General features: G+C 40.1%; 41 protein-coding genes and 3 pseudogenes. 25 read left to right on the top strand and 19 right to left on the bottom strand.

The window, feature by feature from the left end:
- Nucleotides 1-72: 72 nt before the first annotated feature.
- Nucleotides 73-1005, top strand: a complete 933-nt coding sequence (gene mtrH / locus EO98_RS02515) for a tetrahydromethanopterin S-methyltransferase subunit H (RefSeq protein ID WP_048140694.1) — start codon at nt 73-75, stop codon at nt 1003-1005.
- 558 nt (nt 1006-1563) lie between these two features.
- Entirely contained in the window at nt 1564-1851 is a 288-nt protein-coding gene (locus tag EO98_RS02510) for a hypothetical protein (RefSeq protein ID WP_048134989.1), read from the top strand.
- Between the two features lie 583 nt (nt 1852-2434).
- Here the strand turns inward: EO98_RS02510 and ilvD are convergent.
- The gene (gene ilvD / locus EO98_RS02505; protein ID WP_048140657.1) at nt 2435-4096 is read right to left on the bottom strand and encodes a dihydroxy-acid dehydratase; all 1662 of its coding nucleotides are present in this window, start codon (nt 4094-4096) and stop codon (nt 2435-2437) included.
- Between the two features lie 1421 nt (nt 4097-5517).
- Between ilvD and EO98_RS02500 the strand changes: the two genes are divergently transcribed.
- The gene (locus tag EO98_RS02500) at nt 5518-7284 is read left to right on the top strand and encodes a PAS domain-containing protein (RefSeq protein WP_048140659.1); all 1767 of its coding nucleotides are present in this window, start codon (nt 5518-5520) and stop codon (nt 7282-7284) included.
- Between the two features lie 239 nt (nt 7285-7523).
- Entirely contained in the window at nt 7524-7973 is a 450-nt protein-coding gene (locus tag EO98_RS02495; protein WP_048140660.1) for a flavodoxin domain-containing protein, read from the top strand.
- A gap of 55 nt (nt 7974-8028) precedes the next feature.
- Here EO98_RS02495 and EO98_RS02490 read toward each other — a convergent pair whose 3' ends face one another.
- From EO98_RS02490 to EO98_RS02470, 4 genes are all read right to left on the bottom strand, one after another.
- Complete coding sequence (locus tag EO98_RS02490) at nt 8029-8454, bottom strand: hypothetical protein (protein ID WP_048140661.1); 426 nt, start codon at nt 8452-8454, stop codon at nt 8029-8031.
- 201 nt (nt 8455-8655) lie between these two features.
- Complete coding sequence (locus tag EO98_RS02485) at nt 8656-9453, bottom strand: winged helix-turn-helix domain-containing protein (RefSeq protein WP_048140663.1); 798 nt, start codon at nt 9451-9453, stop codon at nt 8656-8658.
- A 513-nt stretch (nt 9454-9966) separates the two neighbouring features.
- Nucleotides 9967-10374: a DUF1699 family protein gene (locus tag EO98_RS02480; protein ID WP_048134979.1), complete on the bottom strand. Its 408-nt coding sequence runs from the start codon at nt 10372-10374 to the stop codon at nt 9967-9969.
- A 467-nt stretch (nt 10375-10841) separates the two neighbouring features.
- The gene (locus tag EO98_RS02470; protein ID WP_048140667.1) at nt 10842-12287 is read right to left on the bottom strand and encodes a rhodanese-like domain-containing protein; all 1446 of its coding nucleotides are present in this window, start codon (nt 12285-12287) and stop codon (nt 10842-10844) included.
- Between the two features lie 307 nt (nt 12288-12594).
- Between EO98_RS02470 and EO98_RS02465 the strand changes: the two genes are divergently transcribed.
- The gene (locus EO98_RS02465; protein ID WP_048140669.1) at nt 12595-13005 is read left to right on the top strand and encodes a DUF3303 domain-containing protein; all 411 of its coding nucleotides are present in this window, start codon (nt 12595-12597) and stop codon (nt 13003-13005) included.
- Between the two features lie 50 nt (nt 13006-13055).
- On the opposite strand, the gene EO98_RS19045 is transcribed toward EO98_RS02465, so the two are convergent.
- The 3 genes and pseudogenes from EO98_RS19045 to EO98_RS18125 all read right to left on the bottom strand — a co-directional run.
- Nucleotides 13056-13271 carry a hypothetical protein gene (locus EO98_RS19045; RefSeq protein WP_369799015.1) on the bottom strand — a complete coding sequence of 72 codons (216 nt, stop codon included), beginning with the start codon at nt 13269-13271 and terminating at the stop codon, nt 13056-13058.
- On the bottom strand, nt 13204-13632 hold the full coding sequence (locus tag EO98_RS19500; RefSeq protein ID WP_162198117.1) for a transposase: 429 nt from the start codon (nt 13630-13632) through the stop codon (nt 13204-13206). The genes EO98_RS19045 and EO98_RS19500 overlap by 68 nt, the downstream gene beginning before the upstream one ends.
- Nucleotides 13633-13819: 187 nt before the next feature.
- Nucleotides 13820-13989, bottom strand: a pseudogene (locus EO98_RS18125) (ISH3 family transposase); the annotation flags it as partial.
- On the opposite strand from EO98_RS18125, the gene EO98_RS02455 reads away from it, so the two are divergent.
- From EO98_RS02455 to EO98_RS02430, 6 genes and pseudogenes are all read left to right on the top strand, one after another.
- A complete protein-coding gene (locus EO98_RS02455) occupies nt 13988-14269 on the top strand; it encodes a hypothetical protein (protein WP_082098439.1) in 282 nt (93 codons plus the stop codon). The pseudogene EO98_RS18125 and the gene EO98_RS02455 overlap by 2 nt on opposite strands.
- A pseudogene (locus tag EO98_RS02450) lies at nt 14244-14627 on the top strand (DUF4277 domain-containing protein); the annotation flags it as partial. The gene EO98_RS02455 and the pseudogene EO98_RS02450, both read left to right, overlap by 26 nt.
- Nucleotides 14628-14867: 240 nt before the next feature.
- Complete coding sequence (locus tag EO98_RS02445; protein ID WP_048140677.1) at nt 14868-15056, top strand: CxxC-x17-CxxC domain-containing protein; 189 nt, start codon at nt 14868-14870, stop codon at nt 15054-15056.
- 834 nt (nt 15057-15890) lie between these two features.
- Nucleotides 15891-16073, top strand: coding sequence for a CxxC-x17-CxxC domain-containing protein (locus tag EO98_RS02440; RefSeq protein ID WP_048134822.1), 183 nt, complete (start codon nt 15891-15893; stop codon nt 16071-16073).
- 257 nt (nt 16074-16330) lie between these two features.
- Nucleotides 16331-16663, top strand: a complete 333-nt coding sequence (gene eif1A / locus EO98_RS02435) for a translation initiation factor eIF-1A (RefSeq protein ID WP_048134827.1) — start codon at nt 16331-16333, stop codon at nt 16661-16663.
- A gap of 658 nt (nt 16664-17321) precedes the next feature.
- Entirely contained in the window at nt 17322-17507 is a 186-nt protein-coding gene (locus EO98_RS02430; protein WP_048134824.1) for a CxxC-x17-CxxC domain-containing protein, read from the top strand.
- A gap of 565 nt (nt 17508-18072) precedes the next feature.
- Here EO98_RS02430 and EO98_RS02425 read toward each other — a convergent pair.
- On the bottom strand, nt 18073-19005 hold the full coding sequence (locus tag EO98_RS02425) for a Fic family protein (RefSeq protein WP_052734549.1): 933 nt from the start codon (nt 19003-19005) through the stop codon (nt 18073-18075).
- 640 nt (nt 19006-19645) lie between these two features.
- On the opposite strand from EO98_RS02425, the gene EO98_RS02415 reads away from it, so the two are divergent.
- On the top strand, nt 19646-19831 hold the full coding sequence (locus EO98_RS02415) for a CxxC-x17-CxxC domain-containing protein (protein WP_048141601.1): 186 nt from the start codon (nt 19646-19648) through the stop codon (nt 19829-19831).
- A 418-nt stretch (nt 19832-20249) separates the two neighbouring features.
- Here EO98_RS02415 and EO98_RS02410 read toward each other — a convergent pair whose 3' ends face one another.
- Nucleotides 20250-21185: an ATP-binding protein gene (locus EO98_RS02410; RefSeq protein ID WP_304413517.1), complete on the bottom strand. Its 936-nt coding sequence runs from the start codon at nt 21183-21185 to the stop codon at nt 20250-20252.
- Between the two features lie 488 nt (nt 21186-21673).
- On the opposite strand from EO98_RS02410, the gene EO98_RS02400 reads away from it, so the two are divergent.
- Nucleotides 21674-26668 carry a PKD domain-containing protein gene (locus EO98_RS02400; RefSeq protein WP_048141605.1) on the top strand — a complete coding sequence of 1665 codons (4995 nt, stop codon included), beginning with the start codon at nt 21674-21676 and terminating at the stop codon, nt 26666-26668.
- A gap of 199 nt (nt 26669-26867) precedes the next feature.
- On the opposite strand, the gene EO98_RS02395 is transcribed toward EO98_RS02400, so the two are convergent.
- Nucleotides 26868-27050, bottom strand: coding sequence for a hypothetical protein (locus EO98_RS02395; RefSeq protein ID WP_048143809.1), 183 nt, complete (start codon nt 27048-27050; stop codon nt 26868-26870).
- Between the two features lie 479 nt (nt 27051-27529).
- On the opposite strand from EO98_RS02395, the pseudogene EO98_RS17625 reads away from it, so the two are divergent.
- The 3 genes and pseudogenes from EO98_RS17625 to EO98_RS02390 form a co-directional block, all read left to right on the top strand.
- Nucleotides 27530-27756: pseudogene (locus EO98_RS17625) on the top strand (DUF1699 family protein); the annotation flags it as partial.
- A 28-nt stretch (nt 27757-27784) separates the two neighbouring features.
- Nucleotides 27785-27940, top strand: coding sequence for a hypothetical protein (locus EO98_RS18810; protein ID WP_200895225.1), 156 nt, complete (start codon nt 27785-27787; stop codon nt 27938-27940).
- A 117-nt stretch (nt 27941-28057) separates the two neighbouring features.
- Nucleotides 28058-28465 (top strand): DUF1699 family protein, encoded by a 408-nt coding sequence (locus EO98_RS02390; RefSeq protein WP_048141607.1) that lies wholly within the window; start codon nt 28058-28060, stop codon nt 28463-28465.
- A gap of 1255 nt (nt 28466-29720) precedes the next feature.
- Here EO98_RS02390 and EO98_RS02385 read toward each other — a convergent pair.
- A complete protein-coding gene (locus EO98_RS02385; RefSeq protein ID WP_048141610.1) occupies nt 29721-31007 on the bottom strand; it encodes an ATP-binding protein in 1287 nt (428 codons plus the stop codon).
- Nucleotides 31008-31414: 407 nt separating this feature from the next.
- Between EO98_RS02385 and EO98_RS02380 the strand changes: the two genes are divergently transcribed.
- The 3 genes from EO98_RS02380 (at nt 31415) to EO98_RS17620 (ending at nt 33421) form a co-directional block, all read left to right on the top strand.
- Nucleotides 31415-32110, top strand: a complete 696-nt coding sequence (locus tag EO98_RS02380; protein WP_369799017.1) for an undecaprenyl diphosphate synthase family protein — start codon at nt 31415-31417, stop codon at nt 32108-32110.
- 412 nt (nt 32111-32522) lie between these two features.
- Nucleotides 32523-33080, top strand: a complete 558-nt coding sequence (locus EO98_RS02375) for a hypothetical protein (protein WP_048143810.1) — start codon at nt 32523-32525, stop codon at nt 33078-33080.
- A gap of 230 nt (nt 33081-33310) precedes the next feature.
- On the top strand, nt 33311-33421 hold the full coding sequence (locus tag EO98_RS17620; protein ID WP_082098446.1) for a type II toxin-antitoxin system HicA family toxin: 111 nt from the start codon (nt 33311-33313) through the stop codon (nt 33419-33421).
- 38 nt (nt 33422-33459) lie between these two features.
- Here EO98_RS17620 and EO98_RS02370 read toward each other — a convergent pair whose 3' ends face one another.
- The 4 genes from EO98_RS02370 to EO98_RS02355 all read right to left on the bottom strand — a co-directional run bounded on the left by EO98_RS02370 (nt 33460) and on the right by EO98_RS02355 (nt 35886).
- Nucleotides 33460-33753, bottom strand: coding sequence for a DUF86 domain-containing protein (locus EO98_RS02370; protein WP_048141617.1), 294 nt, complete (start codon nt 33751-33753; stop codon nt 33460-33462).
- 54 nt (nt 33754-33807) lie between these two features.
- Nucleotides 33808-34113 (bottom strand): nucleotidyltransferase family protein, encoded by a 306-nt coding sequence (locus EO98_RS02365; protein ID WP_048141619.1) that lies wholly within the window; start codon nt 34111-34113, stop codon nt 33808-33810.
- A 341-nt stretch (nt 34114-34454) separates the two neighbouring features.
- Nucleotides 34455-35279 (bottom strand): DUF429 domain-containing protein, encoded by an 825-nt coding sequence (locus EO98_RS02360; RefSeq protein WP_048141621.1) that lies wholly within the window; start codon nt 35277-35279, stop codon nt 34455-34457.
- Nucleotides 35280-35358: 79 nt separating this feature from the next.
- Nucleotides 35359-35886: a hypothetical protein gene (locus EO98_RS02355; RefSeq protein ID WP_156160989.1), complete on the bottom strand. Its 528-nt coding sequence runs from the start codon at nt 35884-35886 to the stop codon at nt 35359-35361.
- A gap of 750 nt (nt 35887-36636) precedes the next feature.
- On the opposite strand from EO98_RS02355, the gene EO98_RS02350 reads away from it, so the two are divergent.
- Together EO98_RS02350 and EO98_RS02345 are read left to right on the top strand one after the other, a co-directional pair.
- Entirely contained in the window at nt 36637-39690 is a 3054-nt protein-coding gene (locus EO98_RS02350) for an SNF2-related protein (protein WP_048141625.1), read from the top strand.
- Complete coding sequence (locus tag EO98_RS02345) at nt 39677-45763, top strand: sacsin N-terminal ATP-binding-like domain-containing protein (protein WP_048141628.1); 6087 nt, start codon at nt 39677-39679, stop codon at nt 45761-45763. Before EO98_RS02350 ends, EO98_RS02345 begins: the two co-directional genes overlap by 14 nt.
- A 120-nt stretch (nt 45764-45883) precedes the next feature.
- Here the strand turns inward: EO98_RS02345 and EO98_RS02340 are convergent, their stop codons facing one another.
- From EO98_RS02340 to carA, 3 genes are all read right to left on the bottom strand, one after another.
- Complete coding sequence (locus EO98_RS02340) at nt 45884-47071, bottom strand: argininosuccinate synthase (protein ID WP_048141630.1); 1188 nt, start codon at nt 47069-47071, stop codon at nt 45884-45886.
- A 377-nt stretch (nt 47072-47448) separates the two neighbouring features.
- Nucleotides 47449-50661, bottom strand: coding sequence for a carbamoyl-phosphate synthase large subunit (gene carB / locus EO98_RS02335; RefSeq protein WP_048141632.1), 3213 nt, complete (start codon nt 50659-50661; stop codon nt 47449-47451).
- On the bottom strand, nt 50661-51767 hold the full coding sequence (gene carA / locus EO98_RS02330) for a glutamine-hydrolyzing carbamoyl-phosphate synthase small subunit (protein WP_048141634.1): 1107 nt from the start codon (nt 51765-51767) through the stop codon (nt 50661-50663). The genes carB and carA overlap by 1 nt, the downstream gene beginning before the upstream one ends.
- 652 nt (nt 51768-52419) lie before the next feature.
- Here carA and EO98_RS02325 point away from each other — a divergent pair.
- The 4 genes from EO98_RS02325 (at nt 52420) to mtaA (ending at nt 57159) form a co-directional block, all read left to right on the top strand.
- Nucleotides 52420-53889: a glycine betaine/L-proline ABC transporter ATP-binding protein gene (locus tag EO98_RS02325; protein WP_048141635.1), complete on the top strand. Its 1470-nt coding sequence runs from the start codon at nt 52420-52422 to the stop codon at nt 53887-53889.
- Nucleotides 53883-54713 (top strand): proline/glycine betaine ABC transporter permease, encoded by an 831-nt coding sequence (locus EO98_RS02320; RefSeq protein ID WP_048131508.1) that lies wholly within the window; start codon nt 53883-53885, stop codon nt 54711-54713. The genes EO98_RS02325 and EO98_RS02320 overlap by 7 nt, the downstream gene beginning before the upstream one ends.
- Before the next feature lie 218 nt (nt 54714-54931).
- The gene (locus EO98_RS02315; protein WP_048141731.1) at nt 54932-55843 is read left to right on the top strand and encodes a glycine betaine ABC transporter substrate-binding protein; all 912 of its coding nucleotides are present in this window, start codon (nt 54932-54934) and stop codon (nt 55841-55843) included.
- Between the two features lie 281 nt (nt 55844-56124).
- Nucleotides 56125-57159: a methylcobamide:CoM methyltransferase MtaA gene (mtaA, locus tag EO98_RS02310; protein WP_048141637.1), complete on the top strand. Its 1035-nt coding sequence runs from the start codon at nt 56125-56127 to the stop codon at nt 57157-57159.
- Nucleotides 57160-57671: the final 512 nt, after the last annotated feature.

The raw sequence follows: 57671 nt of genomic DNA, 5'->3' as shown, positions 1-57671 counted from the left end.
TCATAAGAAGTAAGTGAATTAATCATAAGAAATAAGTGTATTTTGAAAAATGTGGATTTTGAGGGCGTAAAGATGTTTAAGTTCCAGAAAGAACAGGAAATTGTTAACATTGCAGGGGTAAAGGTAGGCGGACAGCCTGGAGAACTACCTACCGTACTTGCAGGGACTATTTTTTATAATAAACACGAAATCGTAGAAGACGCGGCAAAAGGACTTTTTGATAGGGCCGCTGCCGAAAAACTTGTAAACCTGCAGGAGTCGGGTTCGGATACTACCGGAAATCCCCATATAGTCCATATCTTTGGCACTACCAACGAAAGCATCACGCGCTATATTGATTTTATTGCAGAGATCTCGGATTCTCCTTTTCTCATCGATTCCCCCGAAGGGACCGTACGTGCACATGCAGCACAGTATGTGAGTGAAATAGGGCTTGCAGATAGAGCAGTCTATAACTCCATAAACATGAGCATAAATGCTTCTGAAATAGAGGCTCTTGCGCAGTCCGATATTGACAGTTCTATTATCCTGGGTTTTAATGCAATGGACTCCTCCCTCCAGGGCAGGATGGAAATGCTCGAAACAGGTGCAGGCCTGTTAGAAGAGGGCCTTCTCTCAATTGCAGACAGGTGTGGAATAGTTAACAAGCTTATCGATCCGAGCATCACCCCTATGGGAAACGGAGCCGGAATAGCTCTCAGAATGACCATTACCGCAAAAGCAAAATGGGGGCATCCTACAGGCTCTGGAATTCATAACGCTCCCTCAGCCTGGAACTGGCTGACCCGGCAGAAAGAAAAAGACCCGGTCCTGTATAAAATCTGCGATATAGGCTCAACCTGCCTGCAACAGGCGGCAGGGGGGGATTTTATTCTCTACGGCCCCATAGAATATGCCCCATACGTTTTTCCCATGGCTGCCATGAGCGACATAATGATTGCAGAGTCAGTAGCTGACCTTGATATCGAACCTGCAGCCAGGCACCCGATTAACCTGCTGGTCTGATTTCTTCAAAACTGCAGGTTTCGCCTTTTACTATTTAAGAAACCACCAGTTTAAGCGAAATTATGGCAGCCTTCGGGTTGCCTTTTAAAAATTTGATTCGTAGAGCTTCTTGCTTCCAGCCCTATTTTAACCCTTATTAATCCACTTCAACCCTTATTATCAGATTCCTGTTTTCAGACCCTCATTTTCAGACTCCTGTTTTCAGACCCCCATTTTCATGTTTCATTTTCGGGTTTCATTTCCAGCTTTTATCCAGAAGATTTCCATTCAAAGTTAACATCCATGGCTTTAGTAGACTTTAACTTGCAATTAACATCCATGTCATTAGTAATTTATTAACAGGTGAAAACAGCATCCACTTTTAAGCAACAAAACACTTTTCAGAAACTCTGCTTCCAAAAGTATTTACTCGGCAGAATTTAATCCATAATATAAATTTCCTTGAAATGGGATTATTTTAAAAAATTTAAAAGATAGGGGAGTGAGATACTGGCTATAATCAAAAATAAAACAAGACATACCGTCCGTTTTGTAGCTTACAGGGCTGACGGAGCCCAGATGCACCAGAAAGCTACCAAAATTCCACCTGATCAGAGCCGCTATGTAAGTAAGGATTATGCAGGGGACATTGACTGGTTTATCATCACAGCATTTCTGCCGGAGAGCGAGATCTATGACCATGTAGATGTAGACATCCTGCCGGCTGTAAGAGATGGGGACGACGCCCTTTCTTTTGCTAAAGTGGGGGTTGAAGAGAAGTTCGTGTTCGTGGAAGATACCGAAAAAAAAGAGTTTCGTTTTTACCTTGATGAGGATGAACCTGAAGGAGAAATCCACGGCTGGTAAGCGTAAGCTAATATGAGTAAGCTTGTAAGCCGGAAAAACGTCAAGATTTCTGGCTACTCCTTTCGAAAATCTATTTTTTAGACTTATTTACTTTTGATTGATTTACTTAAATAACCCGGTGTCTCCTGAATCTGGTGCAGAACCTTCCCTCCCACCCGCACACCTGACACAGACACCTTTTCTACGGTCCATGCACTGGTCGCATACAAGTTTTCCGCATAAATGGCAGGTATGAAGTTTAGCCGGGCGCCCGCAGATTGAACATAACCCCTCTACTTCCAGAATTTCAGCCTCCTGAATTTCTCAATAAAAAAATAGTTTTGAATAAATGGTTTTGAATAAATGGATTTGAATGAATGGTTTTGAATAAATGGTTTTGAGTAATTAAGGCTGCATAAAAGATCGTTTTTGGGCACTATAAACGTTTCCCGGAGGGCTGTATCTGGAAACTTCTAAGGATGCTCTTCCAGCAGGTGCAGTTCAAAGATAGGAAAAACAATGAAATCCTGAAAGAAAATACCTGAATCCAAACAAAGAAAAAAAGGAGGAAAAGACCTCCTTGAAAATAGAGTATTAAACGGTTTCAGTCCACTATCCCGCCAGTGTTTGCGGAATGGACGGACCGCTGGTACCTGGCAAGGTAACCTGTAACTTCCTTTTTCGGGGGCACAAAGGCAGCTTTCCGCTTCTGGAGCTCTTCTTCAGAGACTTTCAGGTTCAGGACCCTTTCAGGAATGTTGATTTCTATAAGGTCCCCCTCTTTTACGAGACCTATTGGTCCCCCTTCACTGGCTTCAGGAGAGACGTGCCCTATACATGGCCCGCGAGTCCCTCCGGAGAAACGCCCGTCAGTGATCAGAGCCACGGACTCGAGCAGGCCCATACCTCCGATTGCGGCTGTGGCTGCAAGCATTTCGCGCATTCCGGGTCCTCCTTTGGGGCCTTCATAACGGATAACGATAATGTCTCCGGGCTTCACATCTCCTGCAAGAATGCTCTGCATGGCGTCTTCTTCACAATCATACACTCTTGCAGGGCCTGTATGGACACGCATCCTGGGGTCAACTGCGGTTTGCTTTACAACCGAGCCATCAGGGGCAAGGCTGCCTTTGAGAACTGCAATTCCTCCTTCGGCATGGACTGGATTCTCAAGGGTTGTAATGATCTCCTTATTCAGCTTCGGGTTAACTATGTCAAGCTCATTCAGGTTTTCCCCGATAGTTTTACCGTTAACTGTAAGCTGGTCAAGGTGGAGTTTTGAAGCAAGCCTCTGCATGACTGCCTCGACCCCGCCTGCCCTGTCAAAGTGCAGCATGAAATTCGGGCCGCCGGGTCTGAGGGAAATCAGATGGGGGGTTGTCCTGCTCAATTCGTCGAAGGCCTCAAGGGGCAGCTCAAGCCCGAACTCATGGGCAAGGGCAGGAAGGTGCAGGGTAGTATTTGTGCTTCCTCCGACTGCCATATCAACCATTATGGCGTTCTCAAAGGACCTTTGAGTAACAATCTTTCTTGGGGTGATGTTCTCTTTTACAAGCTCTACAATGCGCTCTCCGGATTCCTTGGCAATGCGCGTCTTTTTTGCATCCACTGCATGGGCAGTTGCGCAGCCAGGAAGGCTCAGCCCGAGGGCTTCAGTCATGCACGCCATTGTGTTTGCGGTAAACATTCCGGCACAGGACCCTGCCCCTGCACAGGAAAGATCTTCAAGCCTTTTAAGTTCGGCTTCGGAAATTTTGCCTGCCCGGTAGGCTCCGACCCCTTCAAAGACTGAGATCAGATCAGTGTATTTATCGTCCACGTATCCCGGAAGCATTGGCCCCCCTGTCACAACAATGGCAGGGATATCAAGCCTGCCTGCTGCCATAAGGTGTCCTGGCACGATCTTATCACAGGTAGGGATTAGGACCATACCGTCAAACTGGTGGGCTCTGACCATCAGCTCGATCGTGTCCTCTATAACCTCTCTGCTCGGGAGGGAATATTTCATACCCTCATGCCCCATTGCAATCCCATCGCAGACCCCTATGGTATGGAACTCAAAAGGAACTCCCCCAGCGTTCCTGATTCCGGCTTTTACAGCCTCAGCAAGTTTATTCAGGTGAATGTGGCCAGGGATTATGTCATTCCAGGAATTGACAACTGCGATGAACGGCTTCTTCATTTCAGAATCCGTAACCCCCGTTGCTTTAAGGAGGGAACGGTTGGCGGCACGTTCAGGCCCCTCTTTGATAATGGCGCTTCTCATTGCAAGTCTCCTTATGATCTTGATATTGAAAACGATCAGTGTAATTTGTTATAATGTATAGATAGGAAAAAACTTCATAGTATAAACAGGTTGGGGACGAAAAAACTGTAAAAAAGCCATATAGAAAAATGCTGAAAATCTACAAAAACTTATAGAAAGGTTGGTAATAAAAGTACAGAAAACAGCAGTGAAAAAAGATCTATCAAAAAAATAGGCAGGAATGGTTTATGGAAAGAATGACAACTGCCTTCTGGCAATAGAAGGATTAAATCGGGACAAAACCCTCCCTTTGAACCATTAAAACCGATAAATAATATCACAAAAAGGCAATTTAATATAATAGTATCCAAATATTTATATAACCAGTCAGAGATTTTGAGTTTAGCATAGTGAACGGACCTGCCCTGGACTATATCTACAAGATCACATCCAAGCAACACACCACAAAAAATTTAACTACAACAGGGTCGCACCCGTTCACCAGATTATTTTTCTCACTAATTCTTTTTCTCACTAATTCTTTTTCTCACTTATACATCCTTTTTCCTTTCTGTTTCCTTTTTCCCTTCCCCCTTCCTTTTTCCCTTCCCCCTTCCTTTTTCTTTTCGTTAAAAATTCAGAGTTTTATTTCGGCACAGGGTAAGCAGACCTGAAGTAAAAGAGCCAAAGTAAAGAGATAGGAATAAGAAGAACAGAAATAAGTAAGCTGATCGGACAAAAGAGTTTGAGAAACAAAGGAATCGCAGTAAGGCTTCCCTCAAAACCGTACCGCAGATCCTTTTATGGAGGTTTTATGTTTTTTGGACTATTTTGCCACTCTAGCCTTTTTTAGATTTTAGCCATTTTTGATTTTAGCCATTTAGTTTTGCCATTTTAGGTATTCCGTATTCGTGGGTCTTTACTGTACTGTGCGTGGTTTCCTGAAACCCGTTTTAGCTTTATGTTTGGTCGGTTCTACTATTCTTCTGTAGGGGTTCGTGAAGGGTTCATGAAAGATCATGCGGGTTCACAGTTTTCTCCAGCCGGTCATTAGTACAAACGCGGAATACGGAATCTTATTACCGTTAAAATAATATATATAGATTTCCATCGTTTTTCAAAAACGAATATGTATGGCAGAGACAGTTTTGAGAGAGCCCGGAGATTTATGAATAAATAGTTTTCAACTTTACAGAGTGCAGCTAAACTGGAAAAAGAGATTCCGGGATCAAAAAAACTGATATTCGATAAAAACACAATTATATAATAGAAAGCGGACAGAAAATTACAGGCAAACTTGTCAACGGCTAATCAACAGATCGGTAAAACAGATCGGTAAATTAGAATGCAGAAGAATTTGCGATCAGGCATACCAACAGTTTCCAACGCATTATCCCGGAAGAAGCTATTGAAAACATCCCTGTGAAGGCGGTTAGAAGATAATGGACAGCGAGACTTCTGAAAACAGAGAAGAACCAGATACTTATCCCCATGTAGCAGATGCTGCAAATGGCGAAAGGGGAAAAGCTCTTCATGCAGCTCTGGAAAGAGAAGAAGCCCTGAAAACTATAATCAATAACAGCCCGGCAGTGGTATTTCTCTGGAAAAACGAAGAAAAGTGGCCTGCGGAATTTGTTTCCGAAAATGTGGGGAACTTTGGATATACGGTAGAGGATTTTATCTCGGGCAGGGTACTGTACGGGGATATTATACACCCTGATGACCTTGGAAAAGTTGAAGAGGAGCTTGAAAAAAGAATACGGAGTGGAGCTCCGGATTTCAATATGGAATACAGGATTATTACAAAAGCCGGAGACCTGCGCTGGGTAAACGAAAGGACCTTCATCCAGAGAAACCCGGAAGGAGAGGTAACCCACTTTCAGGGAGTGGTTCTCGACATCACCGAGCGGAAGAAAAGTGAAGAAAAACTGGAAAGAGTCCTTAAGATTCAGAAACTGTTGAAAACAATAATCAACAACAGCCCGGCAGTGGTATTTCTGTGGAGGGATGAAGACTACTGGCCTGCAGCTTTTGTCTCGGAGAATGTGATACAATTTGGATATACAGTTGACGATTTTCTATCACAGAAAATCCTGTACGGAAAGATAATACATCCCGATGACCTGAAAAAGGTTGAAGAAGAACTCGAAAGACACGTCCAGAAAGGGGAAGTAAGCTTTAATTCAGAATACAGGATTTTTACAAAAGCCGGAGACCTGCGCTGGGTAAACGAAAGGACTTTTATCCAGAGAGAAGGAGATGGAAACGTAACCGGTTTTCAGGGGATAGTGCTGGACATAACCCCCCGGAAAAAAATTGAAGAAGCCCTGAGAAAATCTCTCGAAATGCAGAAATTGCTGAAAACGATAATCAACAAAAGCTCAGCAGTAGCTTTCCTGTGGAAAACTGTGGAAAACTGGCCTGTAGAGTTCGTTTCAGAAAATGTAACGCAGTTTGGATATACTGTAGAAGACTTCACTTCGGGTAGAATCCTTTATGGAGACATAATTCATAAAGAGGACATCAATTCGGTCTCTGAAAACCTTGCACACTCAATTCGAGAAGGGTGTGACTCTTTTGAGATGGAGTATAGAATTTTCACCGCAGATGGCAATATTCGCTGGGTTGAAGAGAGAACGTATATCAAGCGAAATAAGGAAGGTATCCCGGTTTACTTTCAAGGAATAATTGTTGATGTTACCGAAAGAAAAGAAGCACAGGAAATGCTCGAGATTCAGCGAGAACTCGGGATGTCCCTGAGTACCACCTGGAATCTCCAGACCATGCTTTCCCGTATCCTTGATGCCTGCCTGAAAATAAAAGAGATAGATGCCGGAGGCATATACCTGAAAGACGAGCTTCTGGACCAGATTAACCTGGTAGCGCACAGAGGGCTCTCCTCCGAATTTGTGAAAAGTGTTTCTGCATACAGGGCAGACTCCCCGGAAGCAAAGCAGGTCTGGACCGAGAAACCTATTTACAAACTGGACTTTTTTGCTGAAGAGATGGCAGATCTGCTAAATAAAGAAAAGATCACTGCAGTTGCAGTAATCCCTATGATGCACAGGGGAGAGATAATAGGCAGCCTGAACTTTGCTTCCCACACTGTGGACAGTATTCCCCAGAACATCCGCGATTTCCTTGAGAGCGTTGCCCTCCAGGTAGTTACCCATATAGCCCCTATCCGCATAGAGGCAGACCTTTTATAAAGGCAACCAATCTGAAGCTCGAACTATATCCGGACGACGAAACCCTTATTTAAAATAATTTTTATAAATAATGCTGGATTGGGGAGCGAGGAAAGCCCCAGGGTTACGCCTTCAAGCTCTGAGCTTCAGATACGCAACTACCGGTTTTTGCTCTCATTTTTCCGGTGTTTGCATTATCAGACTTTATCAGACTTAATTAGACTTTATTAGACTTTATTAGATCGCTAGGGGGATACAGGTTGAAAGCAATAGTAGTCTATCTCAGTACCTCAGGGAATACAAAAGCTATGGCCGAGGCAATAGGGAACGGGATTGAGTCAAAGAATGTGGATGTAAAGGTTGTCAGTTTCTATGATGTAAAGCCCGAAGAACTCGATGAAGCAGAAGCAATTGCAGTTGGCTCTTCGACGTTTTACTACAAAATGCTGCTGCCCATGGAAAAGTTCATGGATGAGACCCTTGTTTCCACAAGCCCACATGGCAAGATAGGGGCTGCTTTCGGGTCTTACGGGTGGAGTGGAGAAGCACCCATATTGATAGCCGAAAAAATGCGGGAAATGGGAATGAGTGTTGTGGACCCCGTACTCCGGATCCTTCATAAGCCCACGGACAAGGACCTGCAGGAATGCAAACGGCTCGGAATTGACATTGCAGAAAAACTGAAGCATAAAAGCAAAAAGGCAGAGTAACAAAAGCAGCAATAAAGTAAACCAGCCTGGACTGTTAAAAAAAGAGTGGCCTGAATTATTTCATGGCCATTTCCACTCGTTTCCTGAATTCATCAGGGCTTTCAGAAACCAGTACAACAGTCCTGAAAAAACCCTTATCTTTTCTGATTGCTACGGCTTTTGCGTGTTTTCCCGCAAAAATTAGCCTGCGCCCCTGTATTCTGACTCCCCACCCCATATACCACGGGAATTTGTCCATGATCTCCACAGAGCTGATATCTGAAAAGGGAATGTTGTACCTGAATGGTGGAAAAACTGCAACCACGCTGTCGGAAGTTATCAGGAATCTCATGCCAAAAAAGCCCCACATTGCAGCAAGGTAAATGAGAAGGATAAGAGGCAGAGCGTACTTCTCCTCAGGATCAGTACCAAAACCAAAAAGCCCTGTGAGAGATAAAATGTAAAATGTCAGGATAAGCAGCAGACCTGCAAAATTAAGCAATCTTATTTGTTTACCGTAGGCTGCCCTCTGTTCGTAAAAACCTATTATGATACTACCTCCTGTATGAAAGGATTTGCAATATTTCTATGCCGAGTTTTTCGGTAGAAGGTATTTGTATAAGTAGTAGAGGTATTTGTATAAGTAGTAGAGGTATTTGTATAAGTAGTCCTGTACAGTATCTTTTTATGACCCGAGTTTTAATTATTCCTGGGGAATTTCGGTAACAGGGGTCGAATCCAGCAGTAGCTCGTTGAAAAGTTCGGTACCCAGGTGCCTGGAAGAGGGTTCGTAGCATATAAGGCTCTCTCTTTCAAAGTGCCTCTGATTCTTCGGGAAAAGAGATATCAGGAAAAACTTATCACTAACGGCAAGATTTGCAATCTTCAGTTCTCCCGAATACCGGAAAAATTTCACATTATCAAGAGACATCATAATTCGGAAGTCCTCCATATAGTCAGTATAATACCGCTGAAGAACAGACTCCGGCATTAGAAAAGAGAATTCAACTCCCTTTTTTGCAAGCTCCTGGCAGAGATAAATCATAGGCTGATGAAAGTAGGCTATGGCTTCAAGAACATGGCTGGACTTAGACAGATTTTTCACAACTTCCGGGTCGAGTTCGAACATGCGGTCCAGGTCAGGCTGAATCAGTTTACATTTACCAAGTTCTCCCAGCCTCTTCCGAAAAGAAGAAGGTGTCCCCTGCAGGTCCTTTTCCGACCAGTACTCAAAGTTACCTTCAAAAAGTTCTATAGTGCTAACAAGGGGCTGCATTTTTTCAACGAGAACCTTTCCTATCAGAGAAAGAATATAGGTTTTGTCCTCCTGAACAACCAGAGACATATCTTTTAATTTTTTAATCTGGGGAAGGATAGAAGTGGAAGTTGCCTGAAAGGCTTCCGTAATTTCATCCATATTTTTGGGCCCGCTTTTCAGAAAAAGCAATAACTGTTTTCGCTTATCGGAAAGAAAAATCAGCTCTATAAGTTCCAGTTTCACCCTTCAGTCTCCTATTAGTGTTATAATAACTAAAAAAAATTACAGATAAGACTAAAAAGGTTACAGCCGCCTAAAATATATAAGTTATTACCTTCCCTTGCCCATCTTATCTGGGAAAAAGCAGAGTCTTTTAATAAGTCCGGATTAATCAGATTAAACATTAGCAAAAAGTTTAAACTTGATTCTGATTAGCAAAAAGTATAAACTGGATCTGAAAAACTATAAAAAACTACTAAAAAAGATTTTTGAAAATTAAACATTTACCGGAAAAACTGATGGAGTCTCCCCGGAGTCCCCCTGACCTGATAGCTTTCGCTAGATAGATGTTCACTATTATCTCAAGTCAGGGTACCTTCCAGAGTCCTTAAACTTAAAGTTTTAAACTGGAGATTGTATCGCAAACAAGGATTCTTGAAATATTTTGAATATTTCAACATTACCTTATCTACATTGAAGAGGATACGAAAATCCTGTAGGAAACTCCTGTAGGAAAATCCTGCCCCGATAAGATTTTCAGGCAGGGGCTTCCTTGGTCAGGATATAAGCAATCATTTCAGGGTTCAGTTTGCTTTCCCTTGAAACCTTTTCTTCGATTCTCTCAGCAGGTGTACCCTCCATCTTCAGTTCTCTTATCTTCTCAATCACTGAGGACGGGATACTGTAATATTCATTAATGTCTTTCCTGTGCCCCCAGACATCTCCTTCGATAAGCTGGATTCTCTGCATCTCAAGGAACATTTCTATGGACTTTGAAACCGTGCGTCTGTAAGATTTAGGCAACTGAATAACTTCAATCTTCGGGCAGGTTTCCACCAGTGCAAAGATGTCCTTGTTCGAAGGCCTGAAGGCAAGATGAACAACGCGCTCATTAGGGTTAAGTGTAAAAATTTCTTCCCTGGAACTAACTACTCTAATTTTCATTATGTCTTCCCCCACTATAAAGTTCTTTTTTGTTTTTACCTCATTATAAACTACTTATACTTATTATAAATATTTATCTACCACACCCGTTAATTTTTAGAAAGTTTCGTTTATTTTCAGCCCTTTGTATTAATTATAAAAGTGACAGGTAAATATCGGAAAGGAAATAAAAACAGGACTGAAGTATTCGGAATCAAGAGATCTTCAGCCCTTCCGGCGAGCCTCCCTGAAGAGGTAAAACAAGAAAAAAATGCAATTGGACTAAGTAATTAAAACCATCCGGTAAAATCCGGAGTCCATGAATTACTATTTTCAGGAGCTTGCCCTTTAACTTACGATACAGTTCAACAGATGCCCTGCCCTCAAAAATTACAGGATACGCGACAGGGAATTCTATGGAAGTTCTTCTGCAGACGGCCACAGGAACTGAGAAGAGCGGCTTAATAAAGGAAATGACGCTCATATATTCATTTTCCTTTCGGGAAGACCTCTGCCTCTTTCCTGCCTGCTTTTCCAGCCCAGGAAAGAGCGCACATCGGACACTCAGGCCCGAAACCCGCAGCATTGTATCCTGTCATTCCGCCTGCAGCGTTATTCACCCCGGAAAATCCGTGTTTTTTGAGAATGCTGCACCCCATACCTGACCTGTGCCCTGTGCTGCAAATTACTGCATACTCGGCTTCAGGGTCAAGTTCCCTGTGCCTTTCCCTCAGTTCCTGGACCGGAATATTTACTGCATGTTCTATATGGAAACTCTCAAACTCGGAAGGAGCCCTGACATCTAAAATTACAGGAGGGTTTTTACTTCGGACCCATTCATAGAGCTCAGGAATCGATAGCTGTGGCACATGGGCAGCCCTTAATCCGACAGTTACCCAGGCAAACATTTCCCCTGCCAAAAAACCGACAATATTGTCAAGCCCAACCCTGCGCAGCCAGACCGCAGATTTCCTTGCATTTTCCTCACTATCTGAGACAAGCAGGATCTGCTTATCCGGAGGCAGGAGCCAGCCTGCGTAGGTAGCAAAGTTGCTCCGGAGATCGATGCACCAGGAACCGGGGACATGCTCTCCTCCGAAACTTTCGTAATGGCGGGTGTCAAGAATTGCTGTATCCTCCCTTCCGGCAAATTTGAAAAACTCCCCTGGGGGGATCTCCCTGAGAGGCGGAATTTCTTTGAGTTTTGTGGGCCCTTTCCGGTTGATTTCGGTGCAACGGCTAAAATGGTCCGGCGCGGGAGGCATATTTGTTGTAAGGTTTTCTATGAACCCTTCCCTATCAGGGATCCGGAGAGCATAGTTGTATTTGCGTTCATATCCGATTGTACTCGAACGTTTAGCTCCCATAGCCCTTCCGCAGAGAGAGCCTTCCCCATGTGCAGGATAGACCTCACAGGAGTCGGGAAGGGAAAGCAATTTTTTGTGCAGGCTGTCATAAAGCATGGAAGCCAGTTCCCTGGCTTTTCCGGGGAAAAGGTCTGGTCTGCCCACATCCCCGACTAAAAGTGCATCTCCGCAAAAAACAGCAGCCGGATCAGGACCTCGGGAAGTATCCGAAACCACATAGCAGATGTGTTCAGGGGTATGCCCCGGCGTTTCCAGTATCCTTACAATCGTGTCCTCGATTTCAAAAGTATTCCCTTCAATGAGCCCTACATGTTCAAACTCACAGTTAGCAGCTTTCGGGGCGTAGATAGGTGCTCCCGTAAGCTCAGCAAGATCCATATGCCCGGAGACAAAATCTGCGTGCAGATGGGTCTCCAGGATGTGAGTAATTTTCAGGCCCCTGGATTTTGCCTCTTTGATATAGACATCCATATCCCTTTGTGGGTCAATGACCGCACAGCTTTGCTTCCCTGCAAGAATATATGAACTGTGTGCTATGCCCCTCACAAAAAATGGAGTTATTTGCATACAATTTTCCCCCATAGACATGTCGGCAACGTACCGAAAATTCTGTAAAATATGATTGCCTCCGTATCATAAAAGATTATCTTTTAGATCAGGAAGGTGGAATTCTCCAGATAATTACGTGATTTTTCAGGAGAGATCCAATTTCAGGTCTTTTTCCGAACCTTTTTTTCTGAACATTTCTTCCTGAAAGTTTATGCCCATTTGAAGAGAAACAATACTAAACTTTGCTAAATATATTTTTGAATCCGCTTCAAGTTAGATTGAACAGGATTCGGACCCATATTTAATCTAGGGGGTGTCAGGCACAATGTTATTGATGGATATCGTAACCTGGGAGCCGAAAGACTCTGAAAAGGTCAAGAACTGCTACATGAACTACGAATACCCGAAGGGCTTGAAAGTAATCGACGAGTGGATAGACCTTACAGGCTACCGCATGTTCCTGATTTATGAGGCTGACGACGAGAAAGCTTATGCGGCTGCAAACCTTCCATTTATAGGGCTCTGCAGGTTCGAGACCTTCCCGGTCATGAAGGCAGAAAAATACATGCAGCTGGCCCAAGAACTTGCTGAAAAATCTGGAGGGAAAGGGGTTGAAGTTGAGGCACTGGGGGAAGGAGCCGCAGGAGAAGAAATCCGGACGCAAATAGAGAACCTTGAAAAGAGAATCTACCGCCTGGAACACCACTCTTTTATCCAGCAAGAAGACACGACCTGAACCCCCTGATGCGTAATCAGGGAAGGGGGTCATATTTCAAGAGCTGGGCATCAAAGGGGCGGAGAGGAGAGTAAGTCAACTCTCTCAAGCTTATTTTTCAAGCGCATCTTCGAATTTTTCCGCACCCATCCTGTAAATGTGCCAGCCGTCAACAGGCCCAGCCCCAAAGTATTCGTAGAACTCCTTGCAGGGTTCCAGTCAAGCACTGTCCACTCCATTCTCCCGCAGTTCCTTTCTTTTGCAAGCTTTACGCAGTGCAGAAACATTGCCTTTCCGATTCCTTTTCCCCGGAACACAATCAGCGTGTTCTTTAATTTCATATAGGAGATCAGACATCTCCTTAGCCCACTCTTGCTTGTGTTTTTCATATATTTGTTTAAGTTCCCTTTGAATATGGACATTACATAATGCATGTTCACATTTGTATTTGAAATAAGATTTCCAAAAGTCGTGGACTATTATTCCTCTATACTTAGGCAACACTCCCATTTTATTCATTGCTTTAAAACCTCTACCCTCGTGATGGAAATAGTAGGTATATTTTTTTGTAGAGATTAAATGGCATTGTTCCCTCTGACCACCAACGTTAATTCCAGTTTCGTCACCATTAATTACACTATTTTTCATGCGTCTTCGGTTAAGTGAGGAATCATGATAAATTGCCTCCACTCCCCAACAGTTTTCAAATATTTGATCATATTGTAAGCTGGAACATGGTGTCGATTTCATGTTAATATGCCAAAACTTAAGGCAGGCTTCTGGTGCAAAATCGATAGCTTTAGGGCAAGAAAATTCCTTTACCGATGACCAATGGATCATTACTTGCAGATTCAAGAGAATCAGTAGAAGATGTTGCCGCATGAAGTGAAACATTAAGAAACTCTTGATAGCTGTAATTTGATTCATCGGGTAAAGATATTATATAACGATACTAAGGAATTCAGAAGACACTGCCAGTAAACTGGCTGTGTCTATATCAGACATGGAGTCGTTTTTTGATGAGCTGATCCCAAAACTCAAAAATCACTTATTTGAACTCGATTTTGAAATAATTATTGGAGCTGCTGATCAGAAAATTGGTTCTGATACTTATGAGTTTGGAAATAAAAGTTGGTTTTGGGATAGGCTCGATGTCATAACAAACGACTCCATGATCCTCAATACCTTTTTTGATTATGCCTTCATTTGTAAAAAATGGGGTTTGGAACTAAGGATATTCGGAACTACTGCATTTTGCCATGATGACTCTCTCCCCCGGCTCTGAATCCACAACTTCCCTTGGTCATTATGGCCTTATTGCTGGCGTATTTGACGAACTTGGAATTTCAGATTTGATTGACACTCTCCTTCCCAAGAAAAGTGGTCATACCCTCCCTTATTCTACTGTTCTTAAGGCAATGTGTATCAACGGTTTAGGATTTACTGAACGTCGTCTTTACCTATTTCCTGCTTTTTTTGAAAACTTACCCACTGAAAGGTTACTGGGAGAAGGTGTTCTCCCGGAACACCTTAATGATGACGTTTTTGGCAGAACTTTGGACAAAATCCATGAATACGGAGCAACCGAACTCTTCAACCATATAATTCTGCAAGCTATGAAACACATTCCTATTAACCCCCGTTTAGGCGGTTTTCAGAAATCTCTTCTGCAACCTCTGGATATAAAGTGTTCTTTTAGTTGAGAGTGTGTCATCATTTGAATAGATATAGTTATATATTAGAAGTGCGATGTAGATGTATTGAAAATAAAGAGAAGTATACTCATCTGTTGTTAAAAAACCAATTTTTGTTTTTAAACAAAGAGCTCTATACAATCTTATTTTTAAACTATTAACAAAAACTAAAACAAAGGTGAAACAAGAATGGCTTTTAATGACAGAAATAACTTCGGTGGTAACAATTTCGGCGCTCCTAGAGAAATGCACAAGACAACCTGTTCAGACTGTAAAGCTGAGACAGAAGTGCCTTTCAAACCTGACCCAGAAAGACCTGTTTACTGCAGGGACTGTCTTCCTAACCACAGGACACCCAGAGAAAACCGCAGATATTAAGCGCCCAAATTTCATATTGGGATCACAGGAAATTTGAAATTTCCTGGGAGTTGCGATGTAATCGCAACCGCATGAGGTCCGTTTCGCTTTGTTCAAGCGGACTAATTCTTTTACTTTTTTAAAATACACTATAGTCGGAATGTACTTTTTCTCTTTACCTGTAATCTTTTGCAGCTTTGAAGATTTGCAGCTTGAGAATTAGCACTTTACAGGGCCGATAAGTTTTGCTTATCGTAAGTCTTCATTGAGGTGCTGTTTCCGAGTTAAAGTTAAAAACTGTTAGCCAAATTCTTTTTTCATTGGATATATCCGACAATGGATTGCTATATAATAAATGAAACTTCCTCTCTTTTCAATTCAATTAAAATATATTTTTCCTACCGACGGTTTGCCCCAATATTCCTCGAATCTGTTTTAAAAATCTGAGAGCCTTTGCAGGTCTAGAAGTAGCAATTTTCAGACCTGATCATTTTTGCCCTTCATAGATAGATTTCCCTCTGGGTTGTTTTTTAGATAATCAATATGATTTGTGGCATGGAATAGCTGTTTTCAAATCATATTGAAAATTTTTCAAGTAATCCTGGTTTCAAAAGTTATCAAAAAATGGGCTGTTATCTCCTCTGAAATCCATGTCTAAAAAGAGTCATCTCATTTGAGAGAGTGTATACATATTTGTATAGATGTATTTATATAATTTGACTGTGTAGTATATGTAGTGAAAATAAAGAGACGTATAATCTGTTATTAAAAACCAATTTTTGTTTTTAATCTAAGGGTCTATACAATCTTATTTTTAAATTATTGACTATCCGCTAAAGCGGAGGTGAAACGAAAATGGCTTTTAATGACAGAAATTTCAGGGGAAATTCCGGAGGTTTCCGCGGTAACAGCGGACCAAGGGAGATGACTAAAGTAACCTGTTCTGACTGCGGTGTTGAGACTGAAGTACCGTTCAAACCCACCGAAGGCAGGCCAGTATACTGCAGGGAATGTCTTCCTAACCACAGGAAATTCTAAAAATAATCTGCATCGGGTGTTAATTTTGTAATTAATTTTATATTTTTTTAATTAATTTTATATTAACGCCTGATTCATCTTTTTGTTTTTTTGGTTTATTCTCTTTGTTTCTTTACTTATTTCCACCTCGTGCGGTAGGGGAAAGTAAGAATAAACCAGCATTGAGAATGAGAACCTGTACTAATTATTCAATATTGAACTATACAAAAATAAAAATCCATTAAAGAGGAATTAATTTGGCAAACTACAGAAGCACAATTAGAAAAAGAAAATTAGGAACCACAAAACCAGTAAACTCAGGAGATACCTCTGAAGTATCCAGGGTACGAACCCCCCGCAAGGACAGAAATGAAGTCCTGGCAACGGTTGCGAGTTTACTTGGCTCGAAAAGGGTAACACTTCAGTGTATGGACGGCATTGTCCGTATGGGCCGGATTCCGGGGTCTAAAAAGAAGAGAATGTGGATCCGTGAAGGTGATGTTGTTATAGCCAATCCCTGGGAAGTCCAGGACTCCAAAGCCGAAGTAACCTGGAAATACACAAGGCCCCAGGTTGAATGGCTTGAGCGGAAAGGCTACATTAAGTACTGATTTAAAGGCATCAGAATAAAGATGCCTGAAAAAGGTGTCTGAAAAAGGTGTCTGAAAAAGGTGTCTGAAAAAGATACCTGAAATCCATATTTTACTTTTCTGCAGGAGCGCGTCTATGTTGAAACGGACAAGGTCCTATAGACGACAACTTATTTAACGACAACTTATTTAACGACAACTTATTTCTATATTCCACTCTGTTATATTTATTATTAATAAAGAAGGACGCTGAAATTTTTGTTATTCTCTCTTATTTCTATACGAATATATTTTTCCTGCCGGTGGTCTGCCTCACTCTTTCCCTAAGCCTTTTGTAGGTATTGAGATCTCGAAAACCTGCAAGCTTTTTTAGATTTAGAAGAAGCACTTCGCAGGCCCGATAAGCTTTGTCCTTTATCCATAATCAGCCAGAATTAGAATTTCAGCACTTTTATCTGTTCCAGAGCAAGGTCTGGAAGTTGTTCTCTCATTTGAATGAGTGTGCTTTCATTTGTATGGATATATTTATATATTATAGATGCTATGTATGTGTGTTGATAAATAAAGAGACGTATACTCATCTGTTATTAAAAACCAATTTTTGTTTTTAATCAAAGAGTTCTATACAATCTTTTTTTTAAACAATTAACTAACAACTAAAACCAAAGGTGAAACAAATATGGCTTTTAATGACAGAAACTTCAGAGGAAATTCTAATTTCGGCGCTCCCAGAGAAATGCACAAGACAACCTGTTCAGACTGTAAAGCTGAGACAGAAGTGCCTTTCAAACCTGACCCGGAAAGACCTGTTTACTGCAGGGATTGTCTTCCTAACCACAGGACACCCAGAGAAAACAGATACTAAGTGTTATTTGTGTAACTGAGTTTACATTAACACTTAACTGAGTTACATCAACACTTATTTCTTTTCCACTTTTTTAGTACTTTATAAAACCGGAATTACTTTTTCTTAACTTCTGATCTTTTACATCTTGTGAATATTTGCAGCTTGAGAAGGAGCACTTTGCAGGGCTGATTAGTTTTGCTTTATCAATAGATTTTCTTCAGGGCTATTTTTTATGTATCCAGGACTTACGCGGTTGAACTGGAACTCAATAGCATTAAACTTTCAACTATTTAAAATATATTAAACTTCAACGTCTTTTGTACTTGATTTTTATCTCTCAAGTGCGTAAGTCCTGGTATCAATAGGATTTTTTCTTAAAATAACATCCATGTGTCTTTGGCTAAGAGAGGAATCATGGTAAATTGCCCTATTTCTGCGACATATCTCGAAAACATATATTGATCTGAGTTGAAACAGGGTATCGATTTTAGTTTCGGTGTTCGAAATTTGAGACTAATTTTTGCTCTAAAATCGATAGCATACAGGCAAGAAAATTCCTTAACCGATGACCAATGAAATCACATCAAACATCTTTTTTCCCATGCTCGGATAGATATTGCTCAACCGCACGTTTTGGACTATGCCATGTTTTTCCTATTTTTACTGCATCAAGGAGTCCCTGTCTAGCCCTCAGGCTGAGATATTCCTGAGAATAAGGGGTTTCCAGGGCAAGTTCTTTTAGAGGCAGCAGTTCGTCGTTTCCTCCTGAGATGGAGAGATACAGGGTCAGGTTTTCATCCACGGCTTTTGCAATGAAATTGGTAAATGGTCCGAGGTTTCCTGCATCTGCAGCTTTAAGGGATTTGTAGTATTTTCCTCTATCCTCTTTTTTGAGCACAACAGGAGGATAATCCCTTGCAATCAAATACAGGTTTGTGAGGAGTCGGGCTACTCTGTCGTTTCCGTCATTGAAAGGATGAATCTCAACAAATCTGTGATGCAGGGCTGAAGCTGTTTTAATGGGATGCTCCTTGCTTTCAGCAATATTTTCAATCAGTTCATCCATCAGTTCCACTATCTTCGACCAATCGGGCGGAGTCTTTACTGCACCTGTTATCCTCATATTTCTGGTGCGGTATCTTCCGGCATCCTCAAGTATACCTCTGGTTACAATTTCATGGATCTCCTGAATTGTAACATGGTCTATAGCGTGTTTTTTCTGTGCTAGCTCTTCCACCCGGTCAAAAGCTTTTGCGTTATTGCTCACCTCAAGATGTCCTCTGAGTGATTTTCCGCCAATTGTCAGCCCTTCTTCCAGAATAAGTTTTGTTTCCTGGAGTGTTAGTGTATTCCCTTCTATTGCATTGGAGTGATAGGTATGCACCAACCTCATATATTCATGAAGCCTTCCTAAAGCATCTGCCGGAATTGGCCTCATGGAGTTTAGCCGCTTCATTTTTTCATCTATTCGTGCAAGAAGTTCTTCTTGAATCAGGGGTATATCGGTATCGGCCATAATTTTACATCTCCGATATATATCCTGTGTTATATATCGGTATCGGCAGATTTTTGAGTTATCCGATAGTTGGATCTTTTTTCCTGGTTAATCCAATTGAAATATATTTCTCCTGGTGGCAGTCTGCTGGAATCTTCCCGGAATCCTTTTGCAGATATTTGGAGAAATCGAAAACCTATTACCTTTTGCAGCTTTAGAAAGAGTAGTTTCCAGCCCTATCAGTTTTGCACTTCATATATCGGTTCCCTCAAGGCTATTTACTTCATATATCGGTTCCCTCAAGGCTATTTTTTAGATAATCAATCATATTTTTGGCTTTAGAGAACTGTTTTCAAATTATAATGGCAGGTTTTTCAGGCGAAGCCTATTTTCGGGAGCTCTCAGAAAATGGGCTGTTATATCCTCTTCAAACCATGTCTGGAAGTTATCATGTCTGGAAGTTGTTCTCTCATTTGAATGAGTGTGCTTTCATTTATATGGATACCTTTATATATTATAAATGCTATGTATGCATGTTGATAAATAAAGAGACGTATACTCATCTGTTATTAAAAACCAATTTTTGTTTTTAATCAAAGAGTTCTATACAATCTTATTTTAAAACAATTATCTAACAACTAAAACCAAAGGTGAAACAAATATGGCTTTTAATGACAGAAACTTCAGAGGAAATTCTAATTTCGGCGCTCCCAGAGAAATGCACAAGACAACCTGTTCTGATTGCGGTGTTGAAACCGAAGTGCCTTTCAAACCTGACCCAGAAAGACCTGTTTACTGCAGAGAGTGTCTTCCTAACCACAGGAAACCCAGAGAAAACAGATACTAAGTGTTATTTGTGTAACTGAGTTTACATTAACACTTAACTGAGTTACATCAACACTTATTTCTTTTCCACTTTTTTAATATACTTAGGTCCGGAATTACTTTTTCTCTTTACCTGTGATCTTTTGCAACTTGAGAAGTCTCACTTTACAGAGACGATAAGTTTTGCTTTATCTATAAGTCTCCATTGGGGCTTTTTTAACTTCATCAACACATTTTTTCTTGAGATGGTTGTTTTCGGGTTGAAGTGACATTTTTTCAAGTGAATTATGGATTAAGGAAAGTCGTCAGAAAATGGGTCGCTGAATTCAAAATAAAGTTTCTCCTTAATTCTTTTCGAATCAATTAACATATTTTTTCCTGTCGGTGGTTTGCATCAGGAACTTGAGCCATTTCAATTATTCGATTTCCAGAATCCATTTCTATAGTGGAACATAACTGATCTCATCTTCCTCTTTTTCGAGATTCTTCGTAAGCATGATCAACCTGGAAACTTTCTCCCCGAAATGCTCTTTGAATCCCAGAAGAGCATTAATTTCTCCTTCTCTTACGTGGTCTGTATAGGTGCAGTTTATACCTGTAAGCGTTCCATCCCTGCCTTTGATGACAAAATCCACTTCTCTTTTTTCTTTCCAGAAAAAAAATTCTACTTTCCTCCGCTTCAACTCTATAAAGGCAAGGTTTTCTGCAAGTCTCCCTTCATCGGCAGAAAAGGTGAATGACACCGAATTTCGGAGTCCATTGTCGATGCAGTAGACCTTCCTGGGCATTTTGATTGAGGTCGAATCTTTAACCGAGTATGAAAAGAAGTTCAGCTGATATATGAGGTAGGCCTGTTTCAGGTAAAGCAGGTACTCTTTCAGGCTGTTGATTGAAAGTCCTGTAGCGTTTGAAATTTTTGAGTAGCTGAGGAGGGTAGAAATGTTTGAGAGGGAATAATTTGCAAGTTCAATCAGTTTCGCACTTTCTTGGATCTTTCGACCAACAACTATGTCCCGAAGGAGGATGCTGTTGAAGTATTCTGTTAGCCGCAGGTGATTGATAACCATATACTTTTCCAGGACAACTTCAGGAAAGCCCCCTTTAAAGAGGTATTTGTTGAAATGGTGCAGAATCTCGTTTCTCTGGACGTCGGGGTCTTTTAGTTCAAAACCTTCAATATCCAGGTATTCCCTGAAGGAAATAGGAAAGACGTGCTGCGTGATCATCCTCCCGGTCAAAAGAGTTGCGAGCTGGTCAGAGAGCAGGGAGCTGTTCGAACCCGTGAGCACGAACTTGAGTTCTTCCCCGTAGAGGTCGTAGAACTTCTTGATCCACTGTTCCCAGCCTTTGATGTTCTGGATTTCATCCAGGAAGATGTATTTTCTCCCTTATTTTTGCAAATTGAGAAGGAGCACTTTTATAATCAAAATTTTGTGGCTTTGTAGAAACCCATCTATGCCAGCTTCAAGAGGCCAGAAATAGATATAATGATTCCGGGACATTCAGTTAAAATTAATAAAGAAGGGTCATTTCGGAGGATTTCTATAAAGCCAATAAAAGAAAGATTATTATCTTATAGTTTACAATTATTTTGTGTAGTTCGGGGGAATCTTATTCATCCAGTCATTTTTATAGTCGCACTTATAGTTGCACTTATAGTCTCACTTATAATCACACTTATAATCTCACTTATAATCTCACTTATAATCTCACTTATAATCGCATTCGGTTATGATAACCAGCTTAACCCGAAAAAACTCTTACTTCAATGAATTGCTATATTATCGTAATAAAAACCTGTCAAATTTCAAGTTTTTTCAAAATTCTCAACAAATTTAATTATCCATATATTAAGGGGTCTAAAATGAAAGGAACGAAATGTAATAAAATATTTAGGGGGCAAACCTTCAATAAAACTTTGGGGGTAACAGTACTTGCTTTTTTAATGTTGGTGAGTATCGCAGGCGCCTCGCCATTTGCATACATTGCAAATGAAGAGAGTAACAGTATCTCTGTAATCGACACAACCACAAACAAAGTTACAGCTACGATATCTGTAGGATCCAATCCTATTGGAGTTGCAATTAATCCAAGTGGGACAAAGGTATACGTAGCAAATTCTCATAGTAACGATGTATCTATAATTGACACGGCAACAAATAATGTTAAAGCTACTGTGCCTGTAGGACGTTCTCCTCAAGGGGTTGCAATCAGCCCGGATGGAAAAAAGGTATATGTGGCAAACAGGGCCAGTAACACTGTTTCTGTAATTGATGCCACCATAAATACTGTTGTAAGTACAGTGAATGTAGGAAAATCTCCTGCGGGAGTAGCGGTAAGTCCGGATGGAAAAAAAGCATATGTGACAAACGAAGGCGACAACACTGTCTCTATAATTGACACTGCCACAAAAGCTGTTATAAGCACGGTATCCGTGGGAAAAGGTCCTAAGGAGATTGCGGTCACACCAGATGGAACCAAGGTGTACGTAGCGAACTCCGATAGTGGGATCATTTCTGTAATTGACACTGCTACCAACACCGTTACAGCCACTGTGAAGGTCGAGGGAGCCCCTTCTGGAGTTGCATTCAACCCGGAGGGAACAAAGGCATATGTGACTGATAATGGAAAATATTTCAGCAATGTTTCTGTAATTGACGTTTCTACAAACAAAGTTACAGCCACAATACCTGTAGGACCCAATCCTGTGGGAGTTGCAGTCACACCGGACGGAAAAAAAGTGTATGTAACAATCAACCTCTGTAACACCGTCTCTGTGATTGACACTGCTACCAACACCGTTACAGCCACGATGCTTGTAGGAAACGGTCCTCATGCTTCAGGCCAGTTTATAGGTTCTATCCCGGTACAACCAGTTTATCCTTTAGCGAACTTCAGCAGCAACATCACATCAGATTATGTTTTCCTTTCCGTACCTGTGCAGTTTACAGATCTATCGGAGAATGCAACCGGTTGGACCTGGGACTTTGGAGATGGGTCTGGTTCAACAAAGCAGAATCCCACGCATACCTATTCTGCAGCAGGAATCTATACTGTTAGCCTGACAGTAGGCAATTCAAACGGCACAGATTCAAAGCTTGCTACAGTAAATGTTGTACCAAAAGGTTCTCCTGCGCCTTCATATGCATTTATTACGAACATCAACAGCAACACTGTTTCTGTAATTAACACAGGAAACAACACCTTTACAACCACGGTGCCCGCAGGAATTAACCCATTGGGGGTTGCAGTCAGCCCGGATGGAACAAGGATATACGTGACGAATGCTAACTACGGCCGCCGCGGCACTGTTTCTGTAATTGACACAGCTATGAACAGGGTTACAGCCACCGTGGATGTAGGAGATAAATACTATCCCTGTGGAATTGCAGTCACACCGGATGGAAAAAAACTATATGTTGCGAGTCGTGATATCAACGCTGTTTCTGTAATTGACACAGCCACAAACACTGTTACAGCCACGGTGCCTGCAGGAAAATGGCCTATGGGAGTTGCAGTCACACCGGATGGGACAAAAATATATGTGACGAACCGTTATAGCAGCACTGTTTCTGTAATTGACACAGCCACAAACACTGTTATAGCGACTGTGAAAGCTGAACCTGGCTCCTGTGGAATTACAGTTAACCAGGCGGGAACAAAACTATATGTGACGAATTGTGAAAGTAACACTATTTCTGTAATTGACACTAGTTCAAACACTGTTACAGCCACGGTGCCTGTAGAAGAATGGCCTATGGGAGTTGCAGTCAGTCCGGATGGAACAAAAGTATATGTGGCAAATCAACGCAGTAACAATGTCTCCGTAATTGACACCGCAACAAAAACTGTTATAGCTGCTTTGAAAGTCGGAAATAATCCTTACGGAATTGCAGTCACACCGGATGGAACAAAGGTATATGTAGCGAACTGCGGCGACGACGATAATCTAGGAAAAACTGTCTCTATAATTGACACAGCCACAAACAAGGTTACAGCCAAGGTAAATACAGGTTTCAGTCCTGTTGCTTTCGGTCAGTTTATAAGTCCTCTCCCGGCACAACCAGTACTTCCTGCTGCAAACTTCAGCAGCAATCTCACATTCGGTTATGCTCCTCTTTCTGTCCAGTTTACGGATTTCTCGAAGAATGTGGATGGGTGGAACTGGAACTTTGGAGACGGATCCGGTTCAACACAGCAAAATCAAGCACATACTTACTCCAGGGCAGGGAATTACAAAGTAACGCTTACAGTAAACAATACAAACGGCACTGATTTGAAATTTGCCACAGTAACTGTTCTGGCACAGCCAGTATTTTCTGCAGCCTCAACTTCAGGAAAAACGCCGTTTAGTGTTAGTTTTACTGACCAGAGCACAGGATTTCCAGCTTCATGGAACTGGACTTTTGGAGATGGAACTTATTCAACGGAAAAGAATCCTGTACACATCTATAGAAAATCAGGAAAATATTCTGTTACGTTGACATTAAACGAAACGGGGAACAAGAGTGCAGTAACAAAATCCAGCTATATTATTGTTTCAAACGGGAATGAAGCCCCTGTTGCTGCTTTTTCTGCATCTCCAGCTTCAGGAAAATCGCCTCTTACTGTTAGTTTTACCGACCAGAGTACGGGAGCTCCAACCTCAAGGAAGTGGACGTTTGGAGACGGTACTCATTCAACCGGGGAGAACCCTGTACATACATACAGCAAAGCAGGATTATACTCTGTTACATTAACAGTAAGTAATACAGACGGCAGCAATACGTTAACAAAATCCAGGTATATTGTTGTTTCAAACGTTTTAAATGGCCCTGTCACCAGCTTCTCTGCGTCTCTTACTTCAGGAAAAGCTCCTTTTACTGTTGATTTTACAGACCAGGGCAAAGGATCACCAGATTCATGGAAATGGTCTTTCGGAGATGGGGATACTTCAACAGAAAAGAATCCTGCACATACATACAATAAATCAGGACTTTATTCTGTTACATTGACAGCAAGTAACGAAAAAGGCAGTAATTCGTTGAAAAAAACCGGCTATATTGCTGTCCCAAACATTTTAGCTGCTCCTGTATCCAAATTCTCTGCATCCCCAACTTCCGGAAAACCGCCTCTTACCGTCCATTTTACTGACCAGAGCACAGGGTCGCCAACGGCATGGAAATGGTTTTTCGGAGATGGAAGCAATTCAACAGATAAAAATCCTGTACATACATATAATGAATCAGGACTATATGCTGTTAGATTGACAGTAAGTAATGCAAACGGCAGTAACACGTTGTCTAAAACCGGCTATATTGCAGTCTCAAACTTCTTAGATACGCCTGTTACCAGCTTTTCTGCATCTCAGACTTCAGGAAAAGCGCCTCTTACTGTTAGTTTTACTGACAAGAGCACAGGATCGCCAGCTGCATGGAAATGGACTTTTGGAGATGGAAGTGATTCAACAGAAAAAAATCCTGTACACAAATACAATAAATCAGGAAATTATACTGTTTCTCTGACAACGACTAATGCCGGAGGCAGTAGTAAGGTGCAAAAATCAAACTATATTGTAGTTTCTGACAGCGGTACTGTGACGTCGAATCCAGACTCTATTGTCCCTGCCGCCGTTTTTTTAGCAACCCCCACTGCAGGAAGTATGCCTCTTACTGTTAGTTTTACTGACAAGAGCACAGGGTCGCCAGCTGCATGGAAATGGACTTTTGGAGATGGAACTAATTCAATAGAAAAAAATCCTGTACACACATACAATAAATCCGGAAAATATTCTGTTACATTGACAGCAAGTAATGCAGATGGCAGTAATGCGTTGACAAAAACCGGCTATATTGTTGTTTCAAACACTTTAAATGGTCCTGTCACCAGTTTCTCTGCGTCTCCTACTTCTGGAAAAGCGCCTCTTAATATTAGATTTACTGATGAGAGCACAGGGTCGCCAACTTCATGGAGATGGATTTTCGGAGATGGAAACTTTTCTACAGAAAAGAGTCCTGCACACACATACAATAAATCAGGACGATACACTGTTACATTAACAGCAAGTAATGCAGACGGCAGCAATACGTTAACAAAATCCGGCTATATTGTTGTTTCAAACGCTTTAAATGGTCCTGTCGCCAGCTTCTCTGCGTCTTCTACTGCAGGAAAAGCGCCTCTTACTATCAGATTTACTGATGAGAGCACAGGATCGCCAACTGCATGGAGATGGACTTTTGGAGATAGAAGTGATTCAACAGAAAAGAATCCTGTGCATACATACAATAAATCAGGCCTTTATTCTGTTACACTGACAGCAAGTAATGCAGATGGCAGTAATGTGCTGACAAAAACCGGCTATATTGCTGTCTCAAGCGTTTTAAATACTCCTGTTACCAAATTCTCTGCATCCCCTACTTCAGGAAGCATGCCTCTTACAGTTCATTTTACTGACGAGAGCACAGAGTCGCCAACTGCATGGAGATGGACTTTTGGAGATGGCAACGTTTCTACAGAAAAGAATGCTGTACACACATACAATAAATCAGGACTATACTCTGTTACATTGACAGCAAGTAATGCAAACGGCAGTAACACGTTGTCTAAAACCGGTCATATTGCGGTTTCAAACTCCCTTGTCGCTGCCTTTACTGCATCTCCAACTTCAGGGGCTGCACCGCTTGGTGTCAGTTTTACTGATAACAGCACAGGATCACCTGATTCATGGAAATGGGCTTTTGGAGATCGAAATACTTCAACAGAAAAGAATCCTGTACACGTATACAATAAAACAGGGCAATATACGGTTAGTTTAACAGTAAATAATTCAGGAAGTATTAGTACTGAAACCAGATCCAGATATATTGTAGTTAGTAAGTAAATATCCCGGATCGAAAAAAACAGCTTTGTAGAAACCTATCTATACCAGCTTCAAGAGGCTAAAATAGATAAATAAATTCATGACATTCAGTTTAAGTCGATGAGGATCAGTAGTTTCGGAAGGTTTCTACAGAGCCGAATTATTCCATCTTTTCATTTATTTTTTTATCAGAGTATGATTTTTAATAAAGCTTTTACGTTTATATAAGGAGCCTATCCCAAAACCAACTTTTATTTCTAAACTCATAAGTATCAGAACCAATTTTCTGATCAGCAGCTCCAATAATTATTTCAAAATCGAGTTCAAATAAGTGATTTTTGAGTTTTGGGATCAGCTCAAGTTCAGCTTCAGGCATTCCTTTAAATAAACTTACTTTCTTCACTCATTCAACTTCAGTTAAAATATATTTTTTCTGCCAGTGGTCTGCTTTAATCTCCCCTGAACACGTTTATTGAAGAAAAGGGTTAAGAAAAGATAACTAAAAAACCCATGAGATTTTGCAGATTTAAAAGGGGCACTTTGCAGGGTCGATCTTTTAGATCAAAGTGATTTTTTCTGGTGAAGGGCTTTTTTCTGATTTTTCAATCGAATGCTCCTCTAACTTGTTGCGGGGTGCGCCAGCGCAACTTTGATTAAAATAGTTCAGTCAGTATTTGAAATAAACTTTGATATGAAATAGAGTACCATTAAAAGTATCAATAGAAAATATAATTTCTAAAACCCGTTTTTATTTCGTTTATGACTTTTTTAGGCCCATTCAGCAAATATGATATAACTAGTATTCTCTGAATACTATCTAAATAATATTAGCTTAATGAGATAACTATATATAATAAGTATATGTAGTTTATAGTAACCACAATTAAAAAAGAACTTAACAGTGGGGAATGGAAACATGAAGCTGATACCTGGCTAAGAGTGGTTAGTTCCGGGGAAGAGATCTTTATACTCGGTCTGATGAACGCCTTGTTCACCTGGTTTTCAGGCCTTCAAATAAGGACAGCTTTGGAATGGTAGAAACCTGCCCGAAGATTGAGGTAATCCAGTTACCTAAATCTTATATGAATACAATCAAAACGAATTTAAAAAACAAGTAAACCAAGTGGGTGATGTTTTGTGGAGTATGTAAGAAAAACATGTCCAATTTGTGGGAGTGAGTTTATAGTCCTGAAAAATGTGGAGGAAAAGGCAATTTACTGTAAACTTGAATGCCTTTCAGCTGCTCAGAAAAAGGTGAAGAGGGAGAAAGTTTCCTCGTTCATGTCTGCATAAATTATTCCGTTTCAGCGTAAACAGTATAATTTCTTTACTTATTCCCTTTAATCTAAAGCAATTAAAAACTAAAACCAACTTAAATCAAGAAAGAACTTAACAGTGGGGGAGAAAAAAATGAGAATAAGAGTAGTTAGTTCCAGAGAAGAGATCTTTACACTTAATCCGAATGAGCGCCTTGTTCACCTGGCTTTCCGGCCATCCAACAAAGACATCTTTGGATTGGTTGAAACCTGCCCGAAGATTGAGGTAATCCAGTTACCTAAATCTTACATGCGTACAGTTTCAAAATCCATAGAAATGTTCCTTCAGATGCAGAGAATCCAGCTTATCGAAGGAGATGTCTGGGGGCACAGGAAGGATATAAACGAATATTACGCAATTTCCTCTTCAGTGATTGAAAAGATTAAAGAAATGAAAATCGAAGGTAAATCCACTGAGGAAATTGAGAAAAAGGTTTCAAGGGAAAGCAAGCTGAACCCTGGAATGGTAGATTATATCCTGAACAAGGAAATTCCTGCCTGAATTCAAATAATATAAAACATTTTGGTAGGTGTTTTGCTGGAGATTAGATCGGATAGAAAGGGGTTGAGTCTTCCGGTCCCTGATCTCTAACTTAATATTTTAGAGGAAAATCGGGAAAATTACTGCTGAAAGGGTTTCAACTTTTAGATCGAGAACTTGAGGTTGATAACAGTATCATTAGACATCAGTAAGGCCTCTACTATTGATATTATTGAAAAATCATCTGCCAATTCTGAAGTGGTTTGAGTCACATTTCTTATTTTAAACCTCTTTTTTAAGTAAGTTAAAATATATTTTTCCTGCCGGCGGTCTGCTTAAATCTTCCCCGAATACGTTTGTTGAGATAATGTTAAGAAAAGTGAACCAAAAACCCGTGATTTTTGCAGTATTATAAGGGTCACTTTGCGGGGCTTCTTTAGATTAAGCGATCCTTTACCTCTCGGGGAGATTTTTTGATTTAAGGGACTTTTTCAAGTTAATTATAGACTAAAGAAAGGAGCCCGAAAAAGGATCGCTTAATAAGAGGTGAAAAGTTCTCTTTATCCTTTCCAAGTAACTCAAAATTGATTCGAAAAAGGTAAGTTGGAGTCGTCCATCTATATGTCTTTTTATATGATTCAGAAATATCTGTTATTATGGTTGACACACCCGAAAATTTGCCCGGTTGGGTAATTTGGCTTATTATTATATTTGCTATTCTCACAATTTTGGTAAAATGGGTATTACCTGTTATAAACTCCTAATTCTGAGACCGATACATGGCAATTTAAAATTCAGATAAATAAGCATGAACTCATTAGAAACTAATATTTAGTGTCTTTCCACTAATATTTTTTAAACATTTTCCCAGTTTTAAGTATTCAGAAGTATCCGAAACTGGACCGCTGAATCTGGAATGAAACCTCTTCTTATAATTCCAATTCAATTGAAATATATTTTTTCCTGCCGGCGGTCTGCTGGAATCTACCCCGAATACGTTTGTTAAGGTAAAGTTAAGAAAAGCGAAATTGAAAAACCCGTGATTTTTGCAGCTTTAAAAGGGGCATTTTGCCGGGCTTCTTTAGATTAATCGATTCTTTTCCTCTGGTGAGAGTTTTCGATTCAAGAGACATTTTTCAGGGGAGTTATGGATTAAGGAATTCGTCAGAAAATGGATCACTTTATACGAGGTAAAAATTCTTCTATATCCTTTTTAGGTAACTCTAAATCATCTTCCTGAACCAATAGCCTTAGCAGGAATTTTAAACTATTTCAATCATCTGGTTCCAAGAACCCATTTCCAGAGAGGAACATAGATAATATCATTTTCCTCTTTTTCGAGATTCTTTGTGAGCAAGATTAACCTGGAAACCTTTTCCCCAAAATGTTCCTTGAATTCCAGAAGAGCATTGATTTCTCCCTGTCTTATGTGATCTGTATAGGTGCAGTTTATACCTGTGAGCGCTCCATCTATACCTTTTATCACAAAATCCACTTCTTTTTTTTCTTTCCAGTAAAAGAATTCTACTTTTCTCCGTTTCAACTCTACAAATGTCAGGTTCTCTGCAAGCCTTCCTTCATCGGCAGAAAAGGTGAATGCTGTTGAATTTCGGAGTCCATTGTCGATGCAGTAAACCTTCCTGGGCATTTTGATTGAGATTGAATCTTTAACTGAATATGAAAAGAAGTTTAACTGGTATATCAGGTAGGCCTGTTCCAGGTAAAGCAAGTATTCTTTAAGGCTGTTAACCGATAGCCCTGTTGCGTTTGAAATTTTTGAATAGCTCAGGAGGGTAGAGATGTTTGATAGGGAATAATTCGCAAGTTCGATAAGTTTTGCACTTTCCCGGATATTCCGACCCACCACTATGTCCCGAAGGAGAATGCTGTTGAAGTACTCGGTTAGCCGGAGGTGGTTTATATCCATATCCTCTTCCAGGACAACTTCGGGAAAACCTCCTTTGAAGAGATATTTGTTAAAATAGTGCAGAATTTCGTTTCTCTGAATGTCAGGATCTTTTAATTTAAAACCCTCAAAATCAAGATACTCTTTAAACGAAAGGGGAAACACATGTTGCGTGATCATCCTGCCGGTCAAAAGAGTAGAGAGCTGGTCAGAAAGCATACTGCTATTCGAACCCGTAAGCACAAACTTGATATCTTCCCCATAAAGGTCATAGAACTTTTTGACCCACTGTTCCCAATCCTTTATATTCTGGATTTCATCAAGGAAGATATATTTTCTCCCTTTCGGCACATGAAGCTCTATGTATTCCCCAAATATTCTGTCGAGCAGTCCTATGTTTTTGTCTTCAAAAGGTTCATCGAGGTTGAAGTAAAGGATATTTTCAGGTTCCACTCCTTTTCTTATAAGATGATCTATTGCCTGGTACATCACAGTAGACTTACCACATCTCCTGACCCCGGTAATGCAGATAACCTCCCTGATATCCAGAAGCTTCAGGATTGTTTCAAGGGTCTCGGGGCGTGAGATCCTCTTTTTAGAAGCAGGGACTTTTCCTTCTGTCCACCAGGGGTTCCACATTTTCATGAGCTGTTTCATAGGGAATATTTGGGTGTAGAGTATTTATATCTTTCATTACAATGACGATATTTGAAGCCATAATCATCATTATAATGACGATTATTTAAATGAAAGTGAATTTGAGCCTTATGATGTCGGGGTATTAACAAAGAAAAGAGATTTCTTATTTTGTCTTTCAATTCATTTGAAATATATTTTTCCTGCCGGCGGTCTGCTTAAATCTACCCAGAACACGTTTGTTGAGATAATGTTCAGAAAAGCGAAATTGAAAAACCCGCGATTTTTGCAGCTTTATAAGGGGCACTTTGCAGGGCTTCTTTAGATTAAGCGATTCTTTTCCTCTGGGGGAGGTTTTTGATTAAAGTAAGACTTCCAACTAAATTCTACGCATAAAATTCATTAGCTGAGTTCAATGAAGATTATTTATAGCATTTTTAAGCAAAGAAATAGGGGGTTATTTTCTGGATATACCTAAATTTAAAAGACTACCAGGACACATAGCTATAATACCGGATGGAAACAGGAGATGGGCTCTAGATAGAGGCTTAGAAAAGCATGAAGGATATAAATATGGAATAGTTCCAGGCCTAGAGCTATATGATATATGCGTAAAAACAGGAATATGCGAAATTACTTTTTTTGGATTCACTCAGGATAACACAAAAAGACCTCAAATTCAAAGAAAAGCGTTTGTAGATGCCTGTATAAAGTCAGTTAAAGAACTTTCAAAACGTGATGCTGAACTTCTTGTAGTAGGGAATACCAATTCGGACATGTTTCCAAAAGAGTTACTTGCATATACAAACAGGACTAAATTTGGGAAAGGTAAAGTAAGGATAAATTTTTTGGTAAATTATGGCTGGTATTGGGATTTAACGTCTGCATTTGAGAACTCTTCAGATAGTAAAAAAATGATAGAAAATATTGCATCAGCAGACATTCCAAGAATAGATTTACTTATTCGTTGGGGAGGAAGACACAGACTTAGTGGAATGCTTCCAGTTCAAACGGTATATTCGGATATATACGTGGTTGACGAAATGTGGCCAGATTTTAAGCCAGAACACTTATTCAATGCACTGGAGTTTTATCAAGATCAGGATATTACGCTGGGTGGATAATTGACTTTCTTGCCTTTTACCAATCCTTTAAAATTGATTTTTTCTTTTTTGGGCAGTTTTCAGATTAAGTTGAAAATCTGTTAACCGAGTCTTGTTTTCATAGGAGCCATCTGAAACTGGACCGCCGAATACGAACTGAAAACCTTCCCTCAAAGCAATTTATTTAAAATATCTTTTTCCTGCCGGCGGTCTGCTTAAATCTACCACGAATACGTTTGTTAAGATAATGTTAAGAAAAGTGAAATTGAAAATTAACGGTTGCCGCTAATAATTTTCAGTTTTGCCATTAAAACCTTGAAAGAAATAACAAATTTTCATTAATAACTATTATCTATTCTAATGTATATTATTAAAAGGAGGAAGACATCCTGGGATAGGTAAATATTAACAGTACAACAAAAGAGAAAAAGAATTGAAAGGGATGGAAAATATGGGGACTTCAAGAGTTATAACGGAATTTAAAGAGTTTACTTCTTTTCTTCAAACTTTATGGGGCATCCTTGCAGGAGTGTCCGTTCTGTTTCCTCTTTCCAATGCTTTAATAAAGATAATTCCTCTGGGAGAATGGCCTGATGAAGGTGCTTTGAAGTATTTCTCTCCGGAGCAGGTTACCGTTGTAACCATGCTTATTTGCTTGTTTGTAATGTTCCATATATTTTGCAAACGCCGCCTCCTGAAAGCTGAATGGGAAATGAGTCAAAAGGAATTCAAAGGTATTTCATTTGAGAAACGAATGCAACAAAATTCGGTTATTTCCTTCTTCTTGGGAATTTTAGCTCTGCTTGTATATTTTTCTATTACTCACATGGACTTTCACTCCCTCTTTGGCTGGACAAGCGATGATCCTATTTTTGTATTTGTTGACATCCTTTTTTTAATATTCTACAGCGCATTCTTCGGATTGGTAACGAGGGCATTTGTGCTTCTGGGAATGACAGAATATTTATCCGAACAAATAGAAACTCAATGAGTAATTAGTTACATAAAGCTTAGATCCTATCCGAAAAGTCAATATCAACATATTGAAAAGTCATAATAAGTATATAATATAAGAATATCCATTCCGGTTTTGCATTTAATACATTGCAAAAGTTGCATAGTTACCCACTTTTCGAATAGGCTCAAAGATAGCAGATTAACTATTGGCTTCGGAATTCGTCTAAAAACAAAATCAGTTAAAAGACAAAAGTACGTGAGGTCATAAAACTTCTTGAAGCCGATGGCTGGTATCTGGTTGCAACAAAAGGTAGCCACCGGCAATATAAGCCCCCTACTAAACCCGGCAGGGTGACAATTGCAGGGCCTCTTTAGATTAAGCGATTCTTTTCTACTGGGGAGAGTTTTCTGATTCACATTTCATCCAGTATGCGTTTGATATCCGGTTTTGCTTCTGGAATACCTTCTTTAACGGATAACCAGACTACCTTCAAATTCACTCCAAAATAAGCATGGATCAACTTGTCCCGTATGCCTGCAAGATCTTTCCAGGGTACGGACAGGTATTTTTCACGTACTTCAGAGGGGATGTTCTTTGTTGCTTCGCCAATAATTTCCAGAGCTCTGATTACTGCAAATTGGGTTTTACGGTCGGCAGCAAAATCATCGAATGTCAAGTTGTTGACAAACTCTTCTGCTGCTTCCATTGCATCATAAATATCCTGGACATAATCTTTTACTTCGCGGATCTCAATCCCTCTTCAGACGGCTTCAACTTCTCTCAGGATGTGTTTGCCTATATTTGGTTTTAAGGCATCTTTCATAACCAGATCTACCTTAACGCCGAGAGATTCCGAAAGGTAGTTTTCAAGGTTGACAAATTTAAAAATAGTAGGAGTCTTACTGAATTCCACAAGCACGTCCAGATCGCTTTCTGGTTTCTGTTCTTCCCGAATATAGGACCCAAAAACCCCCAGGTAACTGACGTGGTATCTCTCTCTAAGCTCCGGGAGCATTTCGTGGAGTTTTTGAATGTAGACTTCAACTTTTTTTTGGTTTTCAGGCATTTATTCAGGCTCGTTGTTTTCTTTTCTGGTATATTATAGTAATTTGCTGTTGTAGTATTTATAATTACTAAAGAGGAAAATTGGAATCTGTGTCTTGAATCAAAATCAGTTTAAATATATTTTTCCTGCCGGCGGTCTGCTTAAATCTACCCCGAATACGTTTGTTAAGATAAAGTTAGAAAAGTGAAGTCGAAAAACCCGTGATTTTTTCAGCTTTATAAGGGGCACTTTGCCGGGCTTCTTTAGATTAATCGATTCTTTTTTCTTTGGGGAATTTTCTGATTAAAGCGATACTTTTTCAGATGAATCTTTGTTTTAGGAACTACCAGAAAAATTGAAAATTACACATAAATGTAACCTTCCAATTTGTAAATATCATCTAAATTGAGATCTGGGTATAATCCTCTGTAAGTAGCTATTGCAGCTATTACACTATCCAAAGCATCTCCTTCTGCATTCTCAACAGAGGTTTTCCACACTTTTGAATCAATTCCTGTTACAAATTCACTTTTCTTTAACTTAGACAAAATAGTTTCTCGGAGTTCACTGGAAGTGCTCTCTTTCCCTTTATAACCAGTAAAATACAGGTCTAAATCTTTGAGTGTAGAAGCTGGACAAATTTCAAGTACCCAGGGACTTGAAATTTCTTGATCTTCCATAGGTAATATTTTTGCTGATTTACTCATTACTAAGGGACGGAGTACGTTGTTTATTCCATAGTAAGTTTGTTTAAAAAGACGAAGATTACATGGGGGAAACGGCGAACCATTCTCTATATCTGTATATCTTCTTAGTTCTTTTTTTCCAGTCAATTTTAAGGCTCTGTCATGACATCTTTGGCGAAACTGATAAGGATCACCGTAATTTTTAGAAAAGTTTTTTATGAAATCTATCCAGTTATCTTCATCTATAATGCTTTTTGGTAACCCAAAAGGAAAATCAAGGCCAAAAGCGGCTCTTGGACTGGAAGCAATAACTTTAGTTAAGATTTCAAAGGATCTGTCACGGGAGAGATTTCCATATTTTTCTTTTAAGTTCCAGCAATCCTTAACGAGAAGTCCCTTGTCTGTAGAAATTGATTCACAAACCCATATCTTCTTGCAGGCCTCTTTCGAGCCACTAAAATCTACGCCGTAAATTGTAGATTTGGGGAATAGATTTTTCATGTGTTTACTTCCGTATTAATATCCCTCTATTGGAAGGAATTTTAGTTCTTATAAAATTCTATAAATTGTCTATTAAGCTTCACTGCTGGATTAATTCATATAATTCTTCTCTAGATTTTTCAATATCTTGAGTAATATCTTCTCGAAAATTCTTACAAAAGGATACTATCTCCTCTTTTCCTATCTCAACTTTTTTATTTCTTCCTTTCGTGGCATCCATCATTTTCAGAAATAGATCCAAAGACTGCTTTAAATTGTTTCTCTCAGGTATTAAATACTGATACCTATAAATTTCATCTATCGGGTGCTTATTGATATCAGCATTGCCAATATTATTTTCATCACCATTTATTGGGATATTTCCTTCTATAGAATAAACAGGGACTCTTGAACTTAGCACAATAATCAAAGGATCATATAGTTTTTCAAGCCTTTTTTCAATTAATTCAATTTTTTGTTCATTCCTCGATTGTTGGATCATTTTCTCCGTTTTGTCTACTGCCAGATGAGTTAAATGGGTATACCATCCAGTAACAATTACAAGGATTACAGTTGCAAGCGCTGTAATTAATGTAGAATAGTTATCTATTGATTCTAAAAGTGACATACAATTAACATAACTTTGCAGAATTTCATCCTTTTTATTTAGGACCAAATAGTCTCCTGCTTTCTCCTTAAGTTTTTTATTATATCAAAAACCGGACTTCTGGACAAAAAGTGAAAATTTTTCCCACAAGTAATTCATTTGAAATATATTTTTCCTGCCGGCGGTCTGCTTAAATCTACCCCGAATACATTTGTTAAGATAATGTTCAGAAAAGCGAAATCGAAAAACCCGTGATTTTTGCATCTTTAGAAGGGGTACTCTGCAGGGCTTCTTTAGGTTAAGCGATTCTTTTTCCTGTGGGGAGGTTTTTCTGATTCAAGCGAATTTTTTCAAGTGAATTATGGATCAAGGAAAGCTGTCAGAAACTGGACCGCCGAATACAAAATAAAATTCTTCCCCCATCACCAATTCAATTGAAATATAATTTTCCTGCCCGGCGGACATCATAATTGCAACGAATGTTATAAGTTTTCATATTTGGGAAAAATGAATTGCTGTTTATAATAGATCTCTTGATTAAAGATAGATTTATTTTCCATTACATGAAAATATTTTAGGTTAAAACATTAATTTGGAGAATATTTGTTAAGAATAAGATTTTTAATGGCTTTTATATATTTCCCATTTGGCTAATTTATTGAAAATAAAAATATAACAAATTCTTAATGTATAAACACTGACGATATATTTTAGATGCACATTTATATATAGCTTAGATTATCAATTCATAAAAAATTGGTGGGTATACCTATGAATCCTATATTCAGCAAGGGACAAATTGTGAGATTAGTTAATACAGAAAAGATTGGATTTATTTATGAAGATCCAAAGATTATTTCTGGTGAATATTATTATACTCTCTTTATTGAAAATTCTCAAAAAACTTATTCTGAAGAAAGCTTGGAATCTGCCGAAGTCACAAAAAGGGATATAAATGTAATGTTTCGGGAAAATCATTTTGTTCCATTGAAGGATTTTATGAGTTATCTTACCTACATCAAGATTGAAATACCTCTTTCCAATAATCTTTATGCATTTTTATCATCAAGAACTGAATTTCAAGTTCATCAATTCAAACCTGTGCTAAAATACCTTAACTCTCCTTATCAGAGGCTATTAATTGCAGATGAGGTTGGTGTTGGAAAAACCATCGAAGCTGGAATCATTTATACTGAATTGTTATCGAGATATGATCTAAAAAATGTATTGATTATTTGTCCTTCTGCTTTACATTATAAGTGGCAAAAAGAGATGAAAAAACGTTTCGATGAGGATTTTTCAATTATTGATTCAAATACCTTGAAAATATTTTTTAGAAAATATGAACGTTATTCAAGTGGAGTATCTCTAAAGGGTATAGCATCAATTCAGATGTTAAGGAATGAAGAGATTTTGAAAGAATTCGAAAGACTGCAGATTCCTTTTGATTTGGTGATTATTGACGAAGCTCATCATATGAGAAATGAAAGCACAAAAAGCAATTCGTTGGGGAAAATAATCTCAGGAATTGCCGACGGGATGATTTTGTTATCAGCAACGCCTCTCCAATTGGGAGATAAGGATTTATTTAATTTATTAAACATAATGCTTCCTGAGCACTTTGATAATTTTGATACATTTCAAGAACAGGTAAAGCCAAATGAATTCATAAATTTGGCTTTATTGAAGCTTTCCCGAAAAGAATCCCCAAATTCTATTTTACATGCATTAAATAAAGTTGAACAAACGAATCAAAGAGAAAGGTTTTTAGCAAATCCTAATTACAATTACTGCATAAAATTATTGTCAAAAAACACACTTCTTGACAGTGAAGAAACAGCTCATTTGCAAAGAAAACTTAGTGATCTGAATGTTCTTTCTCAAGTGTATACGAGAACAAAAAAGAAGGAAATAACTACAGAATTTCCAATTCGAGAACCTGTTACTATAAATGTACAGTTAAATGATGTAGAACGCTTTTTTTATGAAAGAATCTCAGATTTATTCTTGAATCTACATCCAGGCTGTCCTCCTGGCTTTTTATTACAAATGCCACTAAGACAAGTTGCTAGTTGTATCCCTGCTTCGGTAGAGTATCTAAGAGATATGTATAGCAAAGGGATGTTTGATTTATCCGAAGAAGATTATGAAGAAGACATTTCTGGCATACAAAAAATAACTTTCACAAAATCAGATCTTGAGAATATTAGTTATTTAATAAAGTTCGCTGAAGAGAACATCTCGGAACTGGATTCAAAAACAATTGCTTTTATAAAAACGATTAAAGAAACCACAAGTAATGATGAAATTAAGAAAATAATTATTTTTTCCTTTTTTAAAAGAACATTAAAATTTCTCGAAACAAAACTAAAAACTTTGGGATTGTCAGTTGTTAGAATTGATGGGGATGTACCATTTATTGAAAGAGATAAAATAATTGATGAATTTGCTAAAGCTGACGGTTATCAGATCCTTCTATCTTCTGACGTGGGCGGTGAAGGATTAGACATGCAGTTTTGCAACTGTATGTTTAATTATGATTTACCATGGAATCCAATGAAAATTGAACAGAGGATTGGTAGATTAGATCGATATGGACAGAAAAGTCCCAAAATACACATTTATAATTTTTCTATTGAACGAACTATTGAATCTGATATTTTCCTTCGACTATGCAATAGAATTGGTGTTTTTGAACAATATATCGGGGAATTGGAGCCAATTTTAGGAAATCAGATAAATCAGTTAACTAGAGAAATTATAAATCCTAAACTAACTCTTGAGCAGCAAAAGACAAAGGCAGATCAAGTTGCACTTGTGATCGAAAAAAAGAGACAAGAACTTGAATTATTTGATAAGGAAAGAAAGAAAATCATTGGCCAAAATAATTACTTCACTGAGCAAGTTTCTGATATCTTAGAAAATGAAAAATTCATAACACCTCTTGAAATTATTAACTTTATAAGCACTTTTATAAATGATCACTATCCTAAATCAAAATTTAGGGCTTCAAAGAAAAATGGTGGAGTTTTCCAGATAAGTCCTGATCCCGAATTTAGAACTTTCATCAGAGAGTTCCTTAAAAGAGGAAATGTCGAAAATGAATTGATTGAAAGATTCCTAGACTTAACAAGTCGAGACGATTTTGAAATCACTTTTGATTATAAAATTGCCAATACAGATCAATCCATAGAATTTGTTACATTAAGGCATCCTCTGGTAAAAGCGATCATCAGTTTTTATAAAAATAAAGAGTTTAAGGCGATAACCAAAATCAAATTTTACGATGAGGAAGCAACTCAGGAAAGAGATTATCTGTTTTTCATATACCTCCTTGAAATTTCCAGTTTTACTAACTCGTTAACTTTTGTGCCGGTTGTTGTTGATATTCTGGAACAAACAATAAATGACAAATATTCAGAAAATCTGTTCGAAATTTTTAAAAAGTCAAATGATTTGTTGGATAATATCAATATTTCGGAACAAGATATCAATTTATGCAAAGAAATTTCAGAGAATTTTGTAATAGAGAAAAAACGACACCGTGAGAATGAATTAAAAGAAATTAATGAATCACTTGTCAATGATCAATTAAGTAGCCTTAAACAAACATTCGATATAAATACAGCCAAGATTGATGAAACGATCGAAAAAATAAAAGAGCATCTAGATAACAAATCAATGAAGATTTTAAAAATGAAAGAATCACAAAAAATCAATTTGGCACGTAATTATGAAAACAAAAGGGAAATCCTGGAATCAAACAAAAAAGTAATAGTTAGTCATGAGTTAATTTGTGGGGGAATTATTAATGTCAGAAGATGAATTTTTAGATGAAGGTGAAGAGTATATCGTTGACATCTATGCAGATATCGAGAGAAATCTAAGATCATATTCCGGTTTTGACTCACTGTTCAGGGAATTGATTCAAAACTCGGATGATTCTGCAAATGGACAAAATGTTAATGTGGACATATTGTTTAACGAAGATGCTCTCGTTCTGAAAAATAATACGGTTTTCACGGATAGAGATTGGGAACACATTAAAAAAATTGGTTCTAGAAACAAGGAAAGTGATTCCGAAAGGGCAGGTAGATTTGGAATTGGATTTACCTCGGTGTTTAAGATCTGCGATACCTTGAATATCCATTCAAAAGGGGCATCAAAGAAAGCTGATTTGAGCAAGATCAACACATCAAAAAAATGGAGGGCATATACAAAACCAAAATACTCTGAAAATAATACTACCGAGTTTGAGTTCTTCTGGAGGACAGAAGATTCCAATGTACGTACATTAATTAATGGGGATATTGTCACACCTAAAAAAAAAGAGGAGTATCTAAATGGAGTCATAAAGTGTATAGATAACGATCTCCATTTTTTAAAAAACATAACAAGAATTAGGATTTATGAAAGAGAAAAACTCCTCAAGAGTATTGAAATTGACAGAAAATCTCTGGTCATTGGATATGTGAACCTCTGGAAGGAAGTAAAAACAATTACAATAAATAACAACATTTCTACTGTTTATTTATATCACTACAAATTAGAAAATGAGTTTTCCGAAGAATATGCCACCGGAATTGCAAGAAATAGTTCGATTTTACTTTCCATAGCATTCGACTGTTCTAACTTTGAAAACGGAAGAATCTTTTGCACTCTTCCTACTGAAATGTGCACTGGTTCTCCACTTAATATAAATTCTGATTTTCAGCCCGATCCTAACAGAAGACAAATAATTACTAAAACCGACGATGAAAAGGGACTATATAATTTAAAAATATTTGAATATCTCCCCAATCTTCTTGATTCTATAATAGACGACCTTAAAAACACTTTAACAGTAGAGTCTTTCTACACGCTATTGAATTCTTTTTTGAATAATGAAACTATAGTAAGTTCATATTTCCAAGATTTCGTTGACGTTCTTATTAACTCTGATCCTGATGTAATTTTTATAAACAATGAGTGGCACTGCATAAACGATGTAAAATTCTCAAGGAATTCTACGATAATTCCATTTTTAGAAAGGATTGAATACCCCATAATTCCTGAAGAGCATTCCATTTATCACGATTTATTCGAAAAATTGGGTGTAAAGGAGTTTGAACTTGAAGATTTAATTTCTTTGATAGAAGAGAATATTCCAGAGAAAACATTATTTAAGGAATCGATTTTTGAGTCAAAAGATGAATTAATAAGCATCTTCAATTATCTCGAAAACTTAGATAGGGATACATTAGAAGAAAATAAAGAAACGATTAAAAGAATTAATATTTTTTTAACTAATAACTCAAAATTGATTAATTTTAGTATAGGTAAAATCACACGGTACCCAAAAGAACTTGAATCATTGAAAGGGGATTTGACTTTCTCGAAGATAGATGATGAATTATTTCATATTTTTAAGGAACTATTGGAAAGACTGGATATATTTACAGTTACTTCTCCTAGGGATATTATTGAGTTACTAAGTAGTGACTTCGAAGCCCAGACTTTTCCGTTGGATTTGATTAATTCAAAGCCTTATTTGAACACAAAAGAAAAACTTGTTACAATAATAACCTTCCTTGACCCCTTCTTAAAAATTATAGCATGCTTAAAAACCAATCAACCAATCTCCACAGATTTAATAAATAAATTTGGAAATAAATCATTTGAGGAAGGGTTTATTAGACCTCATACTCGCCAATATAGGGATTGTGAATTATATTTTGAAAAATATTTAGAGAGAACTAAATATTTACCACTTTCATTAAGTGAAGAAGGTTCTTTATATTCATTAGAGAATAATAAAGTATTCAACCTGATTTCACAGCTTGAAAAAGATTTTGCTTCCAGATATCAACTGGTAACAATAGATCCAGACATAGCATCTATGCTGAAAAGTTTCGGTTTTGTTCAAGAGCTTGATCTTGTAAGTATTTTTTTCAATGTAAAACAAGAATGTGAATCTGGCATCGCATTAGAACAGAATTTTCTTTTATTATTATATCAGTTAATGGTAGATAAGAAAAATCAGCTAATTGATAACAGTAAACTTAAATATTTGATTGAGAATTTGCCAATATTCATTGATAACAAAGGGAATACCTGTTCTTTGAAAAATGAACAAAAAGAAATATTCTTGCAAGGATCATTCGACGACTATACTGGCATTGCTCGAATATTAGATAATGAAATGATAGATAGTGTAGATGAGTTCAAGAAATCAATTCTCAGAGACCACTTTAAAATAAAAACTTTGGATTTTAAATTGTTTGTTGAAAATTACTTAGAAGATATTTTTAATGAATCAGATGTTGATACTGACAAAAAATTGGAATTAATAAAAGATCTGAGCACTACCACTTTGGAATCTGAAAAAGTAGGAAAAATTTTAAAAAATACAAAATTTATCTATTGTAATGATCAGGAATTCCATTATCCGTACGAAAGAGATATTTTTTATCTGAATCCAAAAGAGAAAGAAGTTTTTGCTTCGAAAAATGATCTACTAATAATGGACCCTAATGTCAAAATTATAGTTTCTAAATACAACCTTATAAAGAAATTAGAGTTGGATCACATTTTTTATTATACAGAGGCTGGTTTAAATAAAGGTTCAATTCTAAATGATTCAGATATAGTTTTATTGTATAAATTAATTTTTGATGATAGCAGCAGCTTATCTAATAAAGAGTTGAAATCAAGAATCCGAAGACTACCTATTTTTAAAAATACTCAAGGCAAACCATGTACTCTGGAAAACAATGGAAAAGAAATGATGTTGCTGGGTGATTATAGAGATCCTATTGGTATCAATGAAATTTTAAGCAATGATTTGATTGACAAGGTAGATAATTTTAAAAAAGTAGTTCTTACTGAGTATTTGGGAATTAAGACTCTTGATTTCAAGTTGTTTGTTGAGAGATACTTTCCAGAAATATTTAATGATGAAAGTATAGAAAAGAGTAAAAAATTGGAACTTCTTAAGGAACTGAATAAGAAGTTTCTTAATTTGAATGATGATCCCAATTTTGATATAAATATTCTGAGAAGAATTAAGTTAGTCTATTGCCAAGATGGCAATTTTTACTTCCCTAGTCATGAAAACCTATATTTTAAAAATGAGTTAATTGATGAAATTTTTGAAGATGATTATCTTTTCCCTTGCCTGGAAGATTTCGAAGATTATAGGCGAATGTATGAAATATTAGAAATTAAAAGTCAACTATCACCACGAGAAATTATCGATTACGTAAAACAGAAAATATCTCTTGAAGAAATTGATTTAAATTTAATTAACAAGATGAGAACTATTTTTGTGTATATAAATGATCACTGGGGATCATTTGAAGATTTCTCAGAATTAGCTGAAATTAAATGGTTACCGGCTACAGATGATAGCAAAACATTGTATAATCCATCTTCATTATTTACGCAAAGCAAAGTTAGCAAAGCTCAAAACACTAGACAATATTTGATTTATCTTGATAATATACGGTATTTGGATGTCACAGATAAGCAAATTATTAAAGCTGAATTAGTAAATGTTCTTAAATTAAAAAACGTACATAGAATTCCTACGGGTTTAATTATAGATAACATAGAGCAAGCCAACAAAAAACATAAGCCTCTGAAAAACTATCTTGAAATCTACAGCGAGATTAATAGAAGGATTGATAATAAATCATACAATTCTTGGGCTCAAGACATTAACAGGTTAAATGACTTCCCTTCTATTTACATCAAATACCAGAATGAGGACGAATTCTCATTTTTTGAACCATGTAGAACATTTAAAAATGATTCCACAGTAGAGTTATATGGAAATGAATATATAGGCTATTTGACCAGAAAGTTTGTTGTCGATTGCGAAAAGTTGATAAATTATTTGCATATTCTGGAAGCGCCTGATTGTCGGACTATTAAAGGGATTTTTAAGAATATCAACGACAAATATGAGAAAGATAATTATCTTATTTCTTCAGAAAAAGATAAAAATATTGTAATTAATTGTTTAAAAGAACTAAATAAAAATATTGATGATTGTAATTTCGGTTCAGATTTGATCTCAGAGTTACAAACTTTGCACATTCTCTATAACAATGAAAACGTATTGTTAAAGCCAAATATGGCTATATTGGAAGATAATCCGAGTCTAGCTGATCAATTTAGAGGAGAACTCGGCACTTATTTTGTAAAATATAACACAGACTACTTAAATCTAATTAATCGATTAGAAATAAAAAGATTAAGTAGACTCGTGGAAAAAGATCTCGAATTCAAGCCAGATGTAAGTTCATTGGAAATTAATGAAGATTACACATACAAAGTTCGCTGGATATCGGAATTACTGCCCAGAATTAAAATAGAAAATGAACACTTGGAAGATGAGTGGGCGGAAATCTGTCCGGAAATAAAAGTATATCAATTCGATGATTTGTCTGTTTTAAAGTACGTTGTTTGGGATGGTACAAAGCATAATTCATGTGCCAACGAGATAAATTGTTACATTGAAATGAATGGTAACGTATTTAGTGAAATCTATGTAAAAGAATCCAATGAGGAAATACTTGAATCCTTAGCAGAGGAAATTTTTGAAGATATCCATCCAAACATCAGCAAAGATTTTAAATCTGTCATTTACACACTTTTAACTAAAAGCTCTCCTAATGGTATGGATGAGTATTTAACTTTCCTTAATTATACACAAGTAGAAAAATCAGACGATACTTTGCTGCAAGTTGATAAAAAAATAGATGATAACATCTCTGATGAAAGTGAAGAACTTCTGGATGAAGGGAATCATGAAAGTGATGACTACTATACAGATAGTCGCAAAGATATTGGCAATGATGAATGCATTGAAGCCAATGATACTAAAGAAATTTTAACTTCCAAAACAGAAGAAAAACTCGCAAAAAATGAAGTTTTTAACTCTGTTAATACTTCGACAGCCTCAATTAATAATACTTTTGATGAAGATACGATCAGTAAACACTCTCCACAAAAAAATAAAATTACAGATTATAATGGCAGTACTAGCCTAACGGATGAAAGTTCTATTAATTTCAAAAACCAACAAAATGACAAAATAAATACTAATTCAAATGATGGAGCTGATTTCGGGAAAGAAAAGGTAAATAAAAGACCTGTTAAGCTTGATCATGTGGATATCAGTAATAGGAAGATCCCAGATAGTTCGAGATCTGAACAGATCGGAAAACAACATAAACAGAACAAAACTAAAAGCCCACAAGAGCAAGATGATGAATATTCAGAAGTGAAAAAAGGGAAAACAACAAGTCCCTCTATGGGTACAAACTTTAAAGAAAAAATTATTGAAAATAATTCATCTTCACCTACGGGAGGAAAAAATAATAATGGTGCTATTGAGGAGAAAGAGGAACCTCTGCCCCTTGAAGAAACTCAACAAATAAAAAGAAAAGCAAAGGAAAGGTTCAAAAAATGCATAAGAAGAGAACGTTCCAATAATATTAGAAGATCTACAAGTGAGCGCTTAGATCCTAACGAGCAAGACAAAGATGCAGTAAATGAAATTAAAGAATGGTATAAGGGTAGATGTCAGATTTGTGGGCGTACTTTCAGAGAAAAGAATGGCATGAGAAACTTTTGTGTAGTCACAAAATTAGATGAAATCAGAAATCAGGGGATCTCCGATATTTCAAATATGGTTTGTTTATGTTCTTACCACGCAGCAATTTTCAAACATGGATTTAAAGATATTGACCTTGATAATGTGAAGAAAAACGAAGTAATTGTCAAAGTTTATGATGAATACAATGAAAAAAAAGAATCATATGAAAATACTGAGTATGTAATTAAATACAAACAGCGCCACTTTTTAGAATTCCAGTCTTTACTAGAGTGGAACAACGAAAAGGTTCAATGAGTGTAATATAGTTAAAATGTATTCTCTTCAGGTACCTTAAAGTGTCTACCTGAAGAGTCTTTCTTAATTAAAAAAAGAGAAGTCCGTCCCTCTAAAAGGAACAGACAAAATTAACCAACTTCACTTTTTATCCATTACTTTCCTGTACATCCTCGCCTGGAACCCGTGATACTTCGCAAACCCTTCAGCATCCTGCTGGTTGATGGTCTGGCTGTCAAAGGAGACAAGGTCTTCGGAATACAGGGCATTTGGAGAGTAGCGGGCAAGGATAGTAAGTGCGCCTTTGTAGAGCTTCACTTTCACTGTGCCTGTGACCCTTTCCTGGGACTTGTCGATAAAGGCATTGAGGTCGGCATAGAGGGGTTCGTCTACAAGGCCATAGTAGGCAAGTTCGGACCACTGCTCTTCAACGCTCTTCTTGAACTTCAGTTCCCCGCGGGTGAGGACGAGTTTTTCGAGGTCGGCGTGGGCTGCGAGGAGGACGGTTGCAGCCGGGTGCTCGTAATTCTCGCGGGCTTTTAAGCCAAGGACACGGTCTTCAATCATGTCTGTCCTGCCGACGCCGTTCTCCCCTGCAATTCCGTTCATCTTCTTGACAAGGGCGTAGCCGCCGAGTTTTTCGCCGTCAATAGCGACAGGGACTCCTGCTTCAAAGTCGATGTCAACGATCCTGGGCTCGTTCGGGGCATCTTCTGCGGATCTGGTCCACTCGAAGATCTCTTCCGGCGGGACGAAGGATGGGTCTTCAAGCCTGCCGCCTTCGATGCTGCGGCTCCAGATGTTTTCGTCAACGCTCCAGGGCTTGGATTTGGTGGCTTCGACAGGGATGCCGTGCTCTTTTGCGTAGTTGATTTCCCATTCGCGGGTCAGGTTCATCTCACGCATAGGGGCAATAACGTCCATGTCGGTCTGGCGGAAAACGGCTTCGAAGCGGAGCTGGTCGTTTCCTTTCCCGGTACAGCCGTGAGCAAGGGCAACTGCGCCTTCTTTAATGGCAGCTTCGACCACTTTCTTGGCGATCAGCGGGCGGGCTACCGATGTGCCCATGACGTAGCCTTCGTAGTTTCCGTTGGCTTTGATCAGGGGGAAGATGTAATCTCTTACGAACTCTTCCTTTGCATCAATAGTATAGTGCTTGTTGCTGATCTTCTCGGCTTTCACATCAGCTTTCCTGATCTCTTCTTCGGGCTGGCCTACATCGACCGAAATTGTAACTACTTCATCGTACCCGTACTTTTCCTTGAGGATGGGGATGCACACCGAGGTGTCAAGCCCACCGGAATACGCAAGTGCAACTTTCTTTACCATGCTTTTACTACCCCTTGTCTGGCGGATTTGTGATAAGAACGAAATGATTAACGTGTCAATGAATTAACGTGTTAATGGGTTTAACAGTCAATGGATTAACGTGTTAATGGACTAATAAGTTTAATAAGTTTAATTAATTTGATAAGTTTTATCAGTTTAATAAGTTTTATAAATATAATAATTTTGGTAGCAATATGCTGAGTCCGGATAAATTTGACAGCTAACGGGCTGGTAAGTTTAAATATTGATTATCTTTTGCCGGAGGATGGAAAGCCACCCTGCCGGCTCCGATTCTCACATAATTTCTTCCGTTAGCGCAACGGTTTTTCTTCAGCAGTTACTCTACTGGCAGGTTTTTTCAGGTCTTTTTCTTTACCTTACTGCCCCATATCTTTATGATACTCGTTGATGGATTTGATTGTCAGGTCCTGTCCGTTCTTCATGGTCTCTATAGCATCGGCTGCAGCAACTGCTGCCTGGATGGTGGTAATGTAAGGGACCTTGAAGTCAACAGCTGCCCGCCTGATTCTGGAGCCGTCTTTACGTGACTGCTTGCTTGTGGGGGTGTTGATGATCAGGTCTACTTCGTCCCTGCGCATCATATCTATGACATTCGGGCTTCCGTCGTGGATCTTCTTTACAGTGTCCATGAAGACCCCGTGCTGTGCAAGGTAGTTTACAGTACCGCGTGTGCCCATGAGTTCAAGGCCTGCTGCTTGCAGTTTCTTTGCAACTTCCACAAGTTTGGGTTTGTCTGCTTCCCTGATAGAGAGGAAGACCTTTCCTGTAAGGGGCAGGAGGTTGTCAGCTGCAAGCTCTGCCTTATAGTATGCCCTTCCGAAATCGTAGTCAATGCCCATGACCTCTCCGGTACTCTTCATCTCGGGTCCGAGTACGGGATCTGCTCCCGGCAGTTTGTCAAAGGGCAGGAGGACTTCTTTGATCGAGACATGTTTGGGCTTTGGCTCGTCCGTGTAGCCCAGGCTCTTTAAGCTGTGCCCGGCAATCACTTTGGCTGCAATCTTTGCAAGAGGGAGGCCGACAGCTTTTGAGACGAAAGGAATTGTCCTGCTTGAACGCGGGTTTGCTTCAAGCACAAAGACCTTTCCGCCTTTCTCTGCCATCTGGATATTAATCAGGCCCTTGACCCTGAGGCCCAGAGCAATCTTCCGGGTGTAGTCCCTTACCTGGTTAAGCACTTCGGGGGAGAGAGACTGGGGCGGGATAACACAGGCCGAGTCTCCTGAATGTATGCCTGCTTCCTCAATGTGCTCCATGATTGCCCCGATAAGTACATCTTTCCGGTCGCAGACCGCATCCACATCGATTTCGCAAGCGTCTTCCAGGAAGTCATCGATAAGGATGGGGTGTTCCGGAGAGACCCTGACTGCCTCTTTCATGTAGCGTTCCAGGTCGATTTCGTCATAAACGATTTCCATTGCCCTGCCGCCGAGCACATAAGAGGGGCGCACCAGTACCGGGAACCCGATCCTTTTTGCAACCTCGATTGCTTCCGGCTGCGAGGTCGCATATCCGCCTTCCGGCTGGGGGACGCCAAGCTTCTGCATAAGGAGGTAGAACTTTTCCCTGTCTTCGGCAAGGTCCATATCCTCCGGATCAGTGCCCATGATCACGGTATCAAGGTCTGCCCTGCGCTTTAACTCCTTTTTCAGAGGGATTGCAAGGTTCACCGATGTCTGCCCTCCGAACTGCACAAGAACACCGTCAGGCTTCTCACGTTCGATTACGTTCATCACGTATTCCATGGTGAGGGGTTCAAAAAAGAGCTTGTCCGAGGTGTCAAAGTCGGTTGACACGGTTTCAGGGTTGTTGTTAATTATATGGGTCTCTATGCCCTCTTCCCTGAGTGCGGTTACTGCATGGACGGTACAGTAGTCAAACTCTATTCCCTGCCCGATCCTGATCGGCCCTGCTCCGAGGATGAGAATTTTCTTCCGGTCGGTTGGGGTTGTCTCGCAGGTGTCCTCGTAAGTGGAATAGTAGTAGGGAGTTGCTGCCTGGAACTCGGCTGCACAGGTGTCCACCATCTTGAAGGTAGCAAGAATTCCGGCTGCATGCCTGAGGTCGCTTATTTCCTGCCTGGTCTTTCCTGTCAGCTCTGCAAGGCGGCTGTCAGGGAAACCCATCCTCTTTACTTCGCGCAGGAATTCAGGAGTGAGTTCTTCTACGCGGATGCGCTTTTCCATATCCACGATATTCTTCATCTTTGAGAGGAAGAAGGGGTTGATGCCCGAAAGTTCGGCAATTTCCTTTACCGGCATTCCTCTCTCAAGCGCGTGGAAGATCACAAAAAGGCGTTCGCTTGTGGGGGTCTTGAGGAGAGTTTTGATTTCAGGCTCTTCCCAGCGTTTTATTCCCAGCTGGGAGTCAATGTCAAGAGACTTGAAAGCCTTCAGGAGGGACTCTTCAATTGTCCTGCCTATTGCCATGATTTCCCCCGTACTTTTCATGGCTGTGGTCAGGGTCTTGTCTGCGGTGGTAAACTTGTCAAAAGGCCACCTGGGAATCTTTGTGATCACGTAGTCCAGAGCCGGCTCAAAAGAGGCAGGAGTACTCATGGTAACGTTGTTTATGATCTCGTCAAGTGTCATTCCGATTGCAATCTTTGCAGTTACACGGGCAATCGGGTAGCCTGTAGCTTTGGATGCAAGGGCTGATGACCTGGAAACCCTCGGGTTTACCTCGACAATGCGGTAGTCGCCTTCCTTTAAGGCGTACTGGATATTGCACCCTCCTTCGATCTTGAGGGCACGTATGATCTTAATAGAGGCACTCCTGAGCATCTGGTGCTCTGCGTCGGTCATTGTCTGTGAGGGGGCAACAACTGCCGATTCTCCTGTGTGCACGCCCATGGGATCAATGTTTTCCATGTTACAGATCACGATACAGGAATCATTGGCATCCCTCATGACTTCATACTCGACCTCTGCCCAGCCGAGCACGCTTTCTTCAATAAGTACCTGATTAATGCGGCTGCGCCTGAGCCCGCGTTCCGTAATCTCAAGGAGCTCTTCTTTTGTGCGGGCAATTCCACCGCCAGCGCCACCGAGGGTGTAAGCCGGGCGGACAATTAGGGGCAGGCCGAGTTCCCCGACAACCTCTTCGGCTTCTTTTAAGGAATGGACTGCGCGGCTTAAGGGAACCTTTTCCCCGATACTCAACATAGTTTCCTTGAAGAGTTCCCTGTCTTCCGTGTTTTTGATAGCGTCAACAGGAGTTCCCAGGATCCGGACGCCGTATTTTTCAAAGACGCCCATTTCTGCAAGTTCACTGGTAATATTAAGGCCTGTCTGCCCGCCAATGCCTGCAATGATCCCGTCAGGGCGCTCTTTTTCTATTATTCTTTCCACAATCCTGGCATCAAGGGGCTCGATATAGACCGAATCAGCCATTTCGGGGTCGGTCATAATGGTTGCAGGGTTTGAGTTTACAAGCACAACCTGCAAGCCTTCTTCTTTTAAGGACCTGCAGGCCTGGCTTCCTGAGAAGTCGAACTCTGCAGCCTGTCCGATTGTGATCGGCCCGGAGCCTATAAGCAAAACTTTTTTTATGTCCTCGCGTTTTGGCATCAGAGATCCCCTCCGAGGACCTTTACAACCTTGCCGAAGAATGTCTCCTCGGTATCCATGGGCCCCGCCTGGGCTTCAGGGTGGAACTGCACACTGAAAATGTCCAGGTCTTTGTGGGAGACCCCTTCAACGGTTTTGTCGTTTGCGTTCAGGTACTTCACATAGAGCCCTGTCCCTTCAAGGGAATCCGCATCCACGGCATACCCGTGGTTCTGGGAGCTTATGAAAATCTTGTTTTCAATAAGGTCCTTTACTGGCTGGTTTCCTCCCCTGTGCCCGAACTTAAGCTTGTAAGTCCTGGCTCCCATTGCAAGGGAAATAATCTGGTGTCCGAAACAGATCCCGCAGACCGGAATTGTGCCTGCAAAAGCCTTTACGGCGTTGATCGCGTCTGTTGCTTTTTCCGGATCTCCCGGACCATTTGAGATAAAGAGAAGATCAGGCTCATAGCCTGCAATTTCTGTGGGTTTTGTGGTTGCAGGGACCAGTGTAAGGTCAATTCCCCTTTTATGCAGGTTGTTTATGATGTTCCTTTTTATCCCGAGGTCAACTACAACTGCATGTTTGGGTTTGCCGCTGCCCTTCCAGGCGCCTTCCGCTCCGGGGATAAAGTGGGGTTCCTTACATGTTACACTTGCGATAAGTTCTTCATCCGTCATCTGTGGAAAATTCCTTGCCACATCCACGGCTTCTGCCCCATCGTCACTGCCAGTGATCAGGGCTGCACGCATAGTCCCACGCTCCCTTGCCCCTATGGTGAGCATACGGGTGTCCACACCTTCGATCCCTGGTTTTCCTTCATCCTCTAAAAATTTGTGGATAGAACGAGCGGATTTGTAGTGATAGGGTTTTTTGCAGGCTTCCCGGACAACAAGCCCCTCCGCGTGGATGTTGTCGGACTGGAAACGCTCCCCGCTGACACCATAATTCCCTATAAGAGGGTAGGTGAACATTAAAATCTGGCCCTTGTAGGAAGGGTCAGTCAGAGCCTCCTCATATCCCGTGAATTGAGTGGTAAAAACAAGTTCGCCGCAAGCTGTGCCTTCGGCACCAAAACCGGTGCCCTTAATAATAGTTCCGTCTTCTAATCCTAGTACTGCTTTCATCATCTGAACCTGCGAGTAAATGACATAAGACATGTATAAGTGTTGCGATGATTTTTCTGATTACCTTATTTTTCTATTTTGTTCCATCTTTTAATATATAAATATTTCAATTAAATATCTTCTTTCGAGACTCCGTCTTTCAAACTACAAATAAAAATCTCTCCCAGGAAATCCGGTATTCCGCAATAATATAATCAAAATGCATTAATGAAATGTTAAACAGTTTCTGTAAATTACCACTGTATCCTCGTGGAAATAATTCATTTTTATAAAAATATAGTTGTTACTTGAAACCACAATATGCTAAAGTAAAAGTAAATATCATACTTTTTGATCCTGCGTTTATATGTGCTTTATGCCAGTTTATTCCGTGGAAATATTTATTATATATAAATATTCCGCAAAAATAGTATATATGATAGGGGCAACAGTATTGGTAAGAATAATAAGCTATTTAATCTGTGAAAAATAGAAAGTTCTATTAAATCTATATCATATCTATATTTTTAACTGTCTTAATTTCATTCTATAAACCGCGAATTAATTCGAGTAAAATATAGTTCTTATTAACCGGGTTTTTGTGGCAATTTTCTACATTTAGTAATCACTGTTAATAGTTTTTTAAAAGCATTCGGTCAAACCGGGTATTATTATGAACAAAAATATAAAACTCGAAGTACGAAACATTACTAAAATTTTTGGTAAGGACCCCCAGAAAGTAATTTCCCTTCTAAATAAAGGTTTATCCAAAAATGAAATTTTTGAAAAGACAAAACAGACCATAGGGCTCAACAATGTTAACTTTGAGGTCTACGATGGAGAAATTTTCGTAATAATGGGGCTTTCGGGTTCCGGAAAATCCACCCTCCTGCGCTGCTTGAACCGCCTTATCGAACCAACGGGCGGAGATATTCTGATCGATGGGAAGAACATTACTGATATGGACCCTCAGGAACTGAGAAGTGCCCGCAGGAACAAGATTGGAATGGTTTTTCAGAATTTTGCCCTGCTGCCTCACAGGTCTGTCCTGGATAACGTGGCTTACGGGCTTGAGATCCAGGGGATTCCTAAAGAAGAACGCTATTCGCAGGCGCTTGAAGCCATAGAAACCGTAGGGCTCAAAGGCCATGAGCATAGCAGGATAACACAGCTCAGCGGAGGTATGAAGCAGAGGGTAGGGCTTGCAAGAGCGCTTGCCAATGACCCTGACATCCTGCTTATGGACGAGGCTTTCAGTGCCCTTGATCCCCTTATCAGGGGCGATATGCAGGACGAGCTGCTTGCCCTCGAGGACAGGGTGCAAAAGACAATTATCTTTGTCTCCCACGACCTGGATGAAGCCCTGAAAATCGGGGACCGCATCGCACTCATGAAAGACGGGGAAGTTGTACAGATAGGGACCCCTGAAGAGATTCTGACCGAGCCTGCAGATTCCTATGTTTCGAAGTTCGTCGCAGGGGTTGACAGGTCAAAAATCCTTGTTGCTGAATCGGTTATGAAACGGCCTGAACCGCTCGTACCCATCAATTCCGGGCCCAGGGTTGCCATTCAGTTGATGAAAGACCATGGGATCTCCTCTATTTATGTGGTTGAGGGGAAGAACAGGCGCCTGAAAGGCATACTTATGATAGGTGATGCCCTTGAAGCCCTGAAAACAGGAAAGAGCCTTGAAGCAGTGATGATTCCGGACATCCCCCGTGTGGCTCCGGATCTGCCTCTCAATGAGGTAATCCCTCTGATTGCGGAAAGCCAGTACCCTCTTGCAGTAGTCAATGATTCAGGAAAGCTGCTCGGAATTATAGTCCGGGGCAGTGTGCTTGGTGCTCTTGCAATTTCCGGAGAGATCGGGCAGGATGAGATTCCTGACGGAAAAGCTTCAGAAGAAAGAGACTCCGGAGAAAATATTCCTGAAGAGAAGCCTCCTGAAAAAATGGTCCTCATCGGCAAAAATGAAGGCGAAGCCGGACCTCCGCCCGCAGGCTCAGGTAGCCCTGGCAGTATAATTAACAACGGAATTGACAGTGGGCCTGTGCCTGTGGAGGCAGAAGCAAAGAACGAAGCTCCTGCCAAAGCCCCTGCCAGGTCTGATGCCATGCCGGGTCCCGAGGTGAAAACATGCTGATTCCCCGGCTCCCCATCGGAGACACAGTCGAGTTTGCTGTTGACTGGATCGAGGGCAATTTCGGCACATTTCTTGACCTCACAAGCGATAAGCTTGATTTCCTTATCTCGGGTTTGAAAGACGCGCTTCTTTTCCTGCCTCCCGAACTCTTCATCCTCGGAATTTCCCTTTTTGCCTACTTTGCCGGGAAGCGCAATATCAAGCTTGCAGCAGGGACTGCATTCGGTTTTTTCCTTATCCATAATATGGGACTCTGGGTGCTCTCGATAGAGACACTCGCCCTCGTGCTCTCCTCTGCCCTGCTGACCCTGCTTATAGGGATTCCCGTGGGGATCCTTTCTGCAAAAAACGATGTACTTTACCATGTTGTAAAGCCCTCGCTTGACTTAATGCAGACCATGCCGTCTTTTGTGTATCTGATCCCCGCCCTGATCTTTTTCGGGCTCGGAAACGTCCCGGGCATGATCGCAACGGTTGTCTTTGCCATGCCTCCTGCAATCAGGCTCACTAACCTGGGGATCAAGCAGGTGCCAAAAGAGCTTATCGAAGTCGCAGACGCCTTCGGCTCCACGGGCTGGCAGAAGCTTGCAAAGGTGGAACTGCCTGTGGCTCTCCCGACCATAATGGCCGGGGTCAACCAGTGCATTATGCTCTCCCTTTCCATGGTCGTCATTGCAGCCATGATCGGAGCCCGAGGACTCGGGTACCAGGTCCTTTTCGGGATCCAGCGGGTGGACATCAGTATGGGCTTCGAAGCAGGGCTTGCTATTGTCATAATAGCGGTTGTCCTGGACCGGATTACCCAGAAACTCAGCCCCAGGTAAAAACGTTCCACTCCTGATGCCTTCTTGAAACCGGCACTCTGGATTCAGAACTCTTCACTTTAACAGGGCCACTCCTTCCAGACAGCACCATACAGTGTAAAACAGTGTCTGGAAGAGGTGTATCACTCACTTCAATCCCCCTGAAATAATCCCAAAATAAGAATAAAAACCAAAAATAGAATGAAATTCAAAAATAGGTTGTAGATATTTTGACCAGTATAAAACTAAACCCTGAAGGAAAAAAGATCGGATCGATTTTTACAATTGTTCTGATCATAGGGCTTACCCTCTTTGCGGCAGGCTGTGCAGAACAAGGAGATGAAGCTGTAGAAGGAGCAGAGGTATCAGAGTTAAGTGAGCCTGTGAAAATAGGATATGTCTTATGGGACGGTGAGATTGCAAGTACCAATGTGATGCAGCAGGTGCTCGAACAGGCAGGGTATGAAGACGTGGAAATCATTGCAGTTGATGTAGGTCCCCTTTACCAGGGACTCGCTGACGGGCAGTTTGATTTTACCACATCTGCCTGGCTTCCCTATACCCACCAGAATTACTGGGAAACTTACGGAGACCAGCTTGACTCTGTCCAGACAAACCTCGAAGACTGTAAGATAGGACTTGTTGTGCCTTCCTATGTAACTATAGACTCCATTGAAGAGCTCAACTCCGAAAAGGACAAATTTGACGGTAAGATCATCGGCATTGACCCCGGAGCAGGCATCATGCAGGTATCCGAAAACGCAATTTCCGAGTATGACCTTGATATGGAGCTTGTCTCAGGCAGCAGTGCTGCGATGACCGCTTCCTTGAAAAAAGCCATTGACTCCGAAGAATGGGTAGCTGTGACCCTCTGGTCTCCCCACTGGGCTTTTAACCGCTGGGACCTCAAGTACCTTGATGACCCTAAAGGCGTTTACGGCGATGCTGACCACGTTGAAACCCTGGCAAGGCTTGGGCTCAAAGAAGATAAGCCCAATCTCTACGGCATCCTGACCCGCTTCCAGTGGACCCATGACGATATCCAGGCAGTAATGGTGGACATTGAAAACGGAATTGCTCCTGAAGAAGCCGCAGCAAACTGGGTAAAGAGTAACCCTGAAAAAGTCAATGAATGGATCGGAGAGAAGTAAATTTCTCTTCCATTTTCCATTTATCTTTTTTCGCCTAATTTTTTATTTTCACTGTCTGTCTTTTCTTTCTGTCTTCATTTTGTTTTATTTTCATCCTTTTCCAGGGCGGTTTGTTCGAATAGCTACAGGTCACAGCCTCCGGTACAGTAGCAGTATAATATGGTATAGTAGCAGTACAGTATAATAATACAGTATAATAATACAGTATCATTGCACAGTATAATAGCAGTACAGTTAATAGCTTCAGAAAAAGCAAAAGAAAATAATCCGGGGTCACTTTTATGGAAAAACCGAACTTCAGAACAGAGATGCTCAGAACCCTCGAAGGCAAAACTCCTGCTCAGATATCGGTTGGCACTTTCACAACCGCGCCTGTACTCGAGCTTATGGATCTGAGCGGAGCAGTCAGACCCGAAGCTGACAGCCAGCCCGAAAAAATGGCACTGCTTGCTTTTTCCCAGTACGTCAACGCCTCTTTTGAAACCCTCAGGTATCCTTTTGATATGGTTGTGCTCGGAGAAGCCCTGGGCTGTGTTGTTGATCCGGGTACGAAAGCCAGGACCCCTGCTGTACTTAAGGGCCCTATGGAATTCTCTCCCGCAGTTCCGGAACTGCCTGAGGATCTTCTGGAAAGGGGCAGGATCCCGGTTGTCCTGAAAGCTACTGAAATCCTCAGGGAAAAAGCCGGCTCGAAACTCCCGCTTATTGTGGGGATGGAAGGGCCTGCCGATCTTGCAGCTTCCCTTTGCGGGACTACCCGTTTCCTGAAATGGACCATAAATAAGCCTCATATTGTGAAAAGGCTTGTTGAACTCTGCACGGATGCCTGCATAATATACGCAAGGGAGTGCCTGAAAAGGGGAGCCGATGTGGTCGTCATTGCAGATGCAGTCTCCTCCCCGGACATGATTTCTCCTGATTCCTTCCGGACTCTGATAAAACCGGACATGTCAAGGATTCCTAAAGCCCTCGGGGGCGGCAAAAGCGTGCTCCACATCTGCGGCGCCGCCGACCCGATAATTGCGGATATGACAGAGTGCGGGTTTGATGGGCTCAGCCTTGAAGAAGGCATAAAAGACCTTAAAAAGGCTGTGGAAACCACCCATGAAGCCGGTACAGCTGTAATCGGTAGCGTTTCAACCTCCAGTACCCTCTTCAGGGGCAGGCCGGAAGATGTAAAGAGAGAAGCTTTTGAGTGCCTGCGAATGGGTGTCGATGTGCTTGCTCCCGGCTGCGGGCTTGCCCCGGAAACCCCACTCAGGAACCTGAAAGCCCTGGTAGAAGCACGGAATGAATTTTGTGGGAGAAACCGATGAGTTCAGTCATTCGGATGCCCTTTTTAGTTATTTCAATATCTCCCACCAGTCATCCTGATGCTCTTTTTAGTCACCTAACTATATTTTTTCAGTTATTCGGATGCATATTTTAGGTATCCCGGTATACTTTATAGAAAAAGCCGCCGGCTTTGAGGCTGATGAAGGTGGAGGTGCCCGAAAAATGGATCAAAATAGATTTTCTGGTGAGAAAGAACCGTACCGGACTTACTCACTTGAAATGCCGAAAGTTCAACTTCATTTAAAATATAACTATATAGTAGTAATCCTCAAAAACGTACGGAGTTAGGGGCATAAATTCCCCCAGGTGTAACGACATTGACTACATTGAACTACATTGATATTCTCATTACGGGTTCTAACGTTTTTAGTTGCACTGAAGCTGCCAGATGTTATCCAAACGTAGCTAATGCTCCTTCTCATGATTCTTTCACTCGTTGCCTTCAAAGGCAACCTCCAGACCTGTCTCTTATACACATCTGACGCTGCCGACG

The sequence above is a fragment of the Methanosarcina sp. 2.H.T.1A.6 genome (assembly GCF_000979455.1).
In the GTDB taxonomy this organism is placed as follows: domain Archaea; phylum Halobacteriota; class Methanosarcinia; order Methanosarcinales; family Methanosarcinaceae; genus Methanosarcina.
Note: the sequence above shows the minus strand (reverse complement) of the source record. Positions and strands in the feature narration are given on the sequence as shown.

What these genes read in the sequence shown, in the direction of transcription:
- EO98_RS02370 (WP_048141617.1), bottom strand. Translation starts at nt 33,753, where the DNA reads ATGGAAGCAGCAGAAGAGTTTGTCAACAACTTGACATTCGATGATTTT.
- EO98_RS02470 (WP_048140667.1), bottom strand. Translation starts at nt 12,287, where the DNA reads ATGCAAATAACTCCATTTTTTGTGAGGGGCATAGCACACAGTTCATAT.
- carA (WP_048141634.1), bottom strand. Translation starts at nt 51,767, where the DNA reads ATGAAAGCAGTACTAGGATTAGAAGACGGAACTATTATTAAGGGCACC.
- EO98_RS02360 (WP_048141621.1), bottom strand. Translation starts at nt 35,279, where the DNA reads ATGAAAAATCTATTCCCCAAATCTACAATTTACGGCGTAGATTTTAGT.
- EO98_RS02465 (WP_048140669.1), top strand. Translation starts at nt 12,595, where the DNA reads ATGTTATTGATGGATATCGTAACCTGGGAGCCGAAAGACTCTGAAAAG.
- EO98_RS19500 (WP_162198117.1), bottom strand. Translation starts at nt 13,632, where the DNA reads ATGAAAAATAGTGTAATTAATGGTGACGAAACTGGAATTAACGTTGGT.
- EO98_RS02340 (WP_048141630.1), bottom strand. Translation starts at nt 47,071, where the DNA reads ATGGTAAAGAAAGTTGCACTTGCGTATTCCGGTGGGCTTGACACCTCG.
- EO98_RS02365 (WP_048141619.1), bottom strand. Translation starts at nt 34,113, where the DNA reads ATGCCTGAAAACCAAAAAAAAGTTGAAGTCTACATTCAAAAACTCCAC.
- EO98_RS02350 (WP_048141625.1), top strand. Translation starts at nt 36,637, where the DNA reads ATGAATCCTATATTCAGCAAGGGACAAATTGTGAGATTAGTTAATACA.
- EO98_RS02355 (WP_156160989.1), bottom strand. Translation starts at nt 35,886, where the DNA reads ATGTCACTTTTAGAATCAATAGATAACTATTCTACATTAATTACAGCG.
- EO98_RS02445 (WP_048140677.1), top strand. Translation starts at nt 14,868, where the DNA reads ATGGCTTTTAATGACAGAAATAACTTCGGTGGTAACAATTTCGGCGCT.
- EO98_RS02385 (WP_048141610.1), bottom strand. Translation starts at nt 31,007, where the DNA reads ATGAAACAGCTCATGAAAATGTGGAACCCCTGGTGGACAGAAGGAAAA.
- EO98_RS02510 (WP_048134989.1), top strand. Translation starts at nt 1,564, where the DNA reads ATGCACCAGAAAGCTACCAAAATTCCACCTGATCAGAGCCGCTATGTA.
- EO98_RS02415 (WP_048141601.1), top strand. Translation starts at nt 19,646, where the DNA reads ATGGCTTTTAATGACAGAAACTTCAGAGGAAATTCTAATTTCGGCGCT.
- EO98_RS02320 (WP_048131508.1), top strand. Translation starts at nt 53,883, where the DNA reads ATGCTGATTCCCCGGCTCCCCATCGGAGACACAGTCGAGTTTGCTGTT.
- EO98_RS19045 (WP_369799015.1), bottom strand. Translation starts at nt 13,271, where the DNA reads ATGTTTCTGCACTGCGTAAAGCTTGCAAAAGAAAGGAACTGCGGGAGA.
- EO98_RS02400 (WP_048141605.1), top strand. Translation starts at nt 21,674, where the DNA reads ATGAAAGGAACGAAATGTAATAAAATATTTAGGGGGCAAACCTTCAAT.
- EO98_RS02500 (WP_048140659.1), top strand. Translation starts at nt 5,518, where the DNA reads ATGGACAGCGAGACTTCTGAAAACAGAGAAGAACCAGATACTTATCCC.
- EO98_RS02390 (WP_048141607.1), top strand. Translation starts at nt 28,058, where the DNA reads ATGAGAATAAGAGTAGTTAGTTCCAGAGAAGAGATCTTTACACTTAAT.
- carB (WP_048141632.1), bottom strand. Translation starts at nt 50,661, where the DNA reads ATGCCAAAACGCGAGGACATAAAAAAAGTTTTGCTTATAGGCTCCGGG.
- EO98_RS02480 (WP_048134979.1), bottom strand. Translation starts at nt 10,374, where the DNA reads ATGAAAATTAGAGTAGTTAGTTCCAGGGAAGAAATTTTTACACTTAAC.
- mtrH (WP_048140694.1), top strand. Translation starts at nt 73, where the DNA reads ATGTTTAAGTTCCAGAAAGAACAGGAAATTGTTAACATTGCAGGGGTA.
- EO98_RS02430 (WP_048134824.1), top strand. Translation starts at nt 17,322, where the DNA reads ATGGCTTTTAATGACAGAAACTTCAGAGGAAATTCTAATTTCGGCGCT.
- EO98_RS02325 (WP_048141635.1), top strand. Translation starts at nt 52,420, where the DNA reads ATGAACAAAAATATAAAACTCGAAGTACGAAACATTACTAAAATTTTT.
- EO98_RS02455 (WP_082098439.1), top strand. Translation starts at nt 13,988, where the DNA reads ATGGAGTCGTTTTTTGATGAGCTGATCCCAAAACTCAAAAATCACTTA.
- mtaA (WP_048141637.1), top strand. Translation starts at nt 56,125, where the DNA reads ATGGAAAAACCGAACTTCAGAACAGAGATGCTCAGAACCCTCGAAGGC.
- ilvD (WP_048140657.1), bottom strand. Translation starts at nt 4,096, where the DNA reads ATGAGAAGCGCCATTATCAAAGAGGGGCCTGAACGTGCCGCCAACCGT.
- EO98_RS02440 (WP_048134822.1), top strand. Translation starts at nt 15,891, where the DNA reads ATGGCTTTTAATGACAGAAATTTCAGGGGAAATTCCGGAGGTTTCCGC.
- EO98_RS02425 (WP_052734549.1), bottom strand. Translation starts at nt 19,005, where the DNA reads ATGGCCGATACCGATATACCCCTGATTCAAGAAGAACTTCTTGCACGA.
- EO98_RS02345 (WP_048141628.1), top strand. Translation starts at nt 39,677, where the DNA reads ATGTCAGAAGATGAATTTTTAGATGAAGGTGAAGAGTATATCGTTGAC.